Genomic DNA, 57671 nt, shown 5'->3' on the forward strand with positions numbered 1-57671 from the left:
GCGTGGTGCTGGCGGATCGCGCGGCCGCGCATGATCCGTCCCGGCTCAAGGCCATGGTGGCCGCACAAGGCGTGACCCTGATCCAGGCGACGCCGTCGACCTGGCGGATGCTGCTCGATCATGACGGGCCATCGCTGCCGGCAAGCTGCCGCGTGCTGTGCGGCGGCGAGGCGCTGGCGCCGGATCTGGCCCGGCGGCTGGTGGCGCTGGCTGGAGAGGTCTGGAACCTGTATGGCCCGACCGAGACCACGGTGTGGTCGGCCCGCCATCGCCTGGATGCGCAGGACGACCGCCCGGTGCTGGGCGGCCCGATCAGCAACACCACGCTGCACATCCTCGACAACGATCTCAATTTGGCGCCGGTCGGCGTGGCCGGCGAGCTCTACATCGGCGGCGCCGGTTTGGCGCGCGGCTACTGGCGGCGCGGCGCGCTGACGGCGGAACGCTTCATCCCCGACCCGTTCGGCATCTCGGGAGCGCGGCTCTACCGCACCGGCGACGTGGCGCGATGGCGCGCCGACGGCGTGATCGAATATATCGGCCGCTCCGACCACCAGGTGAAGATCCGCGGTTTTCGGATCGAGCTCGGCGAGATCGAGGCGCGGCTACTGGAGCAGGATGGCGTGCGCTCCGCAGTGGCGGTGGCGCGCGAGGTTGGCGCTGCCCGCCAGCTCGTCGGCTATGTCAGCGGCGAGGTGTCACTCGACGGCGCGGCGCTCAAGACGGCGCTGTCGTCGCTGCTGCCGGACTACATGGTGCCGGCGCGGATCGTGGTGCTGGACCGGCTGCCGCTGACGCCGAACGGCAAGATCGATCGCAAGGCGCTGCCGGCACCGGATCAGCTCGCAGCACTAGCTGAGCATGTGGCACCGCGCACGCCGGTCGAGACGGCGCTTGCTGCGATCTGGGCCGATCTGCTGCGCCAGCCCAAGGTCGGCGTCACCGACAATTTCTTCGAACTCGGTGGCGACTCTCTCACCGCCGTCCAACTCGTCAGCCGCATCAAGCGCGATCTCGGCCAAGATCTGCCGCTGAACCGCCTGTTCGAGATGACGACCATCGAAACGATGGCGGCGGCGCTCGCCCCGGAGAATCAGGTCGACAAGCGCAGCGACGACATCGCCGCGATGCTCGGCATGTTGAAGGAAGTCGAACTTTCCGATGAGTGATATCGCCACTACGCAGAAGCAGCAGCTTCGCGACATCTCACGGCGATTGATGCGCCTTGATTCGAACAAGCAGCATGCGTTCCTGACGCAGCTTGCGGCGAAGGGCGTTAATCTCGCCATGCTGCCGATTGCGCGACAGGAGCGAACACGGGCGCCGCTGTCCTTTGCGCAGTCGCGCCTGTGGTTCTTGTGGCGCATGGATCAGGGCAGCGCAGCCTACAACATTTCGGCGAGCGTGCGGATCCGAGGTAAACTTCGGCCGCAAGCGCTGCAACAGGCCTTCGATGCACTCGTCGCCCGTCACAGCGCGCTTCGCACGGTGTTTCGGCAAGAGGGCAAGGAAGCCGAACAGATTGTGCGCGACCCTCAACCGGTCGCGTTGCGGCATGTAACGCTCGATAGCGAAGACCGCGAACAGCAGGCGCATCTTCTGGCGCGACAGGAAGCATTACTGCCGTTCGATCTCGAAGCCGGCCCGCTGATGCGCGTCGCGTTGCTGAGGCTAGAAGAGGGCGACCATTTTCTTGTCGTGAGCCTGCATCACATCGTGGCCGACGGCTGGTCGATGGGGTTACTGGTCGACGAGTTCTGGCGCTTGTACGCGGCATTTGCTTGCGGCGAAGTGCCGGCGTTGCCGGAGCCTGATATCGAATATGCCGATTATGCCTGTTGGCAGCGGCTCTGGATGAGCGCGGTCGACGGCGAGCGTCAGGTCAACTACTGGACGATGCGGCTCGAAGCTCCCGCCGTGCTGCAGCTTCCGATCGATCGGGCGCGGCCGGCCGTTCCTGATCTCGCCGGATCAGCGCTTCGCATGGCGCTCGATCCGGCGCTCGCCGATGGCTTGCGTGCGTTGGCGCGGCGGCACCAGACGACGCTGTTCGTCGTCCTGCTGGCGAGCTTCAAGCTGCTGCTTTATCGCTACACCGGCCAGTCCGACATCTGCGTCGGCGTGCCGGTCGCCAATCGCCACCGCGACGAAACCCGCGGCGTGATCGGGTTGTTCGTCAACACCCAGGTGCTTCGCACAGAGATCGATGGACGCGCATCGATCGCGGACTTCATCGCGTCTGTCCATTCGGCCACGATCGAAGCGCAGGAGAACCAGGACCTTCCGTTCGAGCGATTGCTGGAGATCCTGCAGCCCAAGCGCAGCCTGAGCCAGAACCCACTGTTTCAGGTTCTCTACAACCACCAGCGCGGGGTGTCTGGCAATCCGCCCGAACGGACCGGCCTGCAGATCGAAAAGATCGACACTGAGGTCGACACCGTCAAGTTCGACTTGGCGCTCGACAGCCAAGAGGGACCGTCCGGCGATATCCGAGCGATCTTCACCTACGCGACGGCGTTGTTCGAGGCGGCGACGATCGAACGCCTTGCGTCGCATTGGGTCACGGTCCTGAAGACGATGGTTGGAGGCCGCGCGCAATCGATCGCCGGCATGGCGCTGCTTTCCGAGCAGGAACTGGCTACGGTACGCCAATGGAACGGCGTGGAGGCCGGGACAGCCGCACCGTTCACGCCGGTGCATCAAACGGTCGCTCGGCTGGTCGTGGAAACACCTGACGCCCCGGCGCTCATCTTCGGCGATGAAGTCATCTCTTATGCCGACCTTGACCGTCGCGCCAATCGGCTCGCGCATCGACTGATCCGCCATGGTGTCAGTCCTTCCGATCTGGTCGGTATCTCTGCGCGGCGCTCGCCGTCGCTTGTCGTAGCGCTGTTGGCCATATTGAAGACGGGGGCGGCCTATCTGCCGCTCGATCCCGAGCACCCCGCGAAGCGACAGGTCGGCACTATGCATGACGCCGGCGTACGTTTCGTGCTGCTTGATGCAGAAGGCTCGGCACTGACTGCGCTACCGTTCGGGATCGAAGCTGTTCCGCTCGGCGCGATCGATTCCGATCAGGAGCCGGAGAACGATCCGGGAATCGCGGTAGGACCGACAAGCCTTGCCTATGTCATCTACACCTCGGGCTCCACCGGCATCCCGAAGGGTGTCGCAGTCGAGCACGGGCCATTCGCGATGCATTGCGAGGTGACCGCCGAGCTCCACAACATGGACCGGCACTCCCGCGAACTGCACTTCCTGTCGTTTACCTTCGACGGCGCCCATGAGCGGCTCTGGACGGCGCTGACCTGCGGCGCCGCGCTCGTGATGCGCGACGAGAATCTGTGGTCGGCAGGACAGACGCTCCACATTCTGCGCCAGCAGCGCGTTACCAACGCGGGTTTTCCACCGGCTTATCTGCAACAGCTCGCCGACTTTGCGGCGTGGCGCGGCGATCCCCCGCCGGTCGGGCTTTATTCGTTCGGCGGTGAGGCGATGCCCAAGGCAGGCTTCGACAAAGTCAAGCGCGCACTCAAGCCGCGGACTTTGATCAACGGCTACGGACCGACCGAAACCGTGGTGACGCCGCTGGTCTGGAAGGTCGATGCCAGTGAAGAGATCGACGGCAATTATGCGCCGATCGGTCGTCCAGTAGGGCGCCGCTCGGCCTATATTCTGGACGGTGATCTGAACATCGTGCCGGTCGGCGTGACCGGCGAACTGTTCATCGGCGGCGAGGGACTGGCGCGCAGCTATTGGCGGCGCGCTGAACTGACCGCTGAGCGATTCATTCCCGATCCCTTCGGTGCCCCCGGCACGCGGCTATATCGCACGGGCGATCTGGCGAGATGGCGCTCCGATGGCGTGATCGAATATGTCGGCCGCTCCGATCATCAGGTGAAGATCCGCGGCTTCCGGATCGAGCTCGGCGAGATCGAGGCGTGGCTGATGCGCCAGCCCGGCGTGCGCTCGGCGGTCGTCGTTGCCCGCGAAGCTGGTGTCACCCGTCAACTGGTCGGCTATGTCGCCGGCCAGGGCGCGTTCGATGAAGCGGCAATGCGCGCGGCACTGTCGGACGAACTGCCTGACTATATGGTACCCGCCCGCATCGTGAAGCTTGAGCGGCTGCCGCTCACCGCACACGGCAAGGTGGATCGCGAAGCCCTGCCGGCGCCCGATATGCCGGCTGCGACGGCGGCGCATGTCGCGCCGCGTACCGCGACCGAGACGACGCTTGCCGCGATCTGGGCCGAGTTGCTTGGGCAACCGGTCATTGGCGTTGACGACAATTTCTTCGAGCTTGGCGGCGATTCCATCATCTCGCTGCAACTGGTCGGCCGCGCCCGTCAGGCGGGCCTGCTGATCGAACCGCGTGACGTTTTTCGGCACCAGACATTGCAGGAACTGGCGCGGGCCGCACGCAGCGAACGGAGGGTGGACGACGCCGCGCCTGAGAGAAATCTTGCAGGGAGCGAGCACCCGCTGTTGCCAATCCAGGCGCGGTTCTTCAGCGAGGATGCCGGCGAACGTCATCACTGGAACCAGGCCGCCCTGTTGATGCCGAAGTCGCGACTGGATTGGGGGATCGTGGAACGCGCTATCGCCGCCGTCGTCGCGCATCACGATGCCTTGCTTCTTCGTTTTGAGGAGGTCGATGGCGTCTGGCGGGCGACCTATGGTGCTACGCCTGCCGTTTCGGAGCTGCTGTGGATTCGAAGCGGCATCCGCGATGCAGCCGAGGTGACGGCAGTCGCTTCTGCAGCCCAGGCCAGCCTATCACTGGCAGGACCGTTGTTGCGTATCGTCGGCATGGACCTCGCCGACGGCAGCCAGCGGCTCTTCATCGTGGTGCATCATCTCGTTATCGATGGCGTGTCGTGGCGCGTACTGCTCGAAGATTTCGCGGCGGCTTACGAGCAGTTTCAGCAAGGCGCGGCGTCGATTGCGTTGGCGAGGAGCCAATCCTACGCATCGTGGGCCGCGCGATTGCAGACCTATGGCAGCACCGAGGAACTGTCTGCCGAGTTGCCCTATTGGCTCGAGCGGGGATCGCGCGCCGATCTGCCGTGCGACGACGATCACGGCGGTGTCGACCGAGTTGCCGAGGGCGAGGAGATCCTCCTCGCATTCGATACTGGATTGACCGCGCGGCTGCTCAAGGAAGCGCCGTCTGCTTACCGGACCCAGGTCAACGATCTGCTGCTGGCGGCACTGGCGCGGGCGGTATCGCGCTGGAGTGGAATTGAGGACGTTGTCGTCGAACTTGAGGGGCACGGCCGCGAAGATATTTTCTCCAGTGTAGACATCTCCCGCACGGTGGGCTGGTTCACCACTGCTTTTCCAGTACGCTTGCCGAATGGCGCCGGCGACGACGCTTTGCTGATCAAGTCCGTCAAGGAAGAGCTTCGGGCGATTCCCGCCCGCGGGCTAGGTTACGGCGTATTGCGCTATCTCGGCACCGAGGCGCATCGCCATGCGTTGGCTGGGCTTCCCGAGCCGCGTATCGTTTTCAACTATCTCGGCCAATTCGATTCCAGCGTGGGCGAGGGCACACCGTTCAAGGTCGCCCCCGAGAGTGCCGGGCCGACGCGCAGCGACAGCGCGCCGCTTGGCCGCTGGCTGAGCATCAATGGTCAGGTGCGGGAAGGCCAATTGCGGTTGTCGCTCAGCTATGGCCGCAGGCGCTACCGGCGGGAGACGATCGAACGCCTCGCGGCGCACTATGCGGCGGCTCTGAGAGAACTCGTCGACCACTGCACGGGCGGCGCCCGCGGCATGACGCCTTCGGATTTCGCATTGTCGGGGTTGAGTCAGGCCGATCTCGATCTGCTGGGTGCAACGATCGATTGCCGCGAGATCGAAGACATTTATCTGCTGTCGCCGATGCAGCAGGGCATGCTGTTCCATGCGCTGCGCGATGGAGAAAGCGGCAACTATGTCAACCAGGTCGGCCTCGAAGTGCGCGGTCTCGACGCCGGCAGGTTGCGCGCGGCCTGGCATGAGGTAAGCGCGCGCCACGCGGTTCTGCGAACGGGCTTTGCCTGGCGCGAACTATCGGGCGCGGCGCAGCAAGTCGTGTATCGCCATGTGACGCTGCCATTCGTGGAAGAAGACTGGCGCGAGCAGGCCGCAGCCATGGACCGCGGCGAACTCGAGGCGGCGCTGGCGCGCGCGTCACTGGCCGAGCGTGCCCGGGGATTCGACCTGTCGCAGGCGCCGTTGCAACGTGTGCGGCTGATCCGGCTTGATCAAAGCCGTCACTGGCTGATCTGGACGCATCATCATATCCTGCTGGATGGCTGGAGCTCGACGCGTCTTGTGGCCGAGATACTGCAGCATGAACGCGGCAACCGGTTGCCCGCCGTACAGGGCCGCTACCGCGACTACATCGGTTGGCTGCAAAGACAGGACCGCGATGCGTCGGCAGCTTTCTGGCGTTCGGCATTGGCGGAGCTGGAAGAGCCGGGCTTTCTCGCGGGTACCGTGGGAGAACCTGCGGCGACCGGTGTGTCCGGCCATGGTTCGTTCGACCTGCTTCTCAATGCGGATCTGACTGCGAAACTGCAGGCGTTTGCCAAGCGTGAGCGCGTCACTCTGAACACGCTGTTGCAGGGTGCGTGGGCACAACTGTTGCGTCGTCATACCGGCCAGCGTGTTGTCTGCTTTGGGGCAACAGTGTCAGGCAGGCCCGCTGAGATCAGCGGGTCCGAGGACATGGTCGGCCTGTTCATCAACACCTTGCCGGTCGTGGATCAGGCAGGCCCGCAAACCGATGTTGGTGCGTGGCTTCGCGACCTGCAGGAGCGCAACATCGATTTGCGCGATCACGGCTGGATGCCGCTCTACGAAATCCAGCGTCTCGCCGGCCGATCCGGCCGGCCGCTGTTCGACAACATCCTGGTGTTCGAGAATTATCCGATCGATCAGGCGTTGCGCGGTGAAAACGAAAGCGGCCGCCGCTTTGGGCGGGTCGAGCAGGTCTCGATCACCAACTACGCGCTGACGGTGGCGGTATTCGCCAAGACCGACGGCATCAATCTCGGCTTCCGCTATGACCGCGGCCGGTTCGATGAGGACCAGATAAGGTATCTGCAGGCCTGCCTGTCGCGGCTGCTTGCCGAGATCGTGGCGGACGCTTCAAGACCGCTTGGTGAACTCAGCGGCCTCGACGCCGATGAGACGCGGAAGGTGCTCGGCTGGAGCGGCGGCTTCGCCAGGGCTCCACATTTCGGCAACAGCATCGTCGCCAGGATCGAGGCGTGCGCCGCAGCTTCGCCGTCCGCCGTTGCGTTGGTGTTCGGCGACCAGCAGGTTGGCTATGGCGATCTGAACGCACGCGCCAATCGTCTGGCTCGAAGGTTACAGGGGCACGGCATCGGGCGCGACCGGCTGGTCGGCCTCGCGCTGGAGCGCAGCGTTGAGCTGATTGTCGGTGTGCTCGCCGTGCTGAAGGCAGGCGGCGCCTATCTGCCCCTCGATCCCGATTATCCGCCGGACCGCCTTCTGCATATGCTGCGCGACAGCGGAGCAACTCTTGTTTTGACGCAGGGCCGGCTGCTGGAACGCCTCGCGCCTGTGATTGCGGGAGCGGCCGTCGAGGCCTGGACCATCGAAGCAGAGGGTGAGGCTCAAACGGAGGAGACGGCCCGCAATCTCGACGTGTCGCTGCATCCGGACGGCCTGGCCTATGTGATGTACACGTCGGGATCGACGGGCATGCCCAAGGGCGTGACCTGCTCGCATGGCGCCCTGGCCGCGCGGCTTGGCTGGATGCAGGCGGAATATCGCCTCGATGCCGGCGAGACGTTGCTGCACAAGACGCCGTTCAGCTTCGACGTCTCGGTCTGGGAAATCCTGTGGCCGCTCTCGACCGGCGCACGGCTGGCGATTGCAGCGCCCGGCGCGCATCGCGAACCGCGGCTTCTGATTGATGCCATCATCGCCCATGACGTGACGACGCTGCACTTCGTGCCGCAGATGCTCGAACACTTTGTTGCCGAGCCCCAAGCGGCGCGCTGTGTAGCGCTCAAGCGCCTGTTTGCAGGCGGCGAAGCCTTGTCGGCGGAGTTGAAGGCGCGTGTGCTCGCAGCCTTCCCCAATGTGCGTTTCGACAATCGCTACGGTCCAACCGAAGCACTGATCAACGCTACGTTCTGGAACTGTCGCGACGATGGTGCAGCGCGGGTGCCGATCGGGCGGCCGATTCCGGGGACTGCAGTTCGTATCCTCGATGCTGACCTGAACATGGTCCCGGCCGGCGTGACGGGTGAGTTGTTCATAGGCGGAGAGGGGTTGGCGCGCGGCTACTGGCGGCGCGAGAAACTGACAGCGGAACGGTTCATTCCCGATCCCTTCGGCGGCCCTGGCAAGCGGCTCTATCGATCCGGAGATCTGGCGCGCTGGCGCGCCGACGGCGCGATCGAATATGTCGGGCGCTCCGATCATCAAATAAAAATTCGCGGCTTCCGCATCGAACTCGGAGAGATCGAGGCGCGCCTGCTCGAGCAACCTGGCGTCCGCTCCGCGGTGGTGGTGGCGCGCGAGGTGGGAGCCGGCCGTCAGCTCATCGGTTACGTCAGTGGGGCGGCTGAGCTCGACGAGGCGGCCCTCCGAACCGCGCTGTCGTCGGTTCTGCCTGACTACATGGTGCCGTCACGGATCGCGGTGCTGGCGCGGCTGCCGCTGGCGCCGAACGGCAAGGTCGATCGCCAGGCGCTCCCGGCGCCTGACGCGGCGTACACCGACGCGGAGTATCAGGCGCCGCGCACGCCGGCCGAGGTGGCGTTCGCGGCAATCTGGGTTGAACTGCTCGGCCGGTCTGCCGTCGGTCTTGCGGATAATTTCTTCGAACTCGGCGGCGATTCGATCATCTCGTTGCAGATGGTGAGCCGGGCCCGCCGCGCCGGTTACCTGATCGAACCGCGGGATGTGTTCCAGCATCAGACGCTCGAAGCGCTGGCGCTCGCGGCGCGCACGGAGCAGCGCAGCGAAGCGCTCGCCTATCAGGGGCAGTTCACTGGCCCGCATTCATTGCTGCCGATCCAGGTTCGGTTCTTTGCGGAGGACGCGGGAAAGCGCGATCACTGGAATCAGGCCGTGCTGTTGCGGCCGAGAGACCGGCTCGATTGGGAAATAATGAGGCGTGCGCTCGCGGCCGTGGTTGATCATCATGACGCGCTGCGGCTTCGCTTCGAAGAAGGTGACGGAACGTGGCGTACGGCACACGGTGCTGCACCGGCCGCCGCTGATTTGCTTTGGGTCCGAAGCGCGGCTGACGGGGAAGCCGCAACAGCACTTGCCTCGTCCGCGCAGGCGAGCCTGTCGATATCCAGGGGACCGTTGCTGCGCGCGGTTGGCATCGATGTCGCCGATGGCACTCAGCGGTTCCTGATCGTGATCCATCATCTGGTTGTCGACGGCGTGTCATGGCGGATACTGCTGGAAGACGTGGCCGCCGCGTATGCGCAACTTGCGAGGGGCGACGCGACGATTGCACTTCCGCCGAAGAGCCATGCCTATGCATTGTGGGGCGAACGGCTGCATGCCTATGCAGGGTCGCCCGAGTTGGCGACCGAACTGACCTATTGGCTCGATCGCCGTTCAAATACGGATATTCCCTGCGATGGCGATCATGGCGGCGCCGATCATGTTGCCGATGCCGATGAAGTCTTGCTCTCGTTCGAACGGGAATGGACGCAGCACCTGCTGACGGACGCTCCGTCCGCCTACCGTACGCAGATCAACGATCTTCTTCTCGCAGGCCTTGCGCGTGCCGTCTGGCAATGGAGCGGACAGGATGATGTACTGATCGAACTGGAGGGCCACGGCCGGGAGGACCTGTTCGGCGATCTCGATACTTCGCGCACGGTCGGCTGGTTCACGACGGCGTTTCCCGTGCGGCTGGCTGGCGGATCGCAAGATCCGTCGTCCTTGATCAAGACCGTGAAGGAGGAGCTTCGCGGCATTCCCGGCCGTGGGCTGGGTTATGGCGTTTTGCGATATCTCGGCTCTGAAGAGCAGCGCGCGGCGCTGTCTGACGTTGCCGAGCCGAAGATTGCCTTCAATTATCTCGGCCAGATCGACGGTGGCGCCAACGAGGCGGCCTTGTTCGCCATGGCGCCGGAAAGCGCGGGCGCCTCGCGTGATGCATCGAGTCCGTTGCGGCGCTGGCTAAGCGTGAACGGCACGGTGCGCGAGGGCCGGTTACGGCTCTCATTCGGCTTCGGTCGCAAGCGCTATCGGCGCGAGACGATCCAGCGACTGGCGGCGTTGTACGAGGCGGCGCTGCGCGAGCTGGTCGATCACTGCACCAGCGGTGCCTGCGGACTGACGCCATCGGATGTGGCACTGTCGGGCCTTGGCCAGGCTGACCTCGACCGGCTGGGGCCCGATTGGCGAGAGATTGAGGACATCTATCCTCTGTCACCGATGCAGCAGGGCATGCTGTTCCATGCGATGCACGACGGAGAGAGTGGACTTTACGTCAACCAGGTCGCTGCGGAAGTGAGCGGCGTCGATGCCGGTAAGCTCCGTCGCGCCTGGCAGGCGGTCAGCGATCGCCATGCGGTGCTGAGAACCGGCTTTGTCTGGCGCGATCTCTCAGGTTCGCCGCAACAGATCGTCTATCGTCGTGCCGAAGTGCCGTTTGTCGAAGAGGACTGGCGTGCGCGGGCTGCAGCATGGAAGCAGCCCCAGTTAGAGGCCGCGCTGGCCGATGTTTCGCGGCGCGAGCGGGTCGAAGGGTTTGACCTGTCGAAGCCGCCCTTGCAGCGGGTGCGGCTGATCCGATTGGGCGAAGATCGCCATTGGCTGATCTGGACGCACCATCACATCCTGCTCGACGGATGGAGTTCGGCGCGGTTGATCGCCGAGGTGATGCAACATGACGGCGAAGGCCGGCTGCCGGCATTGCAGCACCCCTATCGCGACTATATCGCGTGGCTGCAGAGCCGGGACAGCGACGCGTCGGCGGCGTTCTGGCGCAATGCGATGGCGAAGCTGGATGAACCGAGCTTCCTGGCAGGAGGTACGACCGAACACGCAGACGCGGAATCGTCCGGCCACGGCATGCTCGCGCTGGAGCTGGACCCTGCACTGACCGGACGGCTGCAACAATTTGCGGCGCGCGAACGTGTCACGCTGAACACGCTGGTGCAGGCCGCATGGGCGCAACTGCTGCGCCAGCATACCGGGCAAAGCACGGTTTGCTTCGGCGTCACGGTATCCGGCAGGCCGCCGGAGCTGGCCGGCGCCGAAGAGATGGTGGGCTTGTTCATCAACACATTGCCGGTCATCGACGATGTCGGTCCGCAACAGAAAATCGGCGCATGGCTGCGGGAGCTGCAGGACCGTAACCTCACCTTGCGCGAATTCGGCTGGACGCCGCTCTATGAAATCCAGCGCCTGGCGGGGCGTCCGGGAAGGCCACTGTTCGACAGCATTCTGGTGTTTGAGAATTATCCGGTTGACCACGCGCTGATGGGAAAGAATCGACAGATCAGGGTCGGCGAGACCAGGATCGTCGAGACTAGCAATTATCCGCTGTTCGCGAGCGTCGGCCTCGATGAGCGACTGCGGCTGGTCTTCAACTATCAGCGCAGGTATTTTGACGAGGCGCGGATCGCGCGGCTGCAGCGCGCCTTCATGCGGCTGATGGAGGCGTTGAGCGTCGATGCCGGTCGGCCGGTCGGCATGATCGCGGCCAGCGATCCGGCTGATGATGGGCTGCTCTCTCGGGCAAACAGCACGCGAAGCGATGAGCTGCTTCGCGGAATTGTCGAACAGTTCGAGACGCAGGTCGATCAATCTCCAGACGCTGTCGCGCTGATGTTTGGCGATGTGGAGCTGAGCTACGGCGCGTTGAACAGCCTGGCCAACCGGCTGGCGCGGCGGCTGCGCGATCGCGGTGTCGCAACCGACGTGGTGGTGGGGTTGGCGCTGGAGCGCGGCGTCGAGATGATGGTCGCACTGCTGGCTGTGCTGAAGGCGGGCGGGACGTATCTGCCGCTCGACCCGGATTACCCGCCCGAGCGGCTGGCGCACATGCTGCGCGACAGCGGCGCGGCACTGGTGCTGACGCAACGGACGCTGCTCGAGCAGTTCTCTCCGGTTCTCGAGGAAACCGGCGCCGCGGCGTGGCTGCTCGACGAGCAGGACGGCGGCGAGGGCGATGCCGGCAATCTTGGTATCGCCGTGCATCCCGAGAGCCTCGCCTATGTGATCTACACCTCAGGCTCGACCGGCCGGCCCAAGGGCGTGATGGTCCGCCACGACGCGGTGACGAATTTTTTGGCGACGATGGCGGAGCGGCCGGGCCTCACGGCCAGGGATCGCGTGCTCGGCCTGACCTCGTTGTCCTTTGACATCGCGGTGCTGGAGCTGTGGCTGCCGCTGATTAAGGGGGCACGCGTGGTGCTGGCGGATCGCGCGGCCGCGCATGATCCGTCCCGGCTCAAGGCCATGGTGGCCGCACAAGGCGTGACCCTGATCCAGGCGACGCCGTCGACCTGGCGGATGCTGCTCGATCATGACGGCCCCTCGCTGCCGGCAAGCTGCCGCGTGCTGTGCGGCGGCGAGGCGCTGACGCCGGATCTGGCGCGGCGGCTGGTGGCGCAGGCTGGAGAGGTCTGGAACCTGTACGGTCCGACCGAGACCACGGTGTGGTCGGCCCGCCATCGCCTGGATGCAGAGGACGACCGCCCGGTGCTGGGCGGCCCGATCGGCAACACCACGCTGCACATCCTCGACAACGATCTCAATTTGGCGCCGGTCGGCGTGGCCGGTGAGCTCTACATCGGCGGCGCCGGTTTGGCGCGGGGCTACTGGCGGCGCGGCGCGCTGACGGCGGAACGCTTCATCCCCGACCCGTTCGGCACCTCGGGAGCGCGGCTCTACCGCACCGGCGACGTGGCGCGATGGCGCGCCGATGGCGTGATCGAATATATCGGCCGCTCCGACCACCAGGTGAAGATCCGCGGGTTTCGGATCGAGCTCGGCGAGATCGAGGCGCGGCTACTGGAGCAGGATGGCGTGCGCTCCGCAGTGGCGGTGGCGCGCGAGGTTGGCGCTGCCCGCCAGCTCGTCGGCTATGTCAGCGGCGAGGTGTCACTCGACGGCGCGGCGCTCAAGACGGCGCTGTCGTCGCTGCTGCCGGACTACATGGTGCCGGCGCGGATCGTGGTGCTGGACCGGCTGCCGCTGACGCCGAACGGCAAGATCGATCGCAAGGCGCTGCCGGCACCGGATCAGCTCGCAGCACTAGCTGAGCATGTCGCACCGCGCACACCGGTCGAGACGGCACTCGCAGCGATCTGGGCCGATCTGCTGCGCCAGCCCAAGGTCGGCGTCACCGACAACTTCTTCGAACTCGGTGGCGACTCGATCATCTCGCTACAGATGGTCAGCCGCGCGCGCCGCGAAGGCGTGTTGATCGAGCCGCGCGACGTCTTCCGGCACCAGACGATTGAAGCGCTGGCGGCATTGTCCCGCGACGTCAGCCCGGGCAAGAATACGCCGGCATCAGCGCGCGGCGCGCTCTCGGGTCTGACCAGCGAACAGCTCGCGCGGCTTGATCTCGACTGGAACCGTATCGAGGACATCTACCCGCTGTCGCCGATGCAGCAGGGCATGCTGTTCCACAGCCTGCGCGATGCCGGCAGCGGCGTTTACGTCAATCAGGTCAGCGTGGAAATCCGTGGGCTTGACGCTGAACGCTTCGGGCGAGCATGGCGCGAGGTGAGCGCACGCCATCAGATGCTTCGGACCGGCTTCCTGTGGCGCGAGCTTGCCGGGTCTCCGCTGCAGGCCGTCTATCGCGACGGCGCCGCGCCGTTCGAGCAGGAAGACTGGCGCGGGCAAGCCATCGACGACGAACGGATCGCAGTGGCGCTTGCGGGCGAACGCGCCGCAGAGTTCGATCTCTCCACGCCACCGTTGCAACGTGTGCGGCTGCTGCGTCTCGAGGACGATCTCTATCGGCTGATCTGGACCTATCATCACATCCTGATGGACGGATGGAGTTCGGCCAGGTTCGTCGCGGAAGTTCTGGAGTGCTATTACGGTGGCACGCCTGCGCCGAACCCGACGCGCTATCGCGACTACATCGCCTGGCTTCTGGCGCAGGATGCCCAGGCGGCTGAAAGTTTCTGGCGTGAACAACTCAAGGCCTTCGACGAGCCGACGCAATTGGCCGACGCCTTCGGCTCGCGCCGTCATCAGGCATCCGGCCATGAGCGCTGCTACACCCGGCTCGGAGAGAAGGCGACCGCGGAGCTGAAAGCATTCGCGCGCCATGAGCGGATCACGCTCAACACCATCGTCCAGGGCGTATGGGCGCTGCTGCTGCAACGCTATACCGGCCAGCAGACCGTGACGTTTGGAGTTACGGTTGCCGGACGCCCGGCCAGCCTCGACGGATCGCAGCAGATGCTCGGGCTCTTCATCAACACGCTGCCTGTGATCGAAACGCTGCCGTCCGCCAGCACAGTTGGGGAATGGCTGCGCGCGCTTCAGGACCGCAATTCGGCGATCAGGGATTACGAGCATACGCCGCTCTACGATATCCAGAGCTGGGCCGGCCGCGCCGGTCAGACCATGTTCGACAGCATCATCGTGTTCGAGAACTATCCGATCGACCGCAGCATGCACCGCCGCGACGGTTCGCTGCAGTTCGGCGGCCTTAGGAATGTCGACGTAACGAACTATCCGATGGACCTGTCGGTGCTCGTCGAGGACACGCTTCAGATCGAATACACTTATATGCCGAGCCATTTCACGGCGGCGCAGGCGGCGCAGATCAAGGGACAGTTCGAGCATCTGTTGGCCACGCTGACGCGGGACGCATCGGTGGTGCTTGGCGGCATCGATCCGGTCACGGCGGTCGACGCCGGTCTCGCCGAAAATTGCAATCGTCACGCGACGTCAGCCGTCCCCCTGCCACTGGTACATGAGGCGATCAGCGCTCATGCGAAGCGTCATCCGGAGCGGACGGCGCTTACCATCGGCGGCAAGGTGCTCTCGTTCGGAGCGCTCGACGCGAGGGCCAACCGTCTTGCCCATCACCTGATCTCCCGCGGGCTCAAGCCCGAGCAGCGCGTCGGTGTCGTGGTCGAACGAACCGAAGTCACGATGGTTGCGCTGCTGGCGGTCCTGAAGGCGGGCGGGGCATACGTTCCGCTCGATCCGGAGCTTCCGCCCGAACGGCGTGCGTTTGTCATGTGCGATGCGGGGATCTCTTTCCTGCTGACGGGGGAGCTCAATGTTGAAGAGGAGTTGGATAGCGTCGAAAAGATTTCTCTTTCTACATTTGATTTCGACGTAGGACCGAACCATGCGCCGCGGCCGAATCTGCATCCCAAAAACCTCATTTATCTGATCTACACGTCCGGTTCGACGGGGACGCCAAAAGGCGTGGCGGTCGCCCATGGGCCGCTCGCCATGCACTGTCACGTCACGGGCAGCCTTTACGAGATCGACGAGAGCTCCTGCGAACTGCATTTCCTGTCGCTGGCCTTCGATGGCGCGCATGAACGCTGGTTGACGGTACTGTCGCATGGCGCGCGCCTATTGATGCGAGACACTGAGGTGTGGACACCGGAGCAGACAGTCGAAAACCTGCACGCCCATCGTGTCAGCCATATCGGATTGCCGCCGGCCTATCTGCAGCAGGTTGCGGAGTCCGTCGAGCAGGTGGGCAATCCGCCGCCGGTCAAGCTATACTCGTTCGGTGGCGAGGCGATGCCGAAGGCGGGATTCGACAAGGTCAGGCGTGTCCTGAAGCCGCGTATCCTGATAAATGGCTATGGCCCGACGGAAACCGTCGTCACGCCGCTGGTCTGGAAGGTCGACGGCGCCTCCGAATGCGACACGCCGTACGCGCCGATCGGTTTGCCGGTCGGCGACCGCCGCGCCTACATTCTCGATAGTTCGCTCAATATCATTCCCGCTGGTGTCGCAGGCGAACTCTATCTTGGAGGATTTGGGCTGGCGCGCGGCTATCACGGCAAGGCGGGCATGACAGCCGAGCGTTTCGTGCCTGATCCATTCTCTGCGGTGCCGGGGGGCCGGCTATACCGGACCGGTGACCTCGCGCGATGGCGCGAAGACGGCACGGTCGAATATCTCGGCCGCAGCGACGATCAGGTCAAAGTCAACGGCTTCCGGATTGAGCTTGGAGAAATCCAGACCTCTCTGCTTCGTCACGAGGAGATAGAGCAGGCGGCCGTGGTGGCGCTGCCGGGTGCGGCGGGGAGCCAGCTCGTTGCCTATGTCGCGCCGAAGGCGGCAAAGGACGCATCGGGAGCTGCAGCCGAGGCTTTGGTCGAGAGATTGATCGGCTTCTTGAAGCAGACGCTGCCGGTTTACATGGTGCCTGCCCGGATCATGGTGCTTGAGCGACTGCCGGTATTGTCGAGCGGCAAGATTGACCGGCGTGCGCTGCCGGCTCCCGAATCGGCCGGACGAAGCTTCGTGGCCCCGCAAGGACCTGCGGAAACCGCGATGGCGCGGCTGTGGGCCGACATCCTCAAGCTGCCGCAGGTCGGCGTCACCGATAATTTCTTCGAGCTCGGCGGCAATTCGATCCTTAGCCTCAAGGTCGTGGCCCGGCTCCGGCAGGACAAGACCTACGGCATCGAGATCAAGCTTCGCGATCTCCTGCAGAAGCCGACGATCCGCGCGCTGCTCGCGAACACTGGCGCCGCGGCTCCCACCGCTGCGTCGGCGCCATCAGCGCTGCTGCCGCTGAACGCCGTGGTTCGTGGCGTGCATCCGGTGTTCTGCGTGCATGGCGGCTTCGGCACCGTCTTCGACTACGGGCCGCTGGCGCGCCGCCTCGAAGGACGCCGGCAGGTGATCGGGCTGCAGTCCAGGATGCTTGTCGATAGTTCGTGGAGCGACCGGTCGCTCGAGGCAATGGCCGCGGACTATGCGAACGAGATCAGGCAGGTGCAGCCGCGCGGTCCCTACAGCCTGGTTGGCTGGTCGCTCGGCGGTCTTCTCGTCACCCTTGTTGCCGCCGAACTTGAACGCTGCGGTGAACGCGTGGATTGTCTCGCCATGGTCGATAGCTTCGTGCTGCGGCAACATGGCGGATCGAACCGCCAGGAAGCGACCGCCCACTGGACCGATGATCTCGCAGGATTGCTGTCGGCCGTTCTTCCGCACGCTGCGGTCGGCCGTATCCAGCCGCATGTCGAAGCAGCGAAGCGCGCTGACCTGCCGGAGACATCCAAGAATGTCCGGCATCTGATCAAACGGGTGTCAGAAGAAATGCAGGGAATTTCGCCAGATGACGCACTGCTTGGCGTCGACGACCTGGCAGGCGCCTTTGCGGTCGGCCGACACCTCAAGACGCTGACGCAGAACGCTACGCCGCCGCGCCGTCTTGCGGCCGTGCCGCTCTGCTGGTGGACGTCAGGCCGCCTGACGCAGCGCGATCGGCTGGAGACGCAACTGCCTGATGCCGTTGATCGCGGCGTGGTCGGGGACAACCATTTTACGATCCTGAAGGACGCCGGCTTGCTCGACGAAATCTGCGGTCTGCTCGTGCCGGAGACGGCTTCGCAGGACTCGGTTCCGGAACCGGCGGAGTGAGCAATTGCATGAGCCTTGATCCCGATATCGCGGCGCTGCTCGAGATGGTGCAGGCGGGGACCGAAAGCGGCGCACGCATTCCGTTTCCGCAACTGACGGCCACGCAGGCGCGGGTCGATTTCGATGCATCCTCGCCGCTGCTCGATGTCGATCCGCCGGCGCTCGCGTATGAGCGCCAACTCTCGCTGCCGACGCGCGATGGAGCCAAGATCCACGCGCGGCTTTACGCGCAGGAGGAGCCGAGCGGTCGCAATCCGGCACCGGTTCTTCTCTATATGCACGGCGGCGGCTTTGTCGTCGGAAGCCTCGATTCACATCAGCCCTTGTGCCGCGGTCTCGCCGGGGACAGCGGCGCGGCCGTGCTGTCGGTTAGCTACCGGCTTGCACCCGAGCACAAGTTTCCGACCGCCTTTGAGGATGCCGTCGATGCGCTGGCCTGGATCGGCCGCGAGGGGGGCACGGCGGGACTAGACGCCAGCCGCGTCGCCGTCGGCGGCGACAGCGCCGGCGGCACCCTTGCCGCAGCCCTCGCCATCGAGGCAAAGGCGGACAGTGGCCTGCCGCAGCCTGTGCTTCAGGTTCTCGCCTATCCTGGCCTGAGTTCCCGGCAAACGTCCGATTCTTACGAGCGATATGGTTCCGGCTATCTCCTGGAGCGCAGCACCGTCGACTGGTTCTTCCGGCAGTATCTCCGCGACGATTCCGACCGCGACGATTGGCGCTTTGCACCACTCGCCGCACCCGATCTCGCAGGGTTGCCCCCGGCGCTCATCGTGCTTGCCGAATTTGATCCCCTGGTGGACGAGGGGCGCGACTATGCAGCAAGGCTCCGCGCGGCCGGTGTTCCCGTCGATCTGCAGATCTATCCGGGCATGGTCCACGAATTCCTGCGCATGGGAAACGTCGTGGCCGATGCCCTGCAGGCGAGGGCGGCGATCGGGCAGGCACTGGCCAAGGCTTTTCGCGCCGCAGGCGAAAGGGCAGCGTGATGTGGAAATGCAGTGCGAATGAAGGTATGTCATGACTGTCACCCTCCGCAGCCTCGCTGCAAGGCTTTCTTGAGCCGGATTCCATGAGCACGTTTGTCCCCGACTACAGGCTGTCCCGCCGCGCGCTTCTGAGAGCGGGTATCGGTGGCGCAGCATTTGCCGGTGGCCTGCCAATGGCGCTTGCGCAAACCGTTGGATCGCAATCCGGCCCCCGTGTTGCCGCGCTGGGCTGGGCCTGCGCCCAGACGATCCTGGCGCTCGGCGTGGTGCCGCTGGTTGTCCCGGAGATCGAGCGTTACGGCAGGCTCGTCGTCGAGCCGGCTGTCCCGCCAAGCGTTCAGGAAATCGGTCTGCGGTCGGAGCCAAATCTCGAACTGCTGCAGAGCTTCGCGCCTGACATTATCATCATCGATCCCAGTATCACTGCCGCAATGCCCCGGCTCAAGCTGATCGCCCCGGTTGAGGTCTTCACGATTTTCAAGCCCGGCCGGCATCCGCTGGAAACGGCGCGTAGTTCGACGATGGAGCTTGCGCAGCGTCTCGGCGTGAAGGCGGCATGCGATGCCTATCTCGCGCGTTTCGATATCGCCATGGCCGGCTATCGTGAACAGCTTCGGGACCGCGGAGGCAAGCCGCTTTATCTCGTCAGCGAGATCGCGCGCAACCGTGCGCTCGTATTCGGTCCGAACAGCCTCTATCAGGAGGTGCTCAGCCAGTTCGGGTTGAGGAATGCCTGGACCGGACAGAGCGGTCCGTGGGGACACACCAGCGTCGGCCTTGAAGTGCTCGCTGCGGTTCCGGATGCACGCTTGGTCCTGATGAGTTCGCGGGTTGCCGATATCGAAGCCCTGCTCAAGGCAAGCCCGGTGCTGCGTACCCTGCTTTTCCTCCGCTCGGGCCGGCTGACGGTGCTGGGAAATCAGTTCTTCTATGGCGGTGTGCCGGCGGCCGAACGCTTCGCACGTCTTCTGGCCGAACGTCTGCCGCAGGAGAACAATGAGCAAGGTTGACGCGCTGCCCGCCCGGTCCGGGATCGAGATGCATCCGGCGATGCTGATGGCGTTGCTGTTTGCGGCAGCTTCTGCGCTGACGTGGCGGCATTTGTCGGGATATCTGCCGGCTGGCGCATGGTTGCCGGTGCTGTGGCGGCCCGAGGTCAACGACCCACAGCAGATGCTCGTGCATTACACGGTGTTTCCGCGCATCGCGGTGGCGCTGCTGGCCGGCGCGGCCCTTGGCCTGGCCGGCACCGTCTGCCAGCAGGTGCTGCGCAATCCGCTTGCTGAGCCTAGCACCCTCGGTGTCTTGAATGGAGCCTATCTCGCGCTGGCCGTAACAACCTTGTGGGCGCCGTCGCTGCTCGCCTTCGGCCGCGAGTGGATTGCGCTGGCGGGAGGGTTCTTTGCATTTCTGTGTGTGTTCGGCCTCACCTGGCGCCGGGCATTATCGCCGGTAGTGCTGGTGCTGGCCGGACTGATCGTTGCCTATTACTGCGCCGTGACGACCCAGGCGTTGGTGCTGCTCAACCATGAATACCTGATCGGCCTGTTCATCTGGGGCGCTGGCTTCCTTAATCAGCAAGACTGGAACAACGTGGCGTTCCTCGCACCGCGTTTTATGATATCCTTCGTGCTTGTCGCGGCGATGGTCCGCCCGCTGACTTTGCTCGGCTTCGATGACGAGACCGCGCGCAATCTCGGCCTCGGATTGACGGGCGCGCGGCTCTGCGCGCTTGGCATCGCGATCGCGCTCAGCTCTTCGGTCGTCAGCGTGGTAGGCGTAATGGGCTTTGTGGGTCTTTCGGCGCCGGCCATCGTCATGCTGTCGGGAGCGCGCCGGTTTCGCGACCGGCTGATTTGGGCGCCGCTTTGCGGCGCTCTGCTGCTATGGCTGACAGATGAGCTTGTGCTGCTGATTCCTCCCGGCTATCGGGAAATGCCCGCTGGCGCCGCCACAGCCCTGATCGGCGCGCCGATGTTGCTCGTGTTGCTGCCGCGGCTACGGGCCACCGCGCCGGTGGGGAACCTGACGCCATCCGTTCCATCACGTCTTGACCATCCCTGGCGGGTGATCCTGTTCGCTCTCGCCTTGCTATTGCTCGTGGTCTGGATCGCGCTTGCCGTCGGGGTCGGTTCAGAGGGCTGTAGCTGGAGCGGCCTGACCGGCATTCAGGAATTTCTGCCATGGCGCTGGCCGCGCGTGGTGTCGGCCTTGGCTGCGGGGGCCACGCTGGCGGTGGCCGGCACGCTGCTGCAACGCATGACCGGAAATCCAATGGCTGCGCCGGAGGTGATGGGCATCAGCTATGGCGCCGCGATGGGCGTGATCGTTCTTCTGTATCTTTTTCCTGCTCACACGCGCCTGGCGCAGATTGCAGGCGGCGGGATCGGGGCGTTCCTCGTGCTGGCGCTGGTTCTGCTGTTCAGCCGGCGATCCGAGTTCAGCCCGGAGCGTGTGCTGCTGGCTGGCGTCGCCATGAGCGCGGCGTTCGGCGCGATTATCGCCATGGCGCTGGCGACCGGCGATCCCCGCATCGGCATGCTGCTGTCGTTGCTGACGGGATCGCTGTATCAGATCGGTCCGGCCGAGGCCGCGGTACTGGCCGCGGCCGCACTCGTCTTGCTGGTGCTGGTGCCGATGCTGTCACGCTGGCTCGACATTCTGCCGCTCGGCGCGGCAGCGTCGCGCTCGATGGGCGTATCGATGGCGAGAAGCCGCATCATCATCATGCTGCTGACCGCATTGTTGACGGCGACGGCGACGCTGATGGTGGGGCTTCTGAGCCTGGTCGGTTTCATCGCGCCGCATATGGCGCGGATGATGGGCGCGCAGCGCGCGCTTCACCAGGCGGCGCTGGCCGCGCTGATCGGAGCCATACTGATGGTATTCGCGGACTGGGCCGGGCGAATGGTGATATTTCCGTTCCAGATGCCGGCCGGCATTTTCGCGATGATGCTCGCAGGGCCCTATCTTGTCTGGCTGTTGCGCCCGCAGCGTGGATGATGTGACGCGGTGAAGCGCAGGTGCCTTGCGTGCTCATCGCGCGAAGCTGATGAGATGGCTGTGATCCGGAGACGGCATCACGCCCATCGGAATGCCGTAGATGTTTTCGAGTTCGGCCGGCGTCATGATCTTGTCCGGGCCGCCGCGTGAAATCAGCTTGCCCGAATGCAAGGCGATGATCTCGTTGCAGAAGCGTGCCGCCATATTGACGTCATGGAGCACGACGACCACGCCGAGATTACGCTCGCGGGCGAGTTGCTTCACGAGCGACAGAACCTCGATCTGATGGGCGATGTCGAGCGCCGAAGTCGGCTCGTCGAGCAGCAGGCATTCGGCATCCTGCGCAACCAGCATCGCGATCCAGACCCGCTGGCGCTCGCCGCCTGACAATGTATCGACCAGCCGGTCCGCAAATGGCTCGATGTGGGTCAGCGCCATGGCTTCCGCGACCTTGTCGCGGTCGGTGTCGCCAAACCGGCCGAGCGCGCCGTGCCAGGGATAGCGGCCGAGCGCGACCAGCTCCTTGACCAGCATGCCGGCGGCGGGCGGTGTCTGCTGCGGCAAATAGGCGACCTTTCGGGCGTATTCCCGATCGCTCCATTCGCGCAATGCGCGTCCTTCGAAACGGATCGTGCCGGATGAGCTTGGCTGCTGCCGCGCCAGCAGCTTCAGCAAGGTCGATTTGCCGGAGCCATTGTGCCCGATCAGTCCCACGACGCTGCGCGCGGGAAGGGAGAGGGTGAGCGGTTCGAGCAACGCGCGCCCCGCCACCGCGAAGCCGACCTGGTCGAGTTCGAACAAGGGCGCAGGCGCATCGGGTGAGGCTTGCGCGATTTCGGTTGGCCGAACTACGTGCATGGGAATGTACCTGCGGCAACGATGCGGTGCGAGGCGAGTGCCGTCCCGCCGGCCTGCGCGTGTCGGAGCATCATGGCTGACGCAGGCTCCAATACGCGACCGCAAGATGCTGCTCGCGGGAGAGTTTTCGCTGGTCGCGCAAATGGTTTCGCAGCGCCTTCAGCGCCTGTGCTTCGCACGCGACCCATGCGAAGATTTCGCGATGATCAGGCCATCGCGCGGCCTTGACGGCATCGACCAGCAACTGCGTCGTCCCGGCCGGGCTGTCGCCGCGATGCAGCCAGCGGATCGATACACCGCTGGGCGCGACCAGCGGAACTTCCTCGAGCCGGTCGGCGACTTCGATGAAGGCTTCACCCACGGCCGTTGCCGGCAGCGTCTCGAGAATCCGTGCAATGGCGGGCAAGGCGGTTTCGTCACCCGCCAGCAGCAACCAGTGCGCCGGACGAATGCCTCGCCCGAGCGGGCCGGCCATGCCGCAAATGGCGCCGGCTTGCGCATTGAGCGCGAATGCCGAGCCAGGGCCGGCATGATCATGGACCACGAAATCGATGTCGATCTCGCGGCTCTCCAGATCGATGCGGCGGATGGTGTAGTAGCGGGTAACAGGCCGGCGGTCAGGTTCCGGCCAAAGGATACGTCCGTCCGGCGCAGGCCACGGCCATTCGGGTTTGGCGAGGCCTTCGGGGGGGAAATACAGGCGGACATGCAGGTCGTCATCGTTCACGAAGCGGGCGATGTCGTCTCCGGTGAAAGTCAGCCGGCGCATGCGCGGCGTCAGGTCGATCGCTGCCTTCAGTCGCACTTCGCGGAAATTGGCCAGCGTGCCGCCGTTGGACTCATGGCCGGACCACACGATGGTCGGTGCTTCGTCGCCGGCGAACTCGATCACGTGCGAGGCGACGACCGAGCGCAGCATTTCGAGGTTGCCCTTGTCGTTGGCTTCGACGCGGATCTTGAGCGCCTCGGCCTCGACGACAAGCGAACTGGTTCCAAACGGCAGTTTCGCCACCATCAGACCGTCCTGGTCCTCGAAGGCGATGTCATGCTCGGCCAGATGATCGATCATCCGGGCGGCGAGGCCGGCGGCATCGGGAAGCGGGATGCGGGTTTCGGAGATAAGCGAATCCAAAGTCATTTCTCCAGTCGGGCCTGTCCGATGCTGGCCTGCAAGCGCTTCGATTTTGCGGATATCGCCCGACACAGCGGCTGGATCCAAGTCCTACTCGCTCATCGGCTGTAATGCAAAGGCGGTACTAGTTTCATTTTATTAAACGCGTTGCTGATCACAAATTAGAATCGATCGAAAAAGGCTGAAAAATAAGCTCTGGAAGAGTGGTGCCGCCATCATGTATTCGCATCACGGCGGCAAGGCTGTTCGTATGACGACGGGCCGTGTAGGTTCGCTTCAGCTCTACTCCAGCGCGCGGCACTCATGATGAATCCACGAAGCGGCCTGACGGCGCAGATCCTGTATCTCCTGCGGCCCTACTGGCAGATAGTGCTCGGCGGCACTGTTCTCGGCGTCGTCGGTGGCGCCAGCGTTGCGGGGTTGCTCGCGGTCGTCAATCGCGGGCTCTACGCGACGCAAGGCGACGTCGCAACGCTGCTGTTCGCGTTCGCAGGGCTGTGTCTGCTGATCCTGATCGGATCCATCGGCGCCGACATCAGCGCCAACTATGTTGGGCAACGGATCATCGCAGAGCTTCGCAAGTCGCTTGCCGCCAAAATTCTGGCGGCTCCGATCGACCAGCTCGAAATCTATCGGACACATCGCCTGATCCCGGTCCTCACGCAGGATGTCGATACAATCAGCGATTTCGCGTTCTTCTTCTCTTCCTTCTTCGTGTCCCTCGTCATCACGTTTGGCTGCATGGTCTACCTGGCGGTACTGTCATGGCCGCTATTTCTGATTACGGGGCTGGTCATCATCCTTGGTTCGCTCGCGCATGCCTTTGCGCGAACGCGGGGCGTTAAGGGCTTCAACGCCGCTCGCGATTCCGAAGACGAATTGCAGAAGCATTATCGCTCGATTGCCGAGGGCGCGAAGGAGCTGCGGCTGAACCGGATGCGTCGTCAACGTGTCTATGTCGAGCAGCTTCAGCGCACCGTCGACCGGATCAGCGCGGTGCAGATCAAATCGATCAATCTCTTTGTGACGGCGCGGGCGCTGGGCACGATGCTGTTCTTCGTCGTGATTGGCGTGGCGCTGACCTTGCGTCCGGTCCTCTGGCCCGACAGTCCTGCCGCGGTCTCCAGCGGGTTCGTCCTGGTGCTGCTCTATATGCGGGGGCCCATCGACCAGGTCATCGGAATTCTGCCGTCGCTGGGGCGCGCGCAGGTGGCGATGCGGCGTATTGCCGAGCTTTCGGAGCAGTTCTCGACGCCTGAACGGGACTTGCTGGCGGCGCCGTCAACCGCGCCCGATGGATCAGGCAGGATCGAATCGATCGAACTTCGCGGCGTATCGTACGGTTTTCGTGCTGTGCCCGGCAGCAATCCGTTCGTGCTTGGACCGATCGACCTGCATGTCCGCCGGGGGGATGTTGTCTTTATTGTTGGTGAGAACGGAAGCGGAAAGACCACGCTGATCAAGCTGCTGCTCGGTCTATACGCACCGCAGAGCGGCACGCTGCTTCGCGATGGCCTGCCCGTCGAGACGGAAACTCGAGATGATTACCGGCAGCTCTTCACCACCATCTTTTCCGACTATTACCTGTTTGAGGATCTTCTTCAGGGCGCCGGAATGGTGCCTGATGCCGCAGAGCGTTATCTGCAGCGATTGGAGGTCGCACACAAGGTATCGGTCGAGAACGGCGTATTTACAACGACTGACCTGTCGACCGGTCAACGCAAGCGGCTGGCGCTGATGAATGCCTGGCTTGAGGAGAGGCCGGTCCTCGTATTCGACGAGTGGGCCGCGGATCAGGATCCCGCCTTCCGGCACATCTTCTATACGGAACTGCTGCCCGACTTGAAGCGCATGGGCAAGACGATCATCGTGATCTCGCATGATGACCGCTATTTCGGCGTGGCGGATCACCTTGTGCGACTCCGCCATGGCAAGATCGTCGCAGGTGAGGCGATGGCGCATGACGTCATCAAGCCGTCATCGGTTCCAACCGACGCGTCTCTTTAGAGCTATTTTATTCTCGGAAAGAGTTTGAGTAGAAGTTCAGGCTCTTCCGAGAAGTACGCCGCCGATAGCATATGAAGCTTCTCGCGACGCCGTTTTGTCAGATTTGTAAGGAATCTAAACTGCGTGTGTTGGCATTTCTTGTCATCCTGCGCGGGAGTGCTTTAGATCGCAAGCGCGAGTGAAGATCGCGTTCTGTTTTGAGCAGTCATGGTTGCGATGCGAGGGCCGGATGAACAAAGCTTCGAGCTCCGCGACAGGGCCTCGCGCGTTCCCGATCGGACCGCATTCTGCGATGACAGTCGTTCAAGACGGCGGAGGAGACCTTCGCGTTGCTGCGGGCGCCGCGACAATGATGCGCCTGCGTCTCGACGAACGGCTGAATCATCTGAAAGTATTGGACGCTCCCGACGATCTGCAACTCGCGATACCAGCGGTTTCCGCGGCAGCAGAAGCAATATTCGGGTGGCGGTCGAGCCTTGACCGGCTCGTGCTGGATTCAGCCGGCAGGGAATCCATTGCGCGCGAGCTGATCGACCATGGCGTCGCTGTCATGGCGGGAACGGACATCGCGCTGCTTCCCGAACTGGTGATGCAGCGCCGGGATAATTGGCTGGTCAATGCCGAACGGCCGCCAATGCCGCAACTCCATGTGATGACGGACGGCAAGCGCCATCCGCGACGCGCGCCAAAGCCGGCGGGTAAGGTGTATGCCCGCTTCATACCCTGGCTCGCGGAGGTGATCTCCTTTCGCGTCGCCAATTTGGACGATGACCTGCATCTGCTGCACCGGTGGATGAACGATCCCCGCGTTGACACGTTCTGGAACGAAGCGGGCGATCTCGAAAAGCATCGGCGCTATCTGTCCGGCATCCTGGCGGACCCGCATATGCTGCCGCTCATCGGCTGCTTCGATGACGAGCCGTTCGGCTATTTCGAACTCTACTGGGCCAAGGAAAATCGTATCGCACCGTTCTACGATGCCGACGATTACGATCGCGGCTGGCATGTTGTCGTTGGCGAGGATGCCTATCGCGGGCGCCGCTACATCAGCGCCTGGCTGCCATCGCTGATGCACTACATGTTCCTGGACGATTGCCGAACGCAGCGAATCGTCGGCGAGCCGGCGGCGGCGCATTCGCAGCAGCTCCGCAATCTGGAACTTTCGGGATTCGCGAAGATCAAGAATTTCGATTTTCCACACAAGCGGGCCACGCTCGTGATGCTGCTGCGCGAGCGCTTCTTTGGTGACCGGCTGTGGCTGCCGGCAGCCACCGCGCCGGCGGCCACGTCCTAACGTCCGAACGGAGCGCAGCTTCATGTCTCACCAGCTTGCGATCGAGCACGACGTCATCGGCGTCGGATTCGGGCCTTCCAATCTCGCGCTTGCAATCGCATTGGACGAGTGCACCAGAAGGTCACGTCTGAAATGCGCTCCTCTGTTCGTGGAGAAGCAGCCGCACTTCACTTGGCACGGCGGCATGCTGCTGCCGGGGAGCGACATGCAGATCTCGTTTCTCAAGGATCTCGTTTCGTTGCGCGATCCGACCAGTCCGTTCACCTTCGTGAACTATCTGCACAAGCGCGGCCGTTTGCAGGATTTCATCAACTGCCGGACGTTTTATCCGAGCCGCGTTGAATTCAACGACTACCTCCGGTGGGTAGCCGCCCAGTTCAAGACTCAGGCGGCCTACGGTGAAGCCATTGTCGCCGTCGAGCCGGTGACGGCCGGACAATCTGTGACGTCCTTGCGGGTTCATTCGCGGAACCTTGCCGGCGGGGAAACGGTGCGGCTTGCAAGGAACCTGGTGGTTGCGGTGGGCGGGCGACCGTACGTCCCGCAAGTATTCGCGAAGACCGCCGATGATCCTAGATTATTTCACTCCAGCCGCTACCTCGATAAGGTCGAGCGCGCCGGCTTTGGCGCAACGGCTGCGAGCGTGGCCGTGATCGGCGGAGGACAGAGCGCGGCTGAGGTGACGGTAGATCTTCACGGCCGCTTTCCGGACGCGAGCATTGATCTTATCTTTCGAGGCCATGCCTTGAAACCGTCCGACAGCAGCCCGTTCGTCAACGAGATCTTCAATCCGGACTACACCGATTTCATCTATGCGCAGCCCGCTGAGCGGCGAGATGCGATCGTTCGCAACTTCCGCAACACCAACTATGCGGTTGTCGATTCAGATCTCCTCGATCAATTGTATCGATTGCTCTACCAGCAGCGTGTTAGCGGCGAGACAAGGATCGCGTTGCACCCGCGAAGCGAGATAATGGCTGTGGATGCGAGACCTGAGGGCATCGAGATCAGCCTGGTTGACAAGTTCGGAAGCGGAAATCGCCGATCGACCTATGATGCCGTCGTCCTGGCCACCGGATACGACAGGGAAGCACCGCACGCGTTTCTGGAGCCGATCCAGCGCTACATTCGCGACACTGCGCTGGACCGCAACTACAGGCTCGTCACCAGCCCGGCATTTCGGCCGCAAATCCATCTCCAGGGATATTCGGAAGCCTCTCACGGCTTGAGCGATACGTTGCTGTCCGTTCTTGCCACGCGTTCGCAGGAAATCGCAGAGTCGCTGCTTTCGACGATTTCGCGCCGCGAACTGATCGCGTAGGGACGTTAGACGGCGGGAGCGATCAGCCGCCACTCTGCGGCGGATCCAAGTGCATCCGGCACCGCGAGCACGGCAGGCGAGGCGCCAGCATCGATGGTCACCGTATTCGGAGGTATCGTGAATCCAACAGAAGCGGCCTTGAGTACCGCTTCCTTGAGGGTCCAGTAGCGAAGAAAGAGCCGGGGCCGCAGTGCTACGGGAGCGTTCCGCAGGACCTTCCGCTCTTCTGCAGCCAGGACGATTTCGCTGATGGAATCCATATCGGCGATTTCTCGCAGCGGTTCGATATCGACTCCGATCGGCATGCCGGCCGCCGCAACGGCTACCGCGCCCCGGGCGTGGCTCAGACTGAAGTCGAGATTCGCTGGACCGCCAACGAGCGCAGGCTTGCCATGTGCCGACGGCTCGAACCGCAGTGCGTCGGCGGGTTGGTCTATAAGCCTTCCAAGCAGCAGGCGAGCGCCTGCATGCGCGGCCAGATAGCTCATGCGGTCCTCAATATGGAGGAACCGCGCCATACGATCGGTCTCTTCGGCATCGAGCACTTTCGCGGCTTGCTCGATACTGAGTGTGTCGTGTTCGCCGGCCGCGACGTGCGGCGACGGAAATACTGTTGCCAGCCAGAGAACGATCTCTTCCGGTTCCAGTGGCTCGATCGCGCTTGCGGTGGCTGCACCAGTCAGCCATCGCACATGCAATTGCGCCGTTGGCGCCGCGCAATTGACGGCGATCGCCCACGCGAGGGACGCGCTTGCATGTCCCATTGAGAGCGTTGCGGCAAACGGCCCGTGTTGAACCTTGCGGTAATTCGTCATGTTTGTTGGCTAGGCGACCAGTGCGCAATCGATTGCAACTCTGACGCGTATAGATGCATATGTGAAAACGATCTGACTTAGAATCCATCTAACTGAGGCCGGTCGAGACCATGTGTGGTTGCGACAAACGTGGATGGTGCTGATAGATTCATTCTTAAGCGCATCTACCGCAATTGACAGAATCAACGTGGAACCGTCCATGAGAAAATCCGTCCCTGTCGAGCAGCATATCGATAGCTATTTGCCGGAGCGAATTGCAATCATATTGGTTCGCAGCCAGCACGCAGGTCTCGTCAGCAAGGAGCTATCCACGCGCATCAACTACCTCCTCGAGATTGCATCGCTTCATACCAGGAACGAGCTTCTTGGACAGCCGGGCCTGGGGCGCTTGAGTGCGCAGCGGGTCGAGAAGTGGATGGCATTTCATGGCCGGCGTCTTCGCTGCAGCGAAGAGAGTCTCGATAGTGTGATCTGCCGATTCGGTTTTCGGCAGGCATTTATCGAAGAACGGGTTGGCCGGGCCGCGCCCGCGTCGGTGATCTCGCCGGAGGACAGAGACAAGGTGTTGCGCGGGCTCGGTTCATGCGGCACGCGCGACCAACAGCGATCGGACCGGCGAATGGCGATGAGCCAGAGTGGCTGAACTGAAGTTGCCGCAGTCTTTGCATTGAAGGCCTTGCTTGGGCTGGTAGAGGCCTCGTCTGACCGCGCAACTTCCGTGATCGGCTATCAACTGAAGAACAGTGCTTTGCCGCCAGACGTGGGAAGTTCGGCGAGCAGCCAACGTTTGGACACCTGAAGCGCGCGGTTGCGCTGTGCGCTCGGCGGATGGACGAGCCATAACTCCCGCAAGATCGTAGTCGTGGTCATGGCGGTCGTCCGGCACCTTGATCGTTTTGCATCCGCGTCGTCGCGAAGACGCGCGGCTCGCCAACGCCCCAATGGAGAGCTTCCACACGCGCAAGACCGAACTCATCCAATATGCAGCGGGAGGGAGCCAAGCGCGATATCTTTGCCCATATCGAGGGCTTCTTCAATCGAACCCGTCGCCACTCGGTCATCGGCTACATCAGCCCCATCGAGATGGAGCTAAAAGCAGCTTAAACATGTTCATTTTTTCGGGGAAAGATCTATTGACGTCCGATGCGCCGCTCCCCGCTCAAGCTCGGAGCAGGGTGCGGGCATGACGATTTGACGCCGCGTTGCCGTCATGAGAAACGGTGCGACGTGATGCTTCGACGCTTGATCCTGCTTGGAGTCGCAGCCCTCGCTGCCGTTGGGCCAGCGATGGCACAATCGTGGGTGCCCGTTCGGGCGCCTGAAAATACCGCGACACGATCCTTGGCGCGCCCGCCTGAGCCGGCCACTATCCCTCGCGAGAAAAGTGGCACCGCATTCTTCGTTGATGATGCCGGCCACATGCTCACTGCGCGCCATGCGGTGGAGGACTGCACCCGCCTTTTCGTCGCCAAGGAAGGCCGCATCGTCTTGGCCCGGACCGTGGCGCTTTCGCCCGGCTTCGATCTTGCGCTGATCAAGGTCCCGAAAACCATGGGGTTGGCTGCCGTATTCCCGCGCGGTGGAGCAGCCGCCGTCAATGACATGATGTTCGCGGCCGCTTATGACACGCTGCCGGGGATGACGACACGCGGCGGCACGCTTGCAAATGCCAGGGTGACCCCGAGCTATGGCGGCAGCGAGGCTGGCCACCTTGTGCTGGATTCCACCGTCACCTTCGGTGCGAGCGGTGCGCCGGTGCTTGACAGCCGCGGCTTGGTGGAAGGGGTGATCAGCCGTCGTACCAGGATCGATCGGGTGTTGGCGGTGGGAGCGGGCGAAGCCAAGGCGTTTCTGACCAGCAACGGCGTCCGCTTCGATCAGGATGACCGGCCGCAGATGGCGGGTGGTGGCTCACGCGCCAATCGCGCCGCCTCGATCTCGGCCCGTGTCACCTGCCTGCAAAACTGAGCGGGCAAGGTGCGGCGCCGCTTCGAATTCACAGGGATACGCCCGCCATGCTCGTCGTCGATTCGCGCATCCGCCTTCGATGGTCCGCGATCGCCCTATGCGCCCTCGTATCTTCTCCATGGCCGCTCTTCGTGCCAACGGGCGCTGCGGCCCAGGGCCTCGACTACCGCGATCCGTCGCAGGCGCCGCCATCCTGGAGGCAGTTTGCAAAACTGGTACAATACCGCTTTGAGACATGGATCACCGCCGACGAGGAGGTGGCTAATCGCTTCCGCAGGTATCTAGCCAATTCCGGAAAGGAAGATGGGCCGCCGCCAACTCTGGTGGTGCGGGCCTGGCTCAATCCGGACGGGACGGTCGAGCGGGTGTCGTTTGCCGCGCTGAAGGACGCACGGGCCGATGCTGATCTGCGTACCATACTCACGCGCGGAAATGTTGGCGAAGCGCCACCACCGGAGATGCTGCAGCCTCTTAGCCTGCGCTTTTCGCTCAATCTCAAGAAGTGATGCTCGACATTCGGCGTCTGACCGGGCTTGGTTCTCCGCGGAGCGGGCTCAACCGTGCGCAAATCGAACTGAGCCGATGAGATGGCTGTCATACAAATGATATAAAGGATGCGCTCGCTTGTACCCCTTCCGTCAACGATCTAGATATGCCGCCGCAAAGTGGGTGGTTATCGATCGAACCGGCCGGACGTTCATTGGTGCGAATATTGGCCGATTGAAGCAGCGTTATGATGGCAGTTGTATCATATGTCGCCGGGGCAGGGGGCGCCAGCTATGGCTCTCGTCCATGTAGCAGACGCGTTGGAGCAATCCGTCGTCTGGCACGGCGCTTGGCGCGATATGGAAGGACGCCCGCGCCCGGCGACGATGGGCAAAATCGAAAGCTGCATCTGGTGGCATATGCGGCATTATTGGTAGCGGGCATCTGCGCCGCGGATGCAGATGATCGTAAAGTCTTCAAGCCGGACGAACTCATCGCATTCCATATCCCGCCCCAACCCCTGGCTGAAGCTCTGCAGTCTTATGGGCAGACGACCGGCATTCAGGTGCTCTACGAGAGTAACTCTGCCGTCGGCCGCACGTCGGTGGCAGTCGAAGGGAAATTTACAGCCGATGCAGCGCTTAACCTGTTGCTGAAGGGAACCGAATTGCGCGTGCGCTATATTCGTCCAGACGCAATTACCCTTGCCCTGCCATCTGCGGAAGCCGTCAATTCTGCGCCGCCGGCGATCCCGCTGGCGACGTCGGATTTATCTTTGGGAACATTGCGGGTGCGCGGATCAAGCGACAGCGATGGCGCGGCCCGGCTGCTGGATTACAGCCAAAGAGTTCAGATGGATATCCAGAATGCACTTCGAAAAAACCCAAGGACACGGGATGGAAGTTACCGTGCGGTGCTTGATCTCTGGATCGATTCCGCGCGGACGATCGAGCGAACCGAATTGTTCCGGTCGACAGGTGACCGTGAGCGCGACGCGGCCGTTGCGGCGGCGCTGCGCGGTGTGACGATCAGCCGGCCGGCGCCCGCGAACACGCCGCAGCCGGTCCGCGTCGTCATCGTCGTAAAGTCCCTGCAATGAGCATTGACGAGCTTCACCAGCGAACTCCGAAGGGGCCGGCATCGCCGGTGCCGCCGGCGTTGCTACCTTATGAGAACGAGACCGGCGCGTGGTCGTCGGGAGAACTCTTTCGGTTGTTTGTCGCGCCGGCCCTGGTAACCCTTTTGCTCGTCGGCGGAGTTTACTGGATCAGGCTGCAAATGCCGGCAGGCTCGACGGGTCAGCAACAGACTTCGGTCGTGCAGGTTCATTTGCTTCCGCGCCCCGATTCTGCTCCGATAGTCACGGCTTCGGCTTCGCATTCGACCACGCAGGCTGTCGCCAGCCGTACCGACACTTCATTGAAGGAACCGGATCCGGCGACGGTGGACGAGCCTGCGCCTGTTCCGAGAGCGAGGACCTTCTCGTCCGCGGAAGCTCCGCCGTCGAATATTCTGTCGGCGCCCTCAGCGGTGAGTGGACCTGCGAGCAGCGCGGCCATCAAATTCCAGCAGGCGCTGATGCGGCACGTCGCGCAATATCAGCGTTACCCGAACGCAGCCCGTGCGCTGCGTCTCCAGGGAAAGGTCGATACGCAGTTCTCGATGAGTAGGGACGGCAAGCTTCTCGGCGTCTGGGTCAGAACGAGTTCTGGCCAGAGCTTGCTCGACAAGGAGGCGATGGAGACGATCCGCCGGGCGCAGCCGCTCCCACCCATACCTTCCGAGTTGCCCGACCGTTTGAACATTCACGTGCAACTGGTATTCGATCCTTCCTGACCAACTCTTGGTGGTGAGTTGAACAGTTCTGTTGCCGAGACCGCCGCTGATTGCGCGAACCGGTATCTGATGTTCTCTCGCAGGTGGCATTTCTTTTCGTCATAAATGTGTAGTTCAGCGCCGCTACGACCTGCTGATCGTCGGGGGGCGAGCGGAACGATGGTAATGTGTTTGGGGCCTGCGCAACGTGGGTGACAGCAATCGAATTCGGCTACGTGGACAGTTGGTCGAAAACTACGACGGGCTGATCAGGAAGCTGACACGTCGCCTGGGATCGTCGGATTTTGCCCACGACGCCCTGCACGAGACATTTTTACGGCTGGATCGTGTGACCGACGCGGTACCGGTTCGCAGTCCGACCGACTACATATTCCGCACCGCCATCAATATCGCGAAGGACCGGCAAAAGGCCCACAGCTATCGCGTGAGCTCGTCGGAGATCAATGCGCTGCTGGACGTTTGCGACGAGGACCCCGATCCGGCGAGAATAGTTGAAGCGCGATCGGAGATCGAAGCCTTCAAGCGGGCGCTGGCCGAATTGCCGCCTCGGCCGCGGGAAGTGCTCCGCAGTATTTCCATTGAAGGCCAGTCGGCGCGCGAGGTCGCGGCGCGGCTTCAGGTGAGTATCCGCACCGTCGAAAGCGATCTGAAGCTGGCACTTGGCCACTGTGCCGACAGCCTTGACCACACTTTGCACCGCCGCCTCGGCGGCCCGCGTCCCCGATCGTGATCGATTGGTGCTGAAACGTCGCGATCAATGCACGTTCTGGAGCGAGCCGGGGCGGCATTGGACAATAAGCGAACAAATTTGAGTGACGCGTCGTTTCGTTGCAGTTTTTCTTCGGGATAGCCGCTTCCCAGTCGTCTATCGAGTAGATGCCATGTAACGGCACCACGGCGGCAAGCTGGATGGGAAGTTCTGAGGGAATGACGCGAGCCGTCGAAGCGAGGTCTGTTCCAAGCCAAGCGGAGGCGCGGACCGCCGCTTCCCGTTCAGGGGCCTGTCTTGAAGCGACCGATCGTCCGATCATCGAAGCACGCATCAAGGTGCTCGAAATTGACAGGAATTGGCGATATATCGAGGTCGGACGGCATTGGCCCCATTAATCAAGCACATTGGCTTGCGAGCGCGGCAGATGGACGATAAATCGTGACCGCAGCGAGCGATACATCCGAACGCGACGCGCTTTTGGACGAGGCCCTTGACTGGGTTGTCCGGCTCAAGACGGCTGCTCCGACCAGAGCGGACCTCGATGCGCTGCAGTGCTGGCGCCAGCAAAGTCCCGCCCACGAGGAAGCTTTCAAAAAGGCTGCGCGACTCTTCCGCCATGCAGGTATCGCAGCTAGCGAACTTGCCGATCAACCGGATGCTGTCAACGCCGCGTCGGCCTCGCAAAGACTGCTATCCAAAGTGCTTGCACGCCGCGCATTTTTGGGCGGCGCGATCGCGGCGGCGAGCGCGGGCTATCTGGTCGTTCGTCCGCCGCTCGGTCTTTGGCCGTCCCTCGACGAGCTATCCGCCGACTACCGGACTGGCAAGGGTGAGCAGCGCAAGGTCGCCGTCACGCCGGATGTGTCCTTGGAGCTGAACACCCAGACCAGCATAGCGCTGCGTTCGGCACCGGACGAAACCCGGATCGAGTTGATTTCCGGCGAAGCCACAGTGGCCGCCACGCGGTCTTCGCCGAAGCCATTCGTCATGCTGGCTGCGAACGGGCGCATTACTGCGAAACAGGCGGATTTCAATGCGCGTTGCCTTGATGGCATTGTTCGAGTGACATGTCTGAGCGGAATAGTGGATGTCGCCCTGGGCACCAACGTGGTCCAGCTTCACGCGGCGGAGCAGGTCTCCTATTCGGTCGGTGGAATTGAAATGTCCGTGCCGGTCGATCCGGCGCAGGTTACAGCCTGGCAGGCCGGGCTGTTGATTTTTCGCGACCAGGCGCTCGCCGATGTGGTGGACGAGGTCAATCGCTATCGACCCGGCAAGATCATCATTACAAATGCGGATCTGAAGCATCGGGTCGTCAACGGCACGTTTCAGATCAGCAAGCTCGCGGATTTCGTGCTCCAGGTCCAGCAGCTATTTGGAGCCCAGGTGCGATCGCTGCCGGGTGGGGTCGTCCTGCTCGGTTGATCCAATTGAGCTGCAGAATCGTAATCTCACTTCCTCACTTCGCCCGTCATCCGTCACTTTGGCCACCTTGGGCTTGCGATCCTGCGAATCAGCGGTGGTGATGCGCGCGAAAACAGTTTGCAAAAAAGCCGTTAATTTTTCCCCGGAGCGCCGCAAAGTTTTGCGGGTTAGGTCCCGGTCAGTCGTCTTTAGAGCGAGGGGGCGTGATCGCGGCATTCAGGCGCGGTTGCGATACTCGTTTGAGGAGGCGAGCGGGCATCCGTGCAAAGTGGAATTGATGATAAGCCGCGCCGGCGAATGCCGGCGGGCAGGGCGTTGCTTTGCCTGACGGCAGGCGCGGTGACCCTGGCAGGAGGGCTGGTTGCCGCCAATCCGGCCTGCGCGGCCAAGGCTGCGTCAGCCGAACGCGCGCCAAACGCGACCAGCTCCTCGTCAGCGGCCGAGCAGGCTTCGTCGCAAAAGCCGGTTGCTCCCGCACAGCGTTTCGACATCTACGATTTTGCCGTCCAGGGCGCCGAAACGCTCCCGCAGATCGAAATTGAAGAAGCCATCTATCCTTTCCTGGGCCCGAACAAGACCGCCGATGATGTCGAAAAGGCGCGGGCGGCGCTCGAGAAGGCCTATCACGACAAGGGCTATCAGACAGTCAGCGTTTCTGTTCCGCAGCAGAACGCCCTGGGCAAGATGATCACTCTCAAGGTGACGGAGCTGAAGGTTGGGCGCCTTCGGGTCAAGAACTCGCGCTATTTCCGGCTCGACAGGATTACGAGCAAGGCTGGGTCTCTCAAAGAGGGGACAGTTCCAAACTTCGGTGAAGTCACCAAGGACATCGTCGCGCTGAACCAGTGGCCCGACCGGCGCGTGACGCCGGCGCTACGGGCGGGCGTGACGCCCGGCACTGTCGATGTCGATCTGAATGTCGAGGACAAGGCTCCGCTGCACGCAAGCGTCGAGCTGAACAACCGTCAGTCTCCCAACACCACGGCGCTGCGCGTCAGCAGCACGGTGCACTATGACAACCTCTGGCAACTCGGCCACTCCCTGAGTTTCACCTACCAGGTAGCGCCGCAGCGCCCCGGCGACGCGGAAGTTTTTTCCGGCTCCTATCTTGCGCGCGTGCAGGACGTCGATTGGCTGAATGTCCTGTTCTATGCCGTGAAATCGAGCAGCGATGTCGCAACCGTCGGCGGCACCAACGTGATCGGGCCCGGACAGATTTTCGGCAGCCGCGCGGTGATAACGCTGCCGGCGAGAGAGAATTTCTTCCACACACTCTCGGCCGGTGTCGATTACAAGCATTTCGATCAGACCGTGAAGCTCGGCGGCGAGGGATTTTCCTCGCCGGTCACCTATTATCCGGTGGTCGCCAACTACAGCGCGACATTCCAGGGTGAGAAATCCACGACGCAGCTCAACGCCGGGGTCACCTACAATTTGCGCCCGTTGAGCGACGACTGGGTCACGTTCGACAACAAGCGGTACTACGCCTCGCCCAGCTTCACCCATCTCAACGTCGATGTGTCGCATACCCACGAACTGCCCGAAGGCTTCCAGCTCTACGGCAAGGTTCAGGGACAGGTCGCCGACGGTCCGCTGGTGTCGAGCGAGCAGTTCAGTGCCGGCGGCCTCGATACCGTGCGCGGCTATCTGGAGTCCGAGACGCTCGGCGACAACGGCGTGGTCGGCAACATCGAGCTGCGCAGTCCCAACATTGGTGAGCTGCTGCAGAAGCAGATGAAGGACGAGACCGGGCAGGGCCAGGCGCGTTTCACCATTTTCGACGAATGGCGCTTCTTCGGGTTCGCAGACGCCGGCACGGTCACCACCCTGAAACCGCTGCCTGAGCAGCAATCGAAGTTCGATGTGTGGAGCTACGGCGTCGGCGCCCGCTTCAAGATGTTCAACTACCTCAACGGCACGCTGGTCTATTCCGTGCCGATGGTGAGCCAAGCCTACACCGAAGCGCGAAATCCGCGCGTGAACTTCCGAATCTGGGGTGAATTCTGATGACTGTGCGATGGAATCATATCGGTTGCGCGGGGCAGTCTGCGCATCGGCGGTCGAGCGCGAACATTCTGGCGGGCCTGATGCTCGGGCTCGTCGCGATGCTGACGCTGCTGCCGTCGCCGGCCGCGGCGTGGTGGAACGACGAATGGCAATTGCGCAAGAAGATCACCATCGACGCCAGTGCGTCCGGCGCCAACATCACCGATCCGATCGGTACCGCGCCGGTCCTTGTTCGGCTGCATGTCGGGAATTTCCGTTTCAGCCACGCCAAGGATGACGGCAGCGATCTGCGCTTCGTCGCCGGCGATGACAAGACGCCGCTGAAGCATCACATCGAGAAATATGACTCGCTGCTCGGCGAGGCCCTGGTCTGGGTCGCCGTGCCGAGCCTGCAGCCCGGCGCCAAGACCGATATCTGGCTCTACTCCGGCAACAAGAAAGCGGTTGCGACCAGCGATCCGAAGGGCACCTACGATCCCGATACGCAACTGGTTTATCATTTCAACGAGCGTGGGACGCCGGCACTGGACTCGTCGGTCTGGGCCAACAATGCGCAGACTGTCGGCCAACCGGCGGACGGCTCCCTGATCGGAACGGGCTTGCGCCTGGATGGCCGTGCGCCGCTGACGCTACCGGCATCGCCATCGCTCGCCTTGAGCGACAGCGCAGCATTCACTTGGTCGGCCTGGATCAAGCCCAGCGCCATGCAGCCCAACGCGGCTTTGTACAGCCGCCGCGATGGCGCCAACTCTTTCGTTATCGGACTGGATAACGGCATTGTCTTTGCCGAGGTCACGAATGCGGGGACCGCGCAGCGCAGCGCCGCCGGGGCACCGGTCGCGCCGGGCGGCTGGCATCATGTCGCGGTGGTGGCCAATGGCGGTCAGGTCGCACTCTATCTCGACGGCGCGCCCTATGCATCGCTTGCCGCGACCTTGCCGGCACTTAACGCCATCGCGCTGATCGGCGGCGAGATGCCAGGTGCCGCTGCCGCCGCTCCTGCGGCGGCACCGTCCGCAGCCGAACAGACTCCAGCCCCGTCTGTGCCGGCTGCGGATGGCGGCACGGTGCCGGATGCTGCTGCCCCTGCATCCGAGGCCGCGCCGGCTTCAGCTCCCGTAGCTCCCGTCGCCGCAATGGCTGGCTTCGTTGGCGACATCGACGAATTGCAGATCGCGAAGATTGCCCGCCCTGCCGGCTTCATCAAGTTTGCAGCGATCGGGCAGGGGCCGGAGCAGGCCAAGCTCGTCGCCTTCAGCCTGGATGAAGAAACCGGAAGTTGGCTCTCCGGCTATTTCGCGGTGATCCTGAAGTCGGTGACGCTCGACGGCTGGATCGTCATCGGCATCCTGGTGATCATGGCCGCCGTCAGTTGGGTCGTGATGTACGATCGCGCCTCCTATCTGAACAAGCAGGCCAAGGCCAATGCTCACTTCATGAAGAGCTTTCGCGAGATCGCGTCCGATCTCACGATGCTCGACAGCGGCGATCCGGAAGATATCGCAAGCCTGGGCGGCCGCATGAACGAGTCCGATGCCAAGATCATGCGGGCCTCGTCCTTGTACCGGATCTATCACCTCGGAGCCTCGGAAATCCGCCACCGCTTCGCCGGGAACGGCAAGCGCCTGCCGGTTCTCTCTGCCACCTCGATCGCGGCGATCCGCGCGGCGCTCGACAGCGGCTATGTCAAGGAGAGCCAGCGGCTCAACCGGTTGATGGTGGTGCTGACGATTGCGATCTCCGGCGGACCGTTCCTCGGTCTGCTCGGCACCGTGGTCGGTGTCATGATCACGTTTGCCGCCATCGCGGCGAGCGGAGACGTCAATGTCAACGCCATCGCACCGGGTATTGCGGCGGCGCTGGTCGCAACCGTCGCCGGTCTTGGCGTCGCGATCCCGGCGTTGTTTGGCTACAACTACCTGATTTCCCGCATCAAGGACCTGACCAATGACATGCAGGTCTTCATCGACGAGTTCGTGACGAAGATGGCCGAGTTCTACTCGGCCGACCGGATCGAACACCGCGTCGCCGCGGAGTAACGGCGATGCAGATCCAGGACAGCGGTAAACCCTACGACGATATCAACATCACGCCGATGTTGGATCTCGCTTACGTGTTGCTGGTGATTTTCATCATCATGACGACGGCGACCGTGCAGGGCCAGAAGGTCAATCTGCCGAAGGCGTCGGCGGCGCCGAGCCTTGCGACACAGACGACCAAGGCGATTACCGTCGCCAATGACGGCAAGATCTTTCTCGACACCATACCGGTGACGCTGCCCGAGCTCGAACAGCGCCTGGTGCAGCAGAAGGCGCTTACGCCGGAGTTTCCGGTGGTGCTGCGCGGCGATGCACAGGCCCAGTATCAGAGCGTCATGGATGTGCTCGATCTCCTGGGGCGCGTGGGCCTGACGCAGGTTGGTCTCGCCACCAAGCCACTGGTGAAGTGACTGTTCGATGGGCACCGCCATGGACATGCGTGACGCCGCCAAGAATGGCCTCAGGAAGTTATGGTCCTGGCTCCACGACGCGTCATGGACGATCGGCCGGTATGCCAACGAAAGCCAGGTGTACCCGGCCGACGTGGCTGCCTCGCCGGCCGTCGCCGAGAACGAGCCACGTGCTGCCTCGCCGATCGCCAGGCATGACCATGCCGAGCAAAGCGGCGTCCTGCTCCAATTCCCGGTTCGCGGCGAGGCGCTGCTGGTCAGGCTCGCGGACCTCCTGCGCAGCCGCATTGCCGATCGCAGCCTCGAGCGCGATCCGCTGGTCCTGCTGATGTCGCGATGTCCGGGATCGCGATTGTCGATCGATCGATCTGCCTATGTCGAATTCCTGGCTGATCGATGCACGTATTACGTGGCGATCGAGGCACAGCCCGATACGAGGGTTACCGTGGAAACGGCGGATTTCGACACCGTCGTAAAATTCGTCGTGCAGTACGTGGCCGAACGGCTTTCGGAGAAGGTGCTCCTGGAGGCCGCGTCATGAACGTTCCCGTGAACGAGCAGGATCCCTCCGCCGCGCGCGATGCAAAAGGGCGGAGCCCTACCGAATATCGTCCGGTCGGCAAACACACTGCGTTGCTTCGTTATGGCGCAACGCTTGCGGCTCTCCTCAGCTTCGTTGGCGTTGCCATATTCTTCCTCCGTGGTCACGACGATATGCCGCCACCGCGGCTGGTGCGCGAACTGACCGTCGTCAACATCGTGCCGCCGCCTCCGCCTCCGCCGCCGCCACCTCAGCCCATGCCCGAGCAGAAGATGATCGAGCAGCCGAAGATGGCCGAGCCGGAATTCAAGGAAGAAAAGCCGGTCGACAAGCCAAAGGACGAACCGGTCAAGGACGCCAAGAACGATGAACCTCCGGGGCCGCTGTCGCTCGATGCGAAGGCGGTCGGTCCTGGCGATCTCTTCAATCTCGGCAGCAAGGTGGGCGGCAATCCTTACGGTGGTGGCGGAGGCGGCGGGAGCCGATGGGGTTGGTACAGCACGATCGTGACGGACCAGGCGACGGCTGCGCTGCGCGCCAATCCAAAGACCCGGAATATGGCGACGCAAATCCAGGTCCGGTTGTGGGCTGACGCGTCGGGACGCGTGACCCGGGTAATCATCTCGCCGTCGACCGGCGATGCAGAATTGGACGCCATTATCCGCGACGAGGTGCTCGGCAGGCTGATGCTGCGTGAGCCGCCGCCCAAAGACATGCCGATGCCGGTGGTCACGCGGGTGACCGCGCGACGGCCAAGCTGAAGCGGTTTGTAACGATTTGGTTGAGTGAAGAGACTGGTAGAGGACTGGGGAATCCATGTTTGAGAAGAAATCCGACGTACGCCGGCGCATGATGCCGCTAGCCGTATCGCTGTGCGCGCTCACCTGCACTGCTCCGGCTTTTGGCCAGGCCGCCTCGGATGAGGGGCTGGCACCGGCAAAAAGATCCGATTCGAAGCGATCCGGGGTGTCGCAAGCGAAACCGGTTTCGCCGAACGCCACGATCAACCTCGTGCACATGCTGGTGAAACAGGGCGTGCTGAAGGAAGAGCAGGCAGAGGCGCTGATCAAGCAGGCGAACGACGAGGCGTATGTGGCCCGCGAGGCGGCCAAGGGTGCCACTGCGAAAGCCGACGAGGCGGCGAAGGCCGCGAACGCAGCGACCGCAGCAGCATCGCCTCCCGGGACCCGGCACGTCACCTACGTGCCGGAGGTTGTCAAACGGCAGTTACGTGAAGAGATTAAACGGGAGGTCATGGACAGGGCACATAAGGAAAACTGGGCGTCGCCGGGCGCGTATCCCGAATGGGCCCAGCGGATTCGGTTTTCCGGCGATCTGCGTGCACGCTACCAGGGCAGCTTCTTTCCGACCGGAAACGATCAGCTTGATGCGATCAATTTCAACGCCATCAACACGGGTTCGCCCTACGACCTCAGCAGTAACAACTTCGCGCCGACCTACAACACCACCAAAGACCGTCACCAAACCCGACTACGCGCTCGCCTTGGTGCGGAGGCTGATATTTTCAACGGATTCTCCGCGGGCCTGCGCATCGCTACCGGGGAGAACAATTCGCCCGTCTCCACCAATCAAACGCTTGGCGCAAGCGGCGGCAATTTCTCCAAATACGCGCTCTGGCTCGATCGTGGTTATCTGAAGTACCAGGCGTGGAACAACGATGTGGCGGTTTCCGTCGGTCGCTTCGACAATCCGTTCTGGTCGCCGAGCGATCTCGTCTGGCACAGGGATCTCGGGTTCGATGGTGTCGCCGTGCAGGCCAAGTATCAGATCGCTGAGGGCGTCACGCCATTCGTCGTGGCCGGCGCGTTCCCGATCTACAACACCGACTTCAATATCGGCACCAACTTCGATGCGGCTACGGGCGGGGTAACCAAGTTTGCGAGCCGCGACAAATGGCTGTTCGGCGGTCAGGCCGGTGTTGCCACGCCGTTCGCTCCCGAATCAGCCTTCCGATTTGCGGTCGCATACTACGATTTCACCAATGTGCAGGGGCAACTCTCCAGTCCGTGCTCGGTGCTATCGGCGTCGGACCTGTGCAACACCGACCCGACCCGGCCGTCGTTCGCGCAGAAGGGCAATACCTATAAGCAGCTGCGCGACATCATTCGGGAAGCTTCGAACAATTTCGGAACGACCAATCAGTTCCAGTATTTTGGCCTGGTCAGCCAGTACCGGCCCGTCGTCGCCAGCGCACAGCTTGACCTTGGCCATTTCCATCCGGTGCACATCCTGCTCGACGGCGAGTATGTGTGGAATTCGGCATTTGATCGCAAGCTCATGAATGCGGATACGACCATCAACAACCGTGCGGGCACACCGGATGGTTCGATCGGTCCTTACAACGGCGGTAATCAGGGCTGGCTGGGCCGCGTCACCGTCGGCCACAAGCAAATCAAGCACCTCTGGGACTGGAATGTGCATGCCGGCTACAAGTACCTCGAATCGGACGCGACCATCGATGCCTTCGTCGACTCCGACTTTGGGCTCGGCGGCACCAATCTCAAGGGTTACTTCGTCGGCGGCAACGTCGGCCTCAGCGAGAATGTGTGGGCCAGCCTGCGATGGCTGAGCGCCAACAACATTGCAGGCGTGCCGTACGCCGTCGATGTCCTGCAAGTCGACCTGAACGCGAAGTTCTGATCATGCAGACCCGCATCCCACGTCTTGTGTTGCTTCTCGCTGCGGCAGCGTTCTGCGGCGAGGCGCGCGCCGATACCGAGCACGATCGCCTGCGCGAGGCATTGCGCAGCGCCACCATGCAGACCCGGCAACTGGAAGACCAGCGCGCTGCCTCGCAGGCGAAACTCGCCGAGGCTGAGAAGGAAAAAGCCGCCCTGAAGGCGCAGGTCGATGCCGCCAAGGCGGAAACGCGCATGCTCGAGAAGCAGCATCGCGAGGCGGTCGACGAATTCAACCAGCGTCTCACCGAGCGCGACGAGACGCTGGAAAAATGGAAGTCAGCGTACGAAGAGGCTGCCAATGTTGCGCGTGCCAAGGATGCCGAGCGAGCCAAGTTCGAAGGCGAGGCCGCGGCGTACAAGGCGAGCACCAAGAGCTGCCAGGCCAAGAACGTGCAGCTCATCAAGGACGGCAACGAAATCTTGAAGCGATACCGTAGCCTCACCGTGGGCGACGCGTTCGTGGCAAGCGAGCCGTTGACCGGCCTTGGTCGCGTCGATGCGCAGAATTTCCTCCAGGATATTACCGACAAGCTCCTCGACCAGAAGGCGACACAATGAACTTCCTGATCAGAACATCCCAACCCGTCCGCATTGCCGCCATGGCCGCGGCCATCGTCTGCCTGCCGATCGGAGCGCTCGCGCAGACAGCGCCAGCGCCTCAGCGCATGGCTCCGCCACCGGCCAAGCAGAAGCCGGCGCCTCAAGCGGCCGCATCCGAAGCGCCGGCCGTCCAGACGCCAGCGACCCAGGGATTCGCTTCCGTCAAGACGTCAGGCGGTAACGATGTCGTCGCGCGGGTCGGTAATGCCAACATCTCGGCTGAAGAGCTTCGTGCCTATGTCGGCGCGCTTGGAGCGCAGGATCAGGCGGCACTCGCTAAAGATCCCGCGCTGCTCAGCCAGACCGTGCGCATGCTGCTGGCCAACCGGCTGGTGCTGCAGGAGCTGACCGCAAAAAAATGGGATCAACAGCCGAATGTCGCGGCGCAGCTCGATCGGGTGCGGGAGAATGCGCTGGTCGAGATCTACCTGCAATCGGTCTCGGCGCCGCCGGCCGGCTTTCCAAGCGAGGAAGACCTGCAAAAAATCTACGATGCCAACCGCGGCGCATTGCTGGTGCCACGCCAGTTCCAGCTCGCGCAGATCTTTATCGCTTCGCCGAAAGATGCCGACAAGGCGACAGAGGATAAGGCGAAAAAGAATCTGGATGAGATCCTGGGAAAACTGAAAGCGCCGGGCGCCGATTTCGCCGCGATCGCGCGAGCCGCGAGCGAGTCAAAGGACGGGGGCGATCTCGGCTGGGTTGCGGAAAACCAGATCCGGCCGGAAATCAAGGCACAGGTGATGGGGCTGGCGAAAAATGGCGTATCAGAAGCTATCCGCCTCGATGACGGCTGGCACATCCTCAAGCTGCTCGATACCAAGGCCGCCTATACCCGCACACTCCCCGAAGTCCGCGAGCAGCTCGTGCAGCAGATACGTACCGAACGGGCAACCATGATGCGGCGCGCCTACCTCGCTGAACTGCTGAAGCGCCATCCGCCGATTCTGAATGAACTCGCACTGTCGAACCTGCTCGACAGTTCCCGTAAATAGCTCACCAGCGGAGTCCCCAATGTCCGACACCCAAATCGTCAAGCTCACTCTCGACAGTCTGCGCGATGTTCTCCAGCAGGTTGGCTATCGGGTTGAGGAAGTAACCGATCCGGTCGCAAATGTGCCGTATCTGCGGTCGGCAACCGGCGGACTTGCTTTCGACATCCGTCCGGGAAACCAGCTCGCGGACGAAGGTTTTGTCGATGTCGCGTTCACTGCGGTGCTTCAGGTCCAGGGCGAGCTTCCGCTCGCTCTGGTCAACCGCTGGAACGCGACGCGCCGCTTTGCGCGCCTGCAGCTTAGCCAGCCGTTCCTTGTCTTCTGTCTGGACGTCTCGGTGGCCGGCGGGGTAATGCCGAACCACCTTCGCGCGCAGATCGAAATCTGGGATCGTCTGGTGCAGGAGCTGATCGCGTATCTGCGCGACGAACTACGCCAGCTCTCTGCGACAAATGATGCAACCCCGCCCGTCGTACCGCAAGCACCCGAGCGCGATAGTGCGACCGAGGCGAGCGTGCCGGCCACTATCCAGTAATGCACATGGATCGTGATGCGAAGTCCGGGGCTGGCGCTTCCACGCGCGCTGAACGATACGTGACGCCGCCGATTGCCGTCGGCAAGCGTGTAAGCCGCGTGGCGTGGTGGAAGAGAGCATTCCACTCCGTGGCGGCGATGGCGGGCTTGATCGTTGCCGGCGCCGAGGCGAAGGCGTCGCCTGTCGCCGCGGCGAGCGGAGAATACCGATCCGCGACCGCGGTGCCGGAGGCGTGGCAGGTATTCGCAAGACAACTGCAGCAGAAGTTCGAACAGCAGCTTGCCGGCGACAGCGACGGGGCACGCCGTATCCAGGACTATCTGATGCGCCGCGGCGGAGAGGCAGATGCACCAGCTTTGAGGTTGGCGCTTCGCGCCTGGGTTCTGACCGATGGCAAAGTCAGCCGCGTTGAAGTCGACGGGATGGACGATGGCGGCGCGCGCGTCGAACTGCGCGCGTTGCTGATGGCTGGCGGCGTTGGCGCTCCGCCGCCGGAAATGCTTCAGCCCCTGCACCTGCGTCTTTCGCTTCGCGCGAAAGATCGGTCGCGGGAGGGAAAATAGCGGATGGCGGCCAGAAAGCGACTTCGATCGCCCTGCGCAGCGCGCGTTTGGCCATTAGTATCGACCGTTATCGCGCTCGGATTGCTCGTAATCGCCTTGCCGGGGTTCGCGAGCGCGGAAACCGTTTCGGCACTCACTTCGTTTGACGATCGTTTTGCCGCCGTCGAATCACCGGACCAGTTGCCGCAGGCGCGATCGGCCGCGCCAGCAGAGGCGCCGAAGGACCGCGCCGGCGATATCGCAAAACTGAGGGTGCCATCGAGGGCGCCCGACGGGCGTGCGCGCTATCGCGCCTTGATCGAAAAGGAAGCCGCGCAGGCCGGCCTGCCGCCGGAGGTCGCCGAGGCGGTGATGGCGGTGGAAAGCGGATACAATCCCGATGCCATCGGCGGCGTCGGCGAAATCGGCTTGATGCAGATATTGCCGTCGACGGCGACGATGCTCGGCTTCAGGGGTTCGCTTGCCGAGCTTGCAGTGCCCGAGACCAATATCCGCTACGGCGTGACCTATCTTGCGAAGGCGTGGCGTCTGGCCGGCGGCGATCTTTGCACGGCCGCCATGAAATATCGGGCCGGGCATGGCGAGACACGGTTTTCCGTTCTCTCCGTCAACTATTGTCACGCGGTGCGCGCAAAGCTGGCCGCGCGCGGCTTTAGCGTGACCGGCAGCGTTCCCGTCGCGACCTTCGGAGAGCCGGCCCGGGGCGGCGGCTGCGGTCGCAAATGCCTGGGCGTTTCGCGCATAGGCACCGTGAATATCGCAGCACTCAACACGCGGCTCAGTGCGCTCGTCGTGCAGGCGCGGGCAGGGCGGTAGGGGGCGATCTCGATGCGGCTGATCATGCTGTCGCTTGTTGCCGCGGTGGGTCTTGTCTCGCCAGGGCTGGCCGAAGAGCGCATCACGGTGCTTCCGGAAATCGTCATTGGCGGCGGCGCAGCGAATGCACCGGTCAAGCCCGAAGGACGCGCCACGGTCCGTCCTGAAATCGTTATTGGCGGTGGCGGAGGGAATACGCCGGTCAAGCCCGACAAATGCGTCGAGGTCGAAAGCGGATCAAGCAGGGCGATGGATTGTCTCAACCAGAAACTCAAGCGGGAGGTGGATCGTGTCAATCCGGTCATGAACCTCCCGCCGATCGATGCCCGCTCGCCGGACATCAAGACAGGCGTCGTGAACATCCCGGCTGTTCAGCAACAATACGGTCGGAATTTCGGCGTTTCGGTTGTGCCGTACCGGCCCGCGCCCCCGGTGTTCAGCGCGCCGGGGGGACTGCATCGATAGTAAGACCGATCCAGGGTCCCAGCGTCGAGCGATTTTCGGCGTGACACGTGAATGTAACACGCGCTCCGTAAGGTTCTCAGTCTGGACCATGATCGTCGTCTTGTGAATGTAAGGATGCGCTGTGATACCGGATGCGCTAGTGGCCGCGCAAAGCCGGAGCGTTCGGTTATGCCGTGCGCTGCTATTTGGAGTCGGACTGGCGCTGCCGGGTCACGATGCGGTTTCGCAGACACGAAGTCCGATCCAGTTCGCGATTGCCGCCCAGCCGCTTGCGGCCGCACTCGATACCTACAGCGTCATATCCGGCCTCGAACTTTACTACGATGGCGACCTGGCAGTTGGGCGGCGTTCCCACGCCGTGGAGGGGCGACTTGTACCGGAAGCCGCATTGCGGGAGTTGCTGACCGGAAGTGGTCTCGTTGCACGAGCGACCGGTCCCAACAGCTTTACCATCACACCTGGTCCTTCGCGCCTCGCCAGTGCAAGCCATCAGTCGTACTTTGCGACGATCCAGGCGCGGGTGTCGCAGGTATTGTGCGCGCATGCCGAAACCCGGCCAGGCAGCGCTGATCTTCTGCTTCAGTTGTGGATTGCGTCCACGGGAACGGTACAGCGCGCACAATTGCTCGATGCGCCGAGCGGTGACATGCGCGAGAATGCATTTGCCGCGGCGTTGCGCGGAGTGTCCATTGGCGCTGCGCCCCCCGCGGAGCTGCCGCAACCCATCACAATGGCGATTTTCGCGCGGACAAGCGGCGAGCCGACCGGCTGCGGCGGTGTTACGACAACGGCGGCGCGTTAGATGCACCGGATGCGTCGCCCATGAACAGTTCGAATCGCGACACGCTGCGGCGGTTCTTTTTGCTCGGCTATGACGAACTGCGGGCGCGATTGACGCGGCGTTTTGGATCTGTCGAGCTTGCCAGCGATGTGCTGCATGAGACTTGGCTGCGGCTTGAGAACGCAGCTCCAGCCGACGTCGTTCGCAGTCCAAGGAATTATCTGCTGCAAATGGCGGCGAATGTCGCCTTGAAGCGTCTGAGATCAGAGAACAGTTTTGTCACGCTCACGGATGCCAAATTGGCGATTGGCATCATCGACGATACGCCTGATCCCGAGTGCTCCGCGATGGCGCGTTCCGAGGTCGCAGCGCTTGCAAGGGCATTGTCGGAGTTGACGCCGCGCCGCCGCGATATCCTGCTGGCATCGCGCCTCGAGGGTGTTCAGCTTTGGGCGATAGCCGAGCGTTTCGGCGTCTCGCAGCGTCTTGTCGAGATTGAACTCAAACACGCACTCGCCCATTGCGCGTTGCGCGTTGGACGAAATGTCACAAGAAGATTCGGTCCCAGGCTGCCGAAAGGATCTCAGACCGACGGGGATCCCGACTGATGTGTTCTGCAAGACCGGGTTCTGACGACATTGGATATGCGATGGCTGGAGATATTCCCGAGCATCCAGCGGTTTTCCTGACAAGAATGGACCGTGAGGCGCACGATTGGGTGGTGCGTTTCGCTGTCTGCAATGCCAGCCCAGCCGATCTTGATGCTTTCAAGGAATGGTCGGCGCAGGCCGGTTATGCCGAGGCGTTCGCGCGTGCCTGCCGGCTTTGGGAGGCTGTCGGACCGGCAGCCGAGCACATGGCCGGCGCCGATGCTCCTGAACAGAAGGTCCAAATTGGGCGTCGCGCATTTATGGGCGGCGCGCTTGCTGCGTCCGCGGCCGCTATAGCTTACGTTGGCGCACGATCGCCGCTCGGCCTTTGGCCGTCATTGTCCGAGCTTGTGGCCGACTATCGGACCGCGCCCGGCGAGCAGCGCAGGATCGTGCTTGCCGGAGGTCCGTCGATTGAGCTGAATACCCGCACGAGCATCGCCCTCAAAGCCTCGTCTGATGGCGGCGCAGAACGTATAGAGCTGCTTGACGGCGAAGCGGCCATCGTTACGCGTCCCGAATTGCGTCGCGCCGTCGAGGTGATCGCTGGAGATGGCCGCGTCACCGCGACCGATGCTGCCTTCAATATGCGCTATGAACGCGACACCGTTTGCACGACGTGCATCGTGGGCGCGGTCGAGGTTGCCGTCGGGAAGCGCTCAGTCAATCTTCGTCCCGGCACGCAGGTCATGTACTCCGGCGGTGGGCTCGGTGCAGCTACGACGGTGGATGTTGGTGTCGTAACCGCCTGGAAAGACGGCATTCTGGTGTTTCGGTCGACGCCGCTGGCGGATGCCGTCGCGGAGATCAACCGCTATCGGTCCGGTCGGATCATCGTGACCAATGCCGCGCTCGGGCGTCGGTTGTTCAACGCGCGATTCCCGATTGCAAACGTCGATGGTGTTGTTGCCCAGATCCAGCAGGTTTTCGGTGCATCTGTCACAGCTCTGCCCGGCGGTATCGTGCTGCTGGGCTGATCGGGCGTGGCAAGTCGATATTCGAAGTACGGAAGAATGTAAGCGGGCTGAAACTGCAGAAGGTCAGGATTTTTTTTCGGTGCCGGCCTTCGAGAGGGATCTAAGCAGAGGTCGCGGCACCAGGACGGTGATTGCGATCGCTGCCATCCCTTGGTCCCCGCGCGAGTGTCCCTGATGTCCCACAACCCGTCTTCCGCCCGCACTCGCTTGTTCCTGCATCGGGCCTTGCTCGCGAGTGTCAGCATGGCGGCGCTGCTGGCCGGTCCGCAGGCTTACGGGCGTCCGTTGGGTGGAAATACGCCGATGCCGTCGCAGGCAGCGCAATCGGCATCGCAAGAGGCGTCGCGGGCCGCGCAGCAGGCGGCTAATTCGCTCAGGCGGGCCACGCAATCCATTCAGGCCATGCAGGCGGCGCAGCAGGCCGCCCGTAATCTCGCTCGGACCGCGCCAAGCACCGTGCAAAACGGCCTGCAGACCGGTGGTCTGGTGGTGATGCCGAACGCGACGCCAGGCGCGACCAACGGCGGTGCAGGATTATGGCGGGGCGCCAATCTGCCGACCGAGGCGAAGAATGGAGGTCGCACCCAGGTCACGGTCAAGCAGAACCAGCAGAAGGCGATCCTGACCTGGAAGGAATTCAACGTCGGCCGTGAGACGGATCTTTATTTCGACCAGCGCGCCGGCGGTGCTGATGCCAAGAACTGGATCGCGCTGAACCGTGTGGATCCCAGCGCCGCTCCGAGCCAGATCCTCGGCTCCATCAAGGCCGAGGGGCAGGTCTACGTCATCAACCGCAACGGCATCGTCTTTGGTGGCGCGAGCCAGGTCAACGTCCATACGCTGGTTGCTTCGAGCTTGAGTCTTTCCAATGCGCAGTTCATGGCGGGGATCAACAAGGAGCTCTATGTTTTCAACGATGGGTCCGGCAATGGCATCATCGCGATGCCCCAATTCGGCTATCTCGGACAGCAGAAACCCGTAGACGGTAAAGCCATCACCGACCCCGCCCAGATACCGCGCACGGTGATCGGCGATGCGTCGGGTGATGTGCGGGTGGAGGGCGGCGCGCAGATTACGACAGCGAGCGGCGGCAAGGCGATGCTGTTCGCGCCGCGCGTCGTCAATTCAGGGCAGATTTTGGCGCCGGATGGCCAGGTGATCATGGCTGCCGGCGAGCAGATCTATCTCAGGACCAGCACCGCGTGGCCTGATCCCGTTACCAGCAAGAGCACTTTTCGCGGCCTTGATGTCGCGGCGTCATCGCCAATGCCCTGGATGTTCTCCTATGCTCAAGGGGCGCTTGAGAACGATGACTTCAGTCGAGATGTAAAAAATATTGTTTTTGCCGAGATGGAGACGCGCGCGGCCTCCATCGGTTATCGCGTGGTGAACAACGGCATCGTCCAGGCCGATCATGGCAACATCACCCTGACCGCCCGCGATGTCTTCCAGAATGGCGCGCTGCTGGCGTCGACTGCGCTCAACAACCGTGACGGCTCAATCCGCCTGCAAGGCTTTGGCCAGGGCATGGGATGTTATTCGAGTTCGTTCTGCGATCCGTCCGCTGGAATTTTGTGGTACTGGAGGACTGGCACGGTGACGTTGGCGCCGGGCAGTGTGACGGCAGTCATGCCGGATCTTTCCGATACCAGCGAGATCGAGCTGACATCGACGGGCACGCGCTATAGACCGGGCCGCGTCGAATTGCGCGGCAATCTCATCAATATCGAACGCGAAGCGAACGTCATTGCTCCCGCCGGCACCATCAGCGCGGTGGCGAGCACCGATGGGTGGGCTACCGATGAGCCCATCTCCGGTGAGAAAAAGCACGATGGCAGCCGGATCCATATCGGGGAGGACGCCTATCTCAGCGTTGCCGGATTGCAGGACATTTTGATCGCGATGGAGCGCAATGTCGTTGAAGCCGAGTTGCGCATCAACGAGCTACGCGATTCACCGCTCTTCAAGGATTCCTGGCTGCGAGGACAGAAGATCTATGTTGATCGGCGCGCGAGCGGGACGTTTTCCGATGGTCTGATGTCCGGTGTGCGATGGCTGACAGACGAGAACGGCAATTACATTCCTGGAGCCTGGCAGGGAACGCCGCTTGCCGATGTGTCGGCGTGGGTCGGTGTGGGCAAGACAAATGTCGCCGAACTGTCGACGCAGGGCGGTTCGATCACCCTGAAGTCGGCCGGCTCACTGATCACGCGGCCGGGCTCGCTCCTCGATGTCTCGGGCGGCTCTGTTCGCTATACGGATGGCTGGATCAAAACGACCAGGCTGATCGGCGCCGATGGGCGCATCTACGACATCGGACAAGCCAGACCCGATCAGGCCTACGTGGCTTTCGCCGGCGGCTTCACCCGCTCGCACGACCGCTGGGACATCACAGAGACCTGGACGAGCCCGCTCGGCAGGACGGGCGGTCGCTACGAGCGCGGCTACACGGAGGGCCGCAAGGCCGGTTCCATCCAGTTCTATGCGGCCCAAGGCGTCGTGCTCGAAGGCAGCTATTGGGGCGGCACCGTCGTTGGCGAGCGCCAGGCCGCCTCGGGCAAGCTGGCGCAGGCTGGTACACTGGCTTTTGGCGACAACGGCGATGATGCAAAGCAATGGTTGCTTGGCAACCTGATCATATCGAACAGCCCAGTTCAATTGCCGGCAGACTTCAGCGCGACCACGCCGCTCACATCTTTCTGGTATAGCGGCACCAGCGACCCTTCAACGAACGACGACTCATTCCTGCGCCGCACGACCTATCTCGATCCCGATGCTCTGGGTGCGGCGGGCTTCGGCAAGATTGACCTTTATGTCTCGAAGAGCTTCACGCTCGAGAAGGGCACGGCCCTCGAGCTGGCGCCGGGCAGCTCGTTTACGGTTCAAGCCAACACCGTGAACGCCTACACCCAGGATTTCAGGGTCGACGGCGTCATCCGCGCCGCCGGCGGCAGCGTCAAGCTCAATCTGGCGGAGAACGTGTATTTTGGCTCCGGCGCCGCCATCGACGTCAGCGGTCAATGGGTCAATCAACGGACGGACGCCGCAACGTTATCGGCGCCGGTCATCGGCGGCGGCAGCATCGAGGTCATGAATGCACGGTTCGAGCCGGGCGCCATCCTCGATGTCTCCGGCGGCGGCTGGTACCGATTGCAGAAGGGCAAGTACGAGCTGCGGGTAGGGGACGCAGGCGCGATCAATTTTACCGACATCGACGCTGCGGAAGTCTTGAAGGCTGATCTGCGCAGCTATACGGCCGGGTCGGGCGGCAGCCTTACCTTGACCACGGGCTCGTCTCTCCAGATCGGGGGCGCGGCTTCGGCGCCCGCGGGCACCGTCCGTCTGGCGGAGACACTGTACTCCGAGCTCGGTTTCCGTTCGGTTCAGATCACCTCGCGCGGCGACATTACCATTGCGGACGGGGCCACCATCAGACAACTCCCGCGCAGCGTCGACGTGACGGATGCCGCCCGCTTCGAGTCGGCCACGTCGATTGCCGACATGGGCCCGCCTGTCGTGCTGCCGTTGTCGCAGCGCGCAGACCTCGCGCCGACGTCGCTCTCGCTCACGGGCCGCAATGTGACGATCGGGGCCGGGGCCACGGTTGCGACCGATGTCGGCGGCAGCATCACCCTTGCGGCTCACAGCAATACGGCCGGCGGCGCGATCAAGATCGACGGCCGGCTGGAGGCGCTGGCCGGAAGGATCAGCGTCGCGGCAGCGTCAGGGACGGTCATTGTCGGCGGCACAGCGGCGCTCGTGGCGAACGGCGTGCCGCGCATCGAAGCGAATGGCCGCGGACAGCGGGATGGCGTTGTGCTCGGCGGCGGCTCGGTGACCTTCGATACGGGTTCTATCGTTCTGGAATCGGGTTCGCTGATCGATGTCTCGGGCGCCAGCGGGGAGATCGACGTGCCTGCGGGCGGGACGCTCGGATCACAGCGGAACGTGCCGGTCACGCTTGCCAGCAACGGCGGCTCCATTTCGGTCAAGGGCCAGGGACTGATTGATGGAACATGGCGCGGGCAAGCCGGTGGCAGCGGCGCGCGCGGCGGTGCCGTATCGTTGTCCACCACGACGACGCCACTGATCCTGTCCGACAGCGCGGCTGCACAAGCCGGGTTGATCTTCCGCCCGTCCATCCTTCAATCGTCGGGTTTCGCCGATCTCACTCTCAACGCAAGCGGCAGCTCCGTTCGGCTCGGCGGCGTCGACCTCACGATGAAGGGCTCGATCTCGATCGGCGGCGCGCTGGTCAATGGCAGCGGCGCTGATTCACGTCTGTCAGCATCGTACATTTCGCTGTACGGAACATCTGCCGCCGCCCCCGCGTCGAGCGGCAAGCTGACACTCGCCGCCACCGTGATCGACGTCAAGGAGGTGGCCATCCGCGGCTTCGCGCAGGCGGTCCTGGAAGCGACCGATATTCGGCTCACCCCCTACAGTGTGGGACAGCCGGCTTCGCTCGACATGGCCGGCGTTCTGGTCTTGAGGGCAGCTCAAATCTATCCGGCCTCGCAGACGAGCGCGACGATCAAGGCGAGCGAGAAGATCATCGTGCAGCAGAAAGGCGCCGCTGGTGTGGCGCTCTCGGCAGGCGGCTCCTTGACCCTGCAGGCTCCGGTGATTGAGCAGAGCGGCACCCTGCGTGCACCCTTTGGCCAGATTGTTCTGAAGGCCACCGACAAGTTGACCCTTGGCGCGGGCAGCGTCACCTCTGTGACCGGCGACGGTCTGATTCTGCCCTACGGCAACCTCAGCAACAACGAGAACTGGACCCTGCCCACCGGTAGCGGCCTGCCGCCCATTATCACAAGCCCACCGGAGAAGCGCATCACGCTCGACGCCCCGAGTGTCGATCTTGTGGCCGGATCCGTTGTCGATATTCGCGGCGGCGGCGATCTCCATGTCTGGGAGCATGTGACGGGACCCGGCGGCTCGCATGACGTGCTGACGCGTCCGGGAATGTACGCGATCATGCCGGCGCTGGGCCCGGTGACGGCGATCGGTGAGCGCATCTGGCTCGCCGGCGACTGGTACACGCTTCTGCCGGCACGCTACGCGTTGCTGCCGGGCGCCTATGCCGTCCAGATGGTGAGCGGCTCACAAGGCGCGTCGCTTTCGGGGGCCGTGGGCTTGGCAGACGGCTCCGCGGTCATGACGGGCTATCGCGGCAATGCTCTCGACGGCAGTCACGATCAGTTGCCGTCGTCCTGGCGCGTGATGTCGGGCGACGTCGTCCGCAAGTACAGCGAGTACAACGAAGCCTACGCCAATACGTTCTTTGCCTCCGACGCTTTCAAGCTGACGCAGTATCGCCTGACCGGAAAGGAGATCGTCACGCCAAGGCTGGCCATGGATGGCGGCGCGGTGGTGTTCAAGGCGACGCAGGAACTGATCCTGAACGGGCAATTGCGCTCGCAGGCGGTGGCCGGTGGCCGCGGTGGATTGGTGGATATCGCGGCGGAGAAGATCGCGGTGGTCGGGGCGGAGCAGGATGCAGGGGCTCTGCGCACCGACGGCTATCTCGTGCTCGACGCCACCAGCCTGTCGAATTTTGGCGCCGGCAGTCTCTTGCTCGGCGGCACGCGCAGCGGCGATACACGCGGCTTGCGGGTGGACGTAGCTGCCAACGATATCATCGTGCGCAACAGCAGCAGCTCGGCGTTGACCGGGCCGGAGATCATCCTGGCCGCCAGCGAGACGATCGACATCGGCGCAGGCAGCGTCATCGCCGCGCGCGGTGAAGCGCCAAGCGGCGCGGGCGATCTCGTGGTGGCGCCGCAAGTGATCAGCGACAACGGCACGCCATCGCGGGACTGGGGCGCGCTGATCCGGCTGTCCAACGGTGATGCGGTGCGCGTGATCCGCGAGAACGTGGACCTTGCCGCCGGCGGCGTGGTCACGATCGGCGCGGGAGCAACGCTTGCGGGCGGCAAATCGCTGCTGATCGACGCCACGCGCAACACCTATATGAGACCTGGCGCACAGCTTTCGGGCGCAACCTTGTCGGTCGCTTCCGGCCGCATCGGCTTTGGCGGCGGCAGCGGCCTGGTGCTTGATCAGGCGGCGTTGGCCATGCTGCGCAACACGCAGAATCTGGTCTTGCGCAGCTATACAAGCATCGACTTCCACAATGCCGTGGATTTGTCCGGCCTGCGTGCGGTGACCTTCGATGCTGCAGTTCTCGCCGGCTACGGCACGAATAGTATCGATGTCGTCGCCAACCGGCTGGTGCTGGAGAATTCGACGAGCACCTTCAGCGAGCCGACAGGCGCCGGTCATGGCCGCTTGAATCTCGTCGCGGAGGAATTGGCTTTCGGTCAGGGCGCCAAGGCGCTGCGCGGATTCGATACGGTGGTATTGACCGGCACGACGCGCATCGTCGGCGAAGGCAACGGCTCGCTCGATGCCGGCAATGCTGCAGTGACGTTGTTCACGCCGCTTCTCACCGGTCGTGGCGGCGCCGGGCAATCGCTGACGACGACTGGCGGGCTCACCGTCGCGGCGTATGGGACAACCGCACCGGCGCGTGACCAGGACAGCCTCGGCGCACGCTGGAGCTTGACCGGCGGTTCTGTCGTCTTCGGCGGGCGCGCCGATGCACTGGGCGGTGCTGTTGAGCTGACCGCCACGCATGGCGATGTGATCCTGACGGAGGGCGCGCTGATCGATGTCGGCGGCTTCAGCAAGCAATTCTTCGATGTCGCGGAGTATACTGATGCAGGGCGCATCGCGCTGACCGCTTTCGGCGGCTCCGTGCGAATGCGTACGGGCGCTGTGCTCGACCTCGCCGCGCAGCCGGGCGGCGGCGGCGCGGGTTCGCTCGCCATCACATCGGATGGCAGCCAGTTGGTGCTCGACGGCACGATCAGGGCGCAGGCCGCGGCCGGCCAGCGTGGCGGCTCGTTCTCACTCGACGTCGCGCAACTGTCGAACTTCGCGGCGCTGAACCAGCGCCTGAACGAGGCGGGCTTCTCCAAGTCGCGCGGGTTTCGCATCCGCACCGGTGACATCACGGTGGACGGCACGACGGTGACTGAGTCGTTCACGTTGGCTGCAGACCACGGCCGCGTGACCATTGCCGGCGCGATCGATGCGCGCGCCCGCTACGGCGGCTCTATCGCCATCTATGGCGGCAATGGGCTCACCATGACCAACACCGCCGTGCTGCGGGCTGGCGCCACCGACAGCGCGGATCACCTCGGCTCCGGCCGCGTGACGCTCGGCATCTCGGACGGCACGCTTGCGGTTCAGGGCGGCGTGATCGACGTGGCGGGCGGCGAGGGCGGCAAGGTTACCCTGCGTGCGCCGGTGATCGTGCAGCCGGGCGCTGACACCGTGAACGTTAGCTTCGCCGGCAGCATTGCCGGCGCGCGCGAGATCGTGCTCGAGGGCTTCAAGCGGTTTGATCTCGCCAGTCTTGCGAGCAACCCCAACTTTGTCGGGGTGAAGATCAACGGCAGTGGCCAGGCCGAGCTCGATCTCGCCGCCACGGCTGTCGGCAAGCTCAACGTGCTGGCCGATTACGGCGCCGGCACGCTGGTCGAGTTCGTGCGCGATTTCGACATCTCGGCCGCCTACGGCGCGCTCGGCGGCCTGGCGAGCCAGTCGAATTTCCACGCCCGTCCCGGTATGCAGCTCAATTACGCCGGCGACATCGTGCTCAAGTCGAACTGGAATCTCGGCGCCGGCATCGTCGATGAAGCGGGCGCGCGTGCTGCCGGAGTCATGGGCTTCGATGCCATCCTCAATAAATCCTATTTGGTGGCAGGCCGCAAAGCTGACCTGCTCACCAATCACACGACGATGGTCTACCGCACCCAGGGCAGCATCTTCGGCGAACCGGGTGTGCTTTCGCTGCGCGCCGGCGGCGATCTCGTGCTCGAAGGCAGCATCACCGACGGCTTCTTCCAGTTCGCCGATCCACTCGACAAGGATTATCTCGCCAAGGCGAACTGGATCAAAGCCAACTACACGTTGCTGCTCAACGGCGGCTTCAACAGCGGCGGCGGCAATACCGCGCTGCTGAGCTGGAGCGACTACCTAAGAACTAACGCGAACCTGCCGCCGGCCTTTCTCGCATTGGGCTTTGGGTTAAATACCTCCGACTATTACATTCATAGCCGGGAGGAAATCTTTGCCGCGCAAC

35 protein-coding genes (1 of these 35 running past the window's edge) are annotated in these 57671 nt (G+C 63.2%); 31 read left to right on the top strand and 4 right to left on the bottom strand.

All coding sequences use genetic code 11. The features are described 5' to 3' along the window. The 5 genes from GWE18_RS30510 to fhuB form a co-directional block, all read left to right on the top strand. A partial coding sequence (locus GWE18_RS30510; protein ID WP_275189429.1) for an AMP-binding protein occupies positions 1-1169 on the top strand: 1169 nt, incomplete at its 5' end. Then, positions 1162-17592, top strand: a complete 16431-nt coding sequence (locus GWE18_RS30515; RefSeq protein ID WP_275189430.1) for a non-ribosomal peptide synthase/polyketide synthase — start codon at positions 1162-1164, stop codon at positions 17590-17592. The genes GWE18_RS30510 and GWE18_RS30515, both read left to right, overlap by 8 nt. A gap of 8 nt (positions 17593-17600) precedes the next feature. Further along, positions 17601-18581: an alpha/beta hydrolase gene (locus GWE18_RS30520; protein WP_275189431.1), complete on the top strand. Its 981-nt coding sequence runs from the start codon at positions 17601-17603 to the stop codon at positions 18579-18581. Between the two features lie 83 nt (positions 18582-18664). After that, positions 18665-19591: an ABC transporter substrate-binding protein gene (locus GWE18_RS30525; protein WP_275189432.1), complete on the top strand. Its 927-nt coding sequence runs from the start codon at positions 18665-18667 to the stop codon at positions 19589-19591. After that, positions 19578-21584 carry a Fe(3+)-hydroxamate ABC transporter permease FhuB gene (gene fhuB / locus GWE18_RS30530; protein WP_275189433.1) on the top strand — a complete coding sequence of 669 codons (2007 nt, stop codon included), beginning with the start codon at positions 19578-19580 and terminating at the stop codon, positions 21582-21584. The genes GWE18_RS30525 and fhuB overlap by 14 nt, the downstream gene beginning before the upstream one ends. Positions 21585-21617: 33 nt before the next feature. On the opposite strand, the gene GWE18_RS30535 is transcribed toward fhuB, so the two are convergent. Next, on the bottom strand, positions 21618-22442 hold the full coding sequence (locus GWE18_RS30535; protein WP_275189434.1) for an ATP-binding cassette domain-containing protein: 825 nt from the start codon (positions 22440-22442) through the stop codon (positions 21618-21620). Positions 22443-22512: 70 nt separating this feature from the next. Then, positions 22513-23574, bottom strand: coding sequence for a siderophore-interacting protein (locus tag GWE18_RS30540; RefSeq protein WP_275189435.1), 1062 nt, complete (start codon positions 23572-23574; stop codon positions 22513-22515). A gap of 303 nt (positions 23575-23877) precedes the next feature. Between GWE18_RS30540 and GWE18_RS30545 the strand changes: the two genes are divergently transcribed. From GWE18_RS30545 to GWE18_RS30555, 3 genes are all read left to right on the top strand, one after another. Beyond that, positions 23878-25581, top strand: coding sequence for a cyclic peptide export ABC transporter (locus GWE18_RS30545; RefSeq protein WP_275189436.1), 1704 nt, complete (start codon positions 23878-23880; stop codon positions 25579-25581). Positions 25582-25930: 349 nt separating this feature from the next. Further along, positions 25931-26875 carry a GNAT family N-acetyltransferase gene (locus tag GWE18_RS30550; RefSeq protein WP_275189437.1) on the top strand — a complete coding sequence of 315 codons (945 nt, stop codon included), beginning with the start codon at positions 25931-25933 and terminating at the stop codon, positions 26873-26875. A gap of 22 nt (positions 26876-26897) precedes the next feature. After that, positions 26898-28196 (top strand): lysine N(6)-hydroxylase/L-ornithine N(5)-oxygenase family protein, encoded by a 1299-nt coding sequence (locus tag GWE18_RS30555; protein WP_275189438.1) that lies wholly within the window; start codon positions 26898-26900, stop codon positions 28194-28196. Positions 28197-28201: 5 nt separating this feature from the next. Here the strand turns inward: GWE18_RS30555 and GWE18_RS30560 are convergent, their stop codons facing one another. Next, positions 28202-29011, bottom strand: coding sequence for a 4'-phosphopantetheinyl transferase superfamily protein (locus tag GWE18_RS30560; RefSeq protein ID WP_275189439.1), 810 nt, complete (start codon positions 29009-29011; stop codon positions 28202-28204). A gap of 199 nt (positions 29012-29210) precedes the next feature. Here GWE18_RS30560 and GWE18_RS30565 point away from each other — a divergent pair, with 199 nt between their 5' ends. Next, the gene (locus tag GWE18_RS30565; protein WP_275189440.1) at positions 29211-29654 is read left to right on the top strand and encodes a hypothetical protein; all 444 of its coding nucleotides are present in this window, start codon (positions 29211-29213) and stop codon (positions 29652-29654) included. Positions 29655-29740: 86 nt separating this feature from the next. On the opposite strand, the gene GWE18_RS30570 is transcribed toward GWE18_RS30565, so the two are convergent. Next, on the bottom strand, positions 29741-29881 hold the full coding sequence (locus tag GWE18_RS30570) for a hypothetical protein (RefSeq protein WP_275189441.1): 141 nt from the start codon (positions 29879-29881) through the stop codon (positions 29741-29743). 417 nt (positions 29882-30298) lie between these two features. Between GWE18_RS30570 and GWE18_RS30575 the strand changes: the two genes are divergently transcribed. The 22 genes from GWE18_RS30575 to GWE18_RS30680 form a co-directional block, all read left to right on the top strand. After that, positions 30299-30979 (top strand): serine protease, encoded by a 681-nt coding sequence (locus GWE18_RS30575; RefSeq protein WP_275189442.1) that lies wholly within the window; start codon positions 30299-30301, stop codon positions 30977-30979. Between the two features lie 47 nt (positions 30980-31026). After that, on the top strand, positions 31027-31485 hold the full coding sequence (locus GWE18_RS30580; RefSeq protein ID WP_275189443.1) for a hypothetical protein: 459 nt from the start codon (positions 31027-31029) through the stop codon (positions 31483-31485). 329 nt (positions 31486-31814) lie between these two features. Further along, positions 31815-32564: a secretin and TonB N-terminal domain-containing protein gene (locus GWE18_RS30585; RefSeq protein ID WP_275189444.1), complete on the top strand. Its 750-nt coding sequence runs from the start codon at positions 31815-31817 to the stop codon at positions 32562-32564. Beyond that, positions 32561-33301, top strand: a complete 741-nt coding sequence (locus GWE18_RS30590) for an energy transducer TonB (RefSeq protein WP_275189445.1) — start codon at positions 32561-32563, stop codon at positions 33299-33301. The genes GWE18_RS30585 and GWE18_RS30590 overlap by 4 nt, the downstream gene beginning before the upstream one ends. A 187-nt stretch (positions 33302-33488) precedes the next feature. Further along, positions 33489-34031, top strand: coding sequence for an RNA polymerase sigma factor (locus tag GWE18_RS30595; RefSeq protein ID WP_275189446.1), 543 nt, complete (start codon positions 33489-33491; stop codon positions 34029-34031). Positions 34032-34451: 420 nt separating this feature from the next. Continuing rightward, entirely contained in the window at positions 34452-35438 is a 987-nt protein-coding gene (locus tag GWE18_RS30600) for a FecR domain-containing protein (protein ID WP_275189447.1), read from the top strand. Between the two features lie 297 nt (positions 35439-35735). Then, positions 35736-37445, top strand: coding sequence for a ShlB/FhaC/HecB family hemolysin secretion/activation protein (locus tag GWE18_RS30605; protein ID WP_275189448.1), 1710 nt, complete (start codon positions 35736-35738; stop codon positions 37443-37445). A gap of 80 nt (positions 37446-37525) precedes the next feature. After that, on the top strand, positions 37526-39484 hold the full coding sequence (locus GWE18_RS30610) for a MotA/TolQ/ExbB proton channel family protein (RefSeq protein WP_275189449.1): 1959 nt from the start codon (positions 37526-37528) through the stop codon (positions 39482-39484). 5 nt (positions 39485-39489) lie between these two features. Then, complete coding sequence (locus GWE18_RS30615) at positions 39490-39894, top strand: biopolymer transporter ExbD (protein ID WP_057855747.1); 405 nt, start codon at positions 39490-39492, stop codon at positions 39892-39894. A gap of 7 nt (positions 39895-39901) precedes the next feature. Beyond that, on the top strand, positions 39902-40435 hold the full coding sequence (locus GWE18_RS30620; protein ID WP_275189450.1) for a hypothetical protein: 534 nt from the start codon (positions 39902-39904) through the stop codon (positions 40433-40435). Continuing rightward, the gene (locus GWE18_RS30625; protein WP_275189451.1) at positions 40432-41196 is read left to right on the top strand and encodes an energy transducer TonB; all 765 of its coding nucleotides are present in this window, start codon (positions 40432-40434) and stop codon (positions 41194-41196) included. The genes GWE18_RS30620 and GWE18_RS30625 overlap by 4 nt, the downstream gene beginning before the upstream one ends. A gap of 55 nt (positions 41197-41251) precedes the next feature. Continuing rightward, positions 41252-43096, top strand: a complete 1845-nt coding sequence (locus GWE18_RS30630; protein ID WP_275189452.1) for a putative porin — start codon at positions 41252-41254, stop codon at positions 43094-43096. 2 nt (positions 43097-43098) lie between these two features. Then, entirely contained in the window at positions 43099-43695 is a 597-nt protein-coding gene (locus GWE18_RS30635; protein WP_275189453.1) for a hypothetical protein, read from the top strand. Further along, a complete protein-coding gene (locus tag GWE18_RS30640) occupies positions 43692-44732 on the top strand; it encodes a peptidylprolyl isomerase (RefSeq protein ID WP_275189454.1) in 1041 nt (346 codons plus the stop codon). Before GWE18_RS30635 ends, GWE18_RS30640 begins: the two co-directional genes overlap by 4 nt. 19 nt (positions 44733-44751) lie before the next feature. Further along, entirely contained in the window at positions 44752-45267 is a 516-nt protein-coding gene (locus GWE18_RS30645; protein ID WP_057855721.1) for a YbjN domain-containing protein, read from the top strand. 59 nt (positions 45268-45326) lie between these two features. Next, positions 45327-45830 carry a hypothetical protein gene (locus GWE18_RS30650; protein WP_275189455.1) on the top strand — a complete coding sequence of 168 codons (504 nt, stop codon included), beginning with the start codon at positions 45327-45329 and terminating at the stop codon, positions 45828-45830. A 3-nt stretch (positions 45831-45833) separates the two neighbouring features. Beyond that, positions 45834-46646 carry a transglycosylase SLT domain-containing protein gene (locus tag GWE18_RS30655; protein WP_275189456.1) on the top strand — a complete coding sequence of 271 codons (813 nt, stop codon included), beginning with the start codon at positions 45834-45836 and terminating at the stop codon, positions 46644-46646. Between the two features lie 12 nt (positions 46647-46658). Next, positions 46659-47111, top strand: a complete 453-nt coding sequence (locus tag GWE18_RS30660) for a hypothetical protein (protein ID WP_275189457.1) — start codon at positions 46659-46661, stop codon at positions 47109-47111. Positions 47112-47250: 139 nt separating this feature from the next. After that, on the top strand, positions 47251-47913 hold the full coding sequence (locus tag GWE18_RS30665; RefSeq protein ID WP_275189458.1) for an STN domain-containing protein: 663 nt from the start codon (positions 47251-47253) through the stop codon (positions 47911-47913). Between the two features lie 20 nt (positions 47914-47933). Next, positions 47934-48500: a sigma-70 family RNA polymerase sigma factor gene (locus GWE18_RS30670; RefSeq protein WP_275189459.1), complete on the top strand. Its 567-nt coding sequence runs from the start codon at positions 47934-47936 to the stop codon at positions 48498-48500. Between the two features lie 248 nt (positions 48501-48748). Beyond that, positions 48749-49519 (top strand): FecR domain-containing protein, encoded by a 771-nt coding sequence (locus GWE18_RS30675; protein ID WP_275189460.1) that lies wholly within the window; start codon positions 48749-48751, stop codon positions 49517-49519. A gap of 243 nt (positions 49520-49762) precedes the next feature. Then, positions 49763-57671, top strand: partial view of a filamentous haemagglutinin family protein gene (locus GWE18_RS30680; RefSeq protein ID WP_275189461.1) — the 5' portion only. It continues 3662 nt past the right edge of the window; 7909 of the gene's 11571 nt are visible here — the first part of the coding sequence; its start codon is at positions 49763-49765; its stop codon lies beyond the right edge, outside the window.

Origin of the sequence: Bradyrhizobium sp. CSA112 (assembly GCF_029051645.1) — a bacterium.
Classification (GTDB): Bacteria; Pseudomonadota; Alphaproteobacteria; order Rhizobiales; family Xanthobacteraceae; genus Bradyrhizobium.

Bases quoted from the DNA above. Each gene is read 5' to 3' on its own strand.
- GWE18_RS30630 (WP_275189452.1), top strand. From the start codon at position 41,252: ATGTTTGAGAAGAAATCCGACGTACGCCGGCGCATGATGCCGCTAGCC.
- GWE18_RS30580 (WP_275189443.1), top strand. From the start codon at position 31,027: ATGCTCGTCGTCGATTCGCGCATCCGCCTTCGATGGTCCGCGATCGCC.
- GWE18_RS30525 (WP_275189432.1), top strand. From the start codon at position 18,665: ATGAGCACGTTTGTCCCCGACTACAGGCTGTCCCGCCGCGCGCTTCTG.
- GWE18_RS30555 (WP_275189438.1), top strand. From the start codon at position 26,898: ATGTCTCACCAGCTTGCGATCGAGCACGACGTCATCGGCGTCGGATTC.
- GWE18_RS30590 (WP_275189445.1), top strand. From the start codon at position 32,561: ATGAGCATTGACGAGCTTCACCAGCGAACTCCGAAGGGGCCGGCATCG.
- GWE18_RS30675 (WP_275189460.1), top strand. From the start codon at position 48,749: ATGGCCGGCGCCGATGCTCCTGAACAGAAGGTCCAAATTGGGCGTCGC.
- GWE18_RS30560 (WP_275189439.1), bottom strand. From the start codon at position 29,011: ATGACGAATTACCGCAAGGTTCAACACGGGCCGTTTGCCGCAACGCTC.
- GWE18_RS30625 (WP_275189451.1), top strand. From the start codon at position 40,432: ATGAACGTTCCCGTGAACGAGCAGGATCCCTCCGCCGCGCGCGATGCA.
- GWE18_RS30605 (WP_275189448.1), top strand. From the start codon at position 35,736: ATGCCGGCGGGCAGGGCGTTGCTTTGCCTGACGGCAGGCGCGGTGACC.
- GWE18_RS30535 (WP_275189434.1), bottom strand. From the start codon at position 22,442: ATGCACGTAGTTCGGCCAACCGAAATCGCGCAAGCCTCACCCGATGCG.
- fhuB (WP_275189433.1), top strand. From the start codon at position 19,578: ATGAGCAAGGTTGACGCGCTGCCCGCCCGGTCCGGGATCGAGATGCAT.
- GWE18_RS30575 (WP_275189442.1), top strand. From the start codon at position 30,299: ATGGCACAATCGTGGGTGCCCGTTCGGGCGCCTGAAAATACCGCGACA.
- GWE18_RS30570 (WP_275189441.1), bottom strand. From the start codon at position 29,881: ATGACCACGACTACGATCTTGCGGGAGTTATGGCTCGTCCATCCGCCG.
- GWE18_RS30670 (WP_275189459.1), top strand. From the start codon at position 47,934: ATGAACAGTTCGAATCGCGACACGCTGCGGCGGTTCTTTTTGCTCGGC.
- GWE18_RS30550 (WP_275189437.1), top strand. From the start codon at position 25,931: ATGATGCGCCTGCGTCTCGACGAACGGCTGAATCATCTGAAAGTATTG.
- GWE18_RS30635 (WP_275189453.1), top strand. From the start codon at position 43,099: ATGCAGACCCGCATCCCACGTCTTGTGTTGCTTCTCGCTGCGGCAGCG.
- GWE18_RS30640 (WP_275189454.1), top strand. From the start codon at position 43,692: ATGAACTTCCTGATCAGAACATCCCAACCCGTCCGCATTGCCGCCATG.
- GWE18_RS30620 (WP_275189450.1), top strand. From the start codon at position 39,902: ATGGGCACCGCCATGGACATGCGTGACGCCGCCAAGAATGGCCTCAGG.
- GWE18_RS30515 (WP_275189430.1), top strand. From the start codon at position 1,162: ATGAGTGATATCGCCACTACGCAGAAGCAGCAGCTTCGCGACATCTCA.
- GWE18_RS30565 (WP_275189440.1), top strand. From the start codon at position 29,211: ATGAGAAAATCCGTCCCTGTCGAGCAGCATATCGATAGCTATTTGCCG.
- GWE18_RS30610 (WP_275189449.1), top strand. From the start codon at position 37,526: ATGCTCGGGCTCGTCGCGATGCTGACGCTGCTGCCGTCGCCGGCCGCG.
- GWE18_RS30655 (WP_275189456.1), top strand. From the start codon at position 45,834: ATGGCGGCCAGAAAGCGACTTCGATCGCCCTGCGCAGCGCGCGTTTGG.
- GWE18_RS30645 (WP_057855721.1), top strand. From the start codon at position 44,752: ATGTCCGACACCCAAATCGTCAAGCTCACTCTCGACAGTCTGCGCGAT.
- GWE18_RS30660 (WP_275189457.1), top strand. From the start codon at position 46,659: ATGCGGCTGATCATGCTGTCGCTTGTTGCCGCGGTGGGTCTTGTCTCG.
- GWE18_RS30615 (WP_057855747.1), top strand. From the start codon at position 39,490: ATGCAGATCCAGGACAGCGGTAAACCCTACGACGATATCAACATCACG.
- GWE18_RS30520 (WP_275189431.1), top strand. From the start codon at position 17,601: ATGAGCCTTGATCCCGATATCGCGGCGCTGCTCGAGATGGTGCAGGCG.
- GWE18_RS30545 (WP_275189436.1), top strand. From the start codon at position 23,878: ATGATGAATCCACGAAGCGGCCTGACGGCGCAGATCCTGTATCTCCTG.